The sequence below is a fragment of the Bacillus sp. FSL R9-9497 genome (assembly GCF_038005805.1).
In the GTDB taxonomy this organism is placed as follows: domain Bacteria; phylum Bacillota; class Bacilli; order Bacillales; family Bacillaceae_G; genus Bacillus_A; species Bacillus_A cereus.
Map to the genome: position 1 here is coordinate 1 of NZ_JBBOTY010000003.1, position 57,671 is coordinate 57,671.

Here is a 57,671-nt window from a genome sequence, read left to right on the forward strand (position 1 = left end):
TGAAGATACAGTTTCACGAATCTTTTGCACCAATAGGTCCAATTCCCTTTGCACCTCTTCGTTAATCCGAATCACCCCTCGGATAATGTAATTAAATTGACGTTTAAGTATATTATACATGCGTTTCTCTTCTCCCTGCTATTATATATTTTTTTTATTGTTTTCCAACGTTTTGCAATGCTTGAGAACATTCGTATACCTGCTTGAATTCTTATAAGGGGCTACCGTCTGCACTACTATTCCCTCTTTTACCTATTAAAACAATATATGGTACAAGCTTTTTCCCTTCTGCAATATTGATAATAATGCTCATTATAGATATCCCCCTAGTTTTATTCTGAAAGTGTATTCCCTAAGTTTCTTAGATATGAGATTGATAAATTTGTAATCCTATGTACGGTGTACAAGTCAAATGAGTGCATCAATAGTATCGATGCAGCATGAATAACTCCTTCCTCCTGCACAATGGAAATAACATATTGAAGTAAATTCGCCTGCTTAATAAGTGTATGTATATATACTGGATGGGCATTTGAATCTATATAAGTATCATTCCTCTGGCCTTCAAGTGCTTCATATATTTGATTTATCTCTAATTTGCACATAAATTGAAATAGCTTATAGTCATGATGCGATTCCTCTAATATTGGCTTAGCCTTTTTAAGCAGTAACATGTAATGTTTAATATTTGTAAGCATTGCGAATTGGATAGTTTTAAATGTCATCATAAAAAAAGAAGAAGACATCATAATATGCCTTCTTTACGCCCCCTTAGATATTTATTTTAGAAACCTTACCCCACTTAATTTATACTCTTTGCTAATTCTTGTTACTGATTAATCACCTGCAAATATGGACTTTGGATGAATACAGTAAAAGTTAGTTACCCTATTTCTATTTTTCCTATTTCTATGAATTTATTCAAAAAAGACATTGAACCAGGTTGTCCAATGCCTTCTCTCTTCTTACATATTTGTGTACTCGAAGTACAATTTTTCCGGCTTTCCATACTTATTAATTTCATTCTGATATACAGCAGCTAATTGCTGTGACATTTCAATGCTCTCCATATAAGATAATGAAGTAACTGCTTCTATTTTTTCTTTAATGTTATTAGGAAGAACTGAATAAGATAAGCTATTCATCTTACTCCCTAATTTAGTTTCTGTAGCAGCTTCATAATAAATCTCAGTAATTACAACTTCATTATCATCTGGATCGTACATATACCCTCGGTTAACTGTAATCATATTATATGACTCCTCTCTGGTTTACAAATCCTAATCTCTAGTGTTTTTAGCATTGCAACAAGTACCCTACTTCTATATACATTCTCTAGTTTTTAATTTTTATATTCCACTCTGTATCTAGTTTACTATGAATTAGAAATTAATCTCTTTCTTTTATGTCAAATTCAAAAATCTTTAACAATAATAAGAAATGCTGTAAACCTAGTGCTGTTATTCACATTAAGTTTTATTTGTATTACCTGTGTGCTTAACTTTTAAACATTGAGGTACCTTACACAATCGCAGACAGGATATGTTTCTGTTAAATAAAGGCCCATTGTTTCATGGTTATTATGAGTACTAATAACTCTCATATTCTTTTTCTTATGCCATACTTTGTAAAATTCCATATAATCTCTCCTCTAAATGAAACAAAAAAGCACAATAGGTGTACTTTTTTATTTCGCATATTATTAGCCCCGAAGGTCTACGTACAAGTAATTCCAAACTTAAAGACAACACAAAAAGGGCTTCTTTAAGTCGATTAAAAACGTGCATAGCAAAATAAGCTATATATACACTAATCGGCTCAAAGAAGCCCTTTCACAATTGAAACAAGACACAAAACTTGCTTCTACAACTCAACCACAACACAATAAGGTGTGGGAATAAACGGAATCAATTAAACAATAAATATAAGTTTATATTAATCTATTTTCATATAATATTCAATTGTTTTTAATGGAATGAAGATAAGAAGGGACCTTCTATGCAGTTGTTATATGTATTAATAATAGCTCCCTGGTTTCTCCTGCTGAAAATCCCCTCTTATTTTCAGTTCTTAGTATTAGTCCATGTACTGCATTTCAAAATATAGTTTTTCTGGCTTTTGATTTTGGTCTAAATAACAAAGTATTTCTTGAATCATTTTTTCTTTTACTTCTATACTTTCCATATAAGACATACTTGTGTTTTCTTGGATCTTTTCAAAAATAGAAGTAGGTAGTTTGTCTGCAGCAAACACACCTATTTTGCTGCCTAATTTTTGTTCAGATGCAGCGTTGTAGAAAATTTCGTTCACAATGACCTCATTATCATCTGGATCGTACATGTAGCCTCTTTGTATACGTAGCAATGTGTTACCCCTTTCTTATATATTCCTTTACGCGAAGAAATATATTTATATATATTGTTTTTTCTGTATAAAGGTGTCAAAGAATATTATTTCGTAAAATCCGTACTTTGTATAGAGGTAGATACAGGATTATTAGTTTTCTTAATTCTTTTTTGAATATTGCGTCTTTTTTAAACATTTCTTAAAAAAAGAGAAGCTCATATTCTTTTACGAATGGCTTCTCCGAGAAAATGTTACTCCTTTCTTTTTAAACAAAGTTACACCCACCACATCTGTGAAGGACTTTCCTCAATTAAAATAGATTGAAGATTCTTTGTGGCACGTTTAAATCCTTCTTGAATAGACATGAGTGGATCTTCGTGTTCAATACTTACAACATAATCATATCCATATGTACGAAGTGCACTCATCATTTGCGACCATTCATCTAAGCTATGGCCACAACCAACAGAACGGAACGTCCAAGCTCTTGTTTTCACTTTACTGTAAGGCTGCATGTCTGTTAAACCATACATATTCACATTTTCTTGATCAATGTAAGTGTCTTTTGCATGAAAGTGATAAATTGCATTTTCTTTCATTAATAACCTAATAGCAGCGATAGGGTCAATTCCTTGCCACCATAAATGGCTAGGGTCTAAGTTAGCACCTATTGCATCACATGTCTCTTCACGTAGTTTTAGTAATGTATATGGTGTATGTACTAAGAAACCACCGTGAAGTTCTAAACCAATTTTCACACCATGTTCTTGTGCAAATTCACCAACTTGTTTCCAATAAGGAATGAGCTTTTCTTCCCATTGCCATTTTAAAATATCGTTGTATTCATTTGGCCATGGTGCAACAGGCCAATTCGGGTATTTTGCGTTTTCATGGTCACCTGCTACACCTGAAAAACAATTCACAACAGGTACGTCTAGTAGTGAAGCGAGTTGAATGGTTTTTAACAATGTTTCATGGGATTCTTTTGCAAAAGCAGTATCCGGGGATAAAGGATTTCCGTGACAACTAAAAGCGCTAATGATTAAATCTCTTTTTTGTATATGTTCTATATATGTGCTTCTGACTTGTTCGCTTTCTAATAATAAATCTAAGTTACAGTGCGATCCTCCAGGATAACATCCTGTACCAATTTCTACAGCATGCAAACCGGCTGCTTGTACGTAATCTAGCATTTCTTCAAACTCCATATGAGAAAAAAGTGTTGTAAATACTCCTAATTTCATTTATCTTCCCGTCCTTTCTACATGTGTGTTACTACTCTCGTAAATTGCATCAATAATTTGTGATACTTGCAGCGATTCCTCAGGTTTTACAATTAATTCCTCGTCGTATAAGCAAGCTTTTATAAAGTTTTCAGCTTGCAAAATTCCAGCATCACTGTTAGATCCTATCCAAATAGGTTCACTATTTAATAGCATATTATGTTTTGTTGTATATAATTCAATTGGAAAAACATTCATTCCACCGTTTACTCCGGAAATACTTACTTGTTCTTCATCATTTTTAATATTTGCTGCCCAAGAAGTTTCAAATATTAATGATGCTCCATTTTCAAACTTTATGTATGCGGTAACATGATCATCAACTTCAAATGTTCTATAATCATATTTCCCCCACATGTTTATTTGATTTGGTAGCTTACTAACTGCATTATAGACACTACCAATGACTTCTGTTTGTTTTGGATTTCCAATTAACCATAGTGCTAAATCAAGAAGATGACAGCCGTAATCTATTAAACTTCCTCCACCTTGTAATTCTTTATTTGTGAAAACGCCCCATCCTGGCACTTTTCGGCGACGGAGTGCCTTTACACGAACAACAAGAGGCGTTCCAATCTCATCTATCATCATTTTTTTTGCAACTTGTGACTCCTTCATGTAGCGATAATGATAAGCGATAGCAAGTTTTTTACCGCTGTTTTTTGCAGATTCTATCATTTGTTCACATTCTCTCGCTGTTAAAGCCATCGGTTTTTCACATAATACATGTTTCCCTGCTTGTAATGCTGCGATAGAAATCTCAGCATGAAACTTATTTGGTGTACAAATACAAACAGCGTCAACTTCTTTAAAGACTTCCTCATACGTTTCAAATACATAAGGAATGTTATATGTTTCAGCGGTTTGTTTTGCGCGTTCTATGTTTCTATCATGTATAGCCGTAATGGTACAATATTCATGTAACTTTACAAATGCAGGGATATGGCGACCTTTTGCAATTCCTCCGGTCCCTATTATTCCAATGCGTAGTTTCTTCATGTCTTCACCTTTTCTCATAATGGAATTGTAACAATTTGTTTTGTTTCACTTGATTGTATGGCTGCTAAAATGACTTCTAACGATTTCATTCCTTCTACGCCATTAATTAACGGCTCTTTATCAGAAAGAATGGACTCTACAAACCGCTCAATCACATGTGAATTACTTTGACTAACTGCAGCATTCGATTGAATTTTATCAAGCTCATATTTTACAACTTCACCATTTTTATATTGAAGAATGAGTGAGTAAGTTGGATCATCTTCCAGGCGAAGAGTGGCCTTTTCACCATAAATAATTGTTGAATTATCTTCTTTGCTAACGTAAGACCAACTTGCTGCAAGTGATCCGATAATACCACTTTCGCTTTTCAACACACATACTGCACAATCATCTACATTCGAAAATGTTTTTGCGCTCGTCTCAACAAAGGCGCCAACTTCTGTAATTTCTTCATTCAGGATATACCGAATTAAATCGGCTTTATGTACACCTAAATCACCCATTGCACCAAGAAACGCTTCATCTTTTTTAAAGAACCAGCTCTCTTTTCCGTCTACACTCCAATTTTCAGGACCACTATGACCAAATGCTGTACGGAAGCTATATATTTTTCCGATTTCTCCATTTTCAATCAACTGTTTTGCCTTTTGGTGAGAAGCGACAAAGCGCTGGTTATGACCAATCATTAACTTTTTACCGTTTTTTTCAGCAGCATCAATCATCTTTTGCGCGTCTTTTTTTGACGTCGCCATTGGCTTTTCACATAGTACATGAATGCCTGATTGTAAAGCAGCGATAGAGATTGATGCATGTAAATCATTTGGTGTACAGACACTCACTGCATCTAACTCTTCACAATTGATAAGCTCGTTAAAGTCAATGTACATATTTACACCATATTTATTGGCAATTTCTTTTGCGCGTTGTTTATTACTGTCACAAACAGCTACAATCTGCACATATGGGTTTGCTTGGTATTCTGGTAAATGACGATACTGCGCGATGCTTCCGCAGCCAATAACACCTACTTTTAAAATATTCACTATCATATCCCCCTTTTGCTCGATTTGAAATTATTATAGAAATTTATTCAATTAAAAAATATGCCATATATCGTTATGTTTATATCATAAGTTGCCTTTTTCTATTAGAAATAAGGCAACTTACTTATCGTATTTTGATAAAGGTGTTATATTGCTAACAAGGAGGTGTAAACGTTTATGACAGAAGGGATTTATAATAAACTTACTGAAGCAATTGAAGAAAAGGTCACTTATCAAAATCCATTACTATTTTTAAAGGTATGGGACATTGTTATGGAAACTTCTTATTATGATCAAATTGAGAGTGCCCCTTGGCATTATCATGAAGAGATTGAGTTTTTAGCAATTATAGAAGGATATTTAGGTATACAAAATAAAGATAAATATATTGTTCTTGGTCCTGGAGATGTTTTTATTTTGGGGAAATCCGAGTTGCATCGGTCACATAAAGCTTCTGCAGATTCGTTACACTACATTGTGTTTCAAGTAAATTTAAAACAACACTTTGACCGAAGCATTATACAATATTTACATTGCTTTTCAGAACAAACAAAATCTCTAAATGAGTTAAACTATATTTTTGAACAAAATAAAGTGGTAAAACATGAGGCTTATGCTCTTATTATAGAAATCTTTACAGAATCAAAAAAGAAAATAAACGGATATGAAATCGCAATTAGTGCTGCCATTAAGAAATTACTTTTAATACTAGTAAGAAATGATACACATAACATTTTAAATTATAGTGAACAAGACGACTTGGCTCGTTTAAAACCCGTACTTGATTATGTAGAAGATCATATAGGAGAAAAGATAACCGTAACCAAAGCATGTGCATTAATAAATTTAAGCTATCATTATTTCATAAAATACTTTAAAAGAATTATGGGTATTTCCTTTTTGGATTATGTGAATTATAAGCGCATCAAACAAGCAGAAAGTTTATTAATAACAAGTGACCTTAGTATTTCAAATGTCGGATGTGAAGTTGGAATTGCAAACATGTCACAGTTTTATAAGTTGTTTAAAAAAGAGAATAACTGTTTACCAAAGGAGTTTAAACAGCGAATACAAAGCAGTAAACAAGCCACCCTTAAAAGAAATTAATAGCTTGTAAGGGTGGCCTAGTGTGTTGAGAATAGCTTTGTATTTAATTGTTTAATCTCCCCTTCTGCAAGGGGCTGGTAAAATGCATGTTGTAATCCTTGTATATGTAAGGTTTCTCCTATACACAACAATACTTTACCAGGGAGCAGGTCGAGTAATAGTTCATTATTAATTTGCTTTGCTTGTTTTTCAGTAGAAACATAAATAACTAAGATAGTAGGATTATTTCCAAAACCCCGCATAATAATATCTTTTCCTGATTCTACAAAAGTTTTCCATCTAGCAATTATTCGTTTTAATCGGTCTTTTTTATCAGATAACAAGGTAGAGTATACAACGAAATTTAATTTACGTTCTTCCCCGCCGTTTACTATAAAACTTAAAGGAGGGGTAAAAACCCCTTTATTAATGGATGGATGCATAATATGTCCTAAAAAGGATGAAGCATAACGCAGGTGGCAAAGTAGGTCTATATCATGCCAATAACGTAGGTGAACATATTTACCATGATTATCAATTCGTTCTGGAGCAAAGAAGAACATATTTCCTTGCCAGTATTTTAAGAGTTTATAGCCATTATCGGATAACGTATATGTTTCTTCAAAGATCTCCATATCAAAAATATCTACTTGCCATTTCTCAATTAGACGATAATAAAGTAATCCTTGAAGTGCATCATTTATTTTCTTACGTGAATATTTACTTTTGAATAAATATAATAAATGATTGAATCTAACGGACATATGCAAACCAATGAAAGTGAGTAATGCATATTGTTCTTCTGTTAAACGCTGCTTAAACTTAACTAATTCTTCATAAGAGTGGAATACATAGGTTTTATCCAAATCATGTATCCGATATATTTGAAGTCCTTGTACATCCTCACTTGATAAATGAGGAATAGAAGGGATATAAGTAGACATTTGTTTCTCTATTGTACGCATAATCATCCATTAAAATTGGTAAATTGACGAATTAGATTTTTTACTCTGGCCTTGCGGATAATTTAGGATACGTACGGTTCCTCTTCTATTTTTAGCATCAATATTAAGCAGCTCACATGTAACGATTGTTTGGTTAATTGCATCTTCTGGAGTTGGATTAGCAAGGTTACGGCTCTTTAGTCCTTTAAATTGAATACCTGGTGCAACCTCAACGAAAATCCCAGCAATAGCATCAACACCTACAATTTTACCTACAAAGCGGTCACGGCGTTTGTTTAATTCTAATAGTTTCTCCATTGGATCTGTTTCTAATATTTTTTTATTTCCCCTAAACTCATAGCGCCCATTCTTTTCTACTACTTTATCAATGATAAGCTCTACAACATCACCAATAATAATATCCTCTGAGCGAACGAATGAATGGGACCATTGCGAGTATCGTACTCCTACTGTCACACCATGAACTTCAACCAATACAGTTTGTGCAGATGGAATATGTCCAGAAACGTTTCCTGTATATACCTTATTTCCCTCTTGTGTTTCTACTTCTTCATATAATCTTTTTTGAAGTGCTAATTCCCCTGCTGTGATAGATACAACAGCAAAGTTGCCTTCCTCAGTTTTCTGGAAGTGTTCAATAATAACAGGTTTAGTTCTACCCACTAACCATTGAGGATTTTTAGGAATGTTTATACCTGCCTCTGTAATTGGACAATATGCTGTTGTATGAGAACCAATTTGCATTGTAAGTACTTGTATACGCTCAGACTTTCCGTTTTTAGTCGGGAATAGTTTTTCGGATACGACTGTAATTAAGCCTTTCCCTACAGTGCGTTCACGTTTCATACGTGCCAATTCTTCTAATTCATGTTCACGTACTCGCTCGAATTGATTAAAGTTTGTTTCTAACAGTGTGTCACCTTGTGAATTCTCTGATTCAAAAACCATTCCAAGTTCTTCTACAGTTTGAGTGTTTGTTTTGTCTTCTGCCATTATATTTTCCTCCTAGAACGCAAAAAAGGACACACCTGTACCGTTGGGATGGTACGTAAGGTGTGTCCTTCACGTAAATTATGATTTATTTATATAGTTGTTAATACAAATATAATGGTATTTTTACTCAAATGCAAGAATAATTTTTAAATCATAAGTTTGCTATAGGTTGAATCAAAATCTAGAATACAGTCTTACTAGGGCTCTACTGCCAACATTTCAGAAAGATAACACGCTAAGAGTATGCATAAATTTATACAATTTTTCGGGTAATCCAGTAACAAACGAGAAACCTAAAAACACGATATAATAGGATTGTATAAAAAAATGCATTGCTCCATAGAGCGGAAAAAGAGATTTCCTTGTGAAAGTAGGATTCCTTCTTTTTCTTCTCTACCTATAATGAGACGTTATGTCAACTTATTATGAATACGGTATACATCTTGTTTTTTATTGAATACATCTGAACAAACGAAGTTTTGATTGCCTTGATGACAACTTTTTAACCTTTAAAGGCTAGCATGTTACCTTTTGATCTTTTCCCCTTGTTTTTGGATTGATGGATCGCTGGGGTGAGCGAAGCAAGGAATTAGCCTAATTTAGTATCTTAAAAAATATAAAGTAAATATCTATTCATAAACAGTTGAACTAAGCGGTTTGGCGGATATAATTGCTAGTCCAAGACAAGCAACTCAATATCCCGTTTTTGGTCTGTTCGGCTTGGCGACATTCCAATCCCCGACGAAAAAAGTTTTGCAAGGATGGAGCACAGCAAAAAAAATACGACCTGTTCCTAACGGAACTTTTAGCCCTATATATAAGAGTAAGATAGAGAAAGTAAAAAACTAGTAATACCAAAGATTTACTATCTTATGTTTCTGGACACTTTTACCTAATCTTCCGCTAATTTGATTGTAGGTAAAGACGTTTTCTCATTTTCCTTCTTACTACAATATCTTAGGTAATCATCCAATTATGCATAGACAATCATCGAAAACATAAACAACTAAATATAATATCGAAAAAATACAGTTATAATAAGGAGTGATTATCTTTGCATTATCCATATTATGTACCTTCATTTGGACCTACTCTAAATTCAACTTATGAATATGATGTACCATATCAACAGTATAGAACAAACCCTTGGCATATAGCACCTACTTATGACATAAACCAAGTATCTACAGAATCAGTACCTTCGAGTTATACTTATAGTGAAAGTAGAGATAAGTGCGATGAATGCACATATGAATCTCATCTAGGTTTAAATTATGCATATTCTCCTGTTCCTGATTTTGTGACACATCACCATGAAAAACAAGGAGGGAATAATAACAATGGCACTTATATTTAAGAATGACACTAGTTTAACTTTGTACGTAGCTTTCGCCCACGAGGATCAAAGCTGTGGTGGTAGCAAATGGAGAAAAGTAGGTTGGTATGAATTAGCACCTAGAGGAACGAGAACCGTAAGAACCGGGTCGACCAAAGGGAATTTTTACTACTACGCTGAGGACAAAGACCGTAATCACATATGGTCAGGAAATACCCACACCGAACTCCCTCAACATGGATTCTCTCGGTGCTGGGACGAACCCGGTGGAAGATACCTTGGAATGAAGGTTTTTACGTCCACAACTGATGACTACACAAAGACTCTTTACATTTAAAACCAGGAATTATACAGAATACTATACAAATTTTTGTACTAATACAAAACATTCATAAACCAGAAAAAAAGGCAGATTTCTTGTGGGAATAAGAGTTGACCTTTTTCCTTGATACTAATAACGATCATTATGTAAACACAAAAGTCCTCCATTTAAAAAATCTGGAGGACTTTTGATAGTTTTCTAAGTTATCTTCCAAATACACTCAATCCTAAATAAATCAAACTATAACTAATTAAAGCACTTGCAAGCATCAAACCTATTTTTAATAATTTGTCTTTCATATTAGGCTTTACTTCACTTACAGGTTTTCCCTCTATAAAATCAACTATTTGACGATAAGTTTTTAAATTATGCTCCTTTTTTATGTTTTCAACTTGCTGTAATGAAAACATAAGCAAAATCGTAAGTACCAAAGGTATTATAAGACCATAATAACCAAAAAAGTAAAATACAGGTGCAATAGAAATAGGAAGTAGAATCATTAATGCTAACATGATGTAACTCCACTTAAAGAAAGTTGATTTTTGAAGTTCTTCTTTCATGATCTTTACATCTCCTTTAACTAAATCATCTAGGGAGACATTAAAGAGAATACTCATCATTAGTAAATTATGAATATCTGGATAATTCCTTTCATTTTCCCAGTTAGAAATAGATTGTCTGGAAACATAAATTTTTTCTGCTAACTTCTCTTGGGACATGTTATCCCGTTTACGAAAGTATTGTATCTGTTTACCGATGTTCATTTATACATCTCCCTTAAGTTTGAGGTTAAGTTAAAGGCTAATGAAAGACTACCAAATGTCTTTATAATAACGTGATTTTAAGGTGTAAAAATGTTTTATCATGCAATTTCCGCTTTATTTTTACTTCCTACAACGATAATTATATAAATAAGCTGCCTATATGGGCAGCTTATTGTATTTTTGGCTTAGTGTGATTTTTTTTCGCAATACTGGCGATATTCCTACTAGATTTAATTTGAGGTTTACAATCTATTAATCAAAGAAATTATTCAACTCTTTACTCATAACGTTCGATGTTTTTTGCTTTGGTTTCTCAATTTTATTAAGCAGAGACTGCGAAGTGTTTTTCTTATTTTTTTGCTGAGATTTTAAGTGCTCTTGGCGTTCTTTGTAACTCATAGGTTTATATTCTTGTTTCTTCTCATCATTTTTCGAATGATCTTCTCTATTTTTTTCTAAGTTTTCTTGAACTGTAATACTAATAGATTCGTAAACTTTTGCTACATCTTCATCAAGCTTATTTTCTTCCGTATGATTAAGCGTTTCTGCGATTGGGATCGTGTTGATTTCTACATACGTTTCGTCTGACTCTGTTTTTGTAACTGGAATTGAAGTAGATTCTATATTTATTTCTGCAGTTTCTATTATTGGAACGGGAAGTCCATCTGATGGGAATTCTTCTAGCAGTGGTTCAGTCTCATCGGGAATCCTGGAATGAATGATGGAATCCGTATTCCAATCTTGCTCTAGCATAGTAATAGACAATTCTTTGTTTAGTTCTGATACCTCCATGTTTATTTCATTGCAATCATCCATTAGAGGTGATTCTATATCTATGACTTCCTCTATTACTTCGTTTATGACTGGTTCAGTTATTGCAGTGCTTACACTTTCTATATGTGTTTCCTCTTGTACGGTTTCTTTGTCTTCGCTTGGAATCGCTACTTCCTGTGTAATAGTATTATCAGAAGTATGAGTAGTATTAGCACTCGGTTCTTCTGGTATACTACTACTATTTGAAATTAATACTTTACGAGGACCATCCCCTGTGTAAGAACTTACAACTAGATTTTGTTCTAACTTCTCAATACATTGCATAGCTTTCATATAGCCAATCTTAAATTTTCTTTGCAGAATAGATGGTGAGACTTGTTGCGATTCAATAATAAATTCCTTAATATCTTCATACAACTTATTTTCAGCCTCATCATCAATATCTACCTGGTGGCTCATAGCTGCAGAATCATTAGTTAGAATTTCATTTTGGGACTTGTGTTCCTTATAATCTTCCAATGATACAATGTGTTGTTGCTCTTCGGTTGTTTCTATAGAGCTATTTTGTTTCATCTCATCCTCTTGTATAGTTGGCAAAGGTTGTATTTTTTTCATGTTCTCTGCGTCTACATGTTTCATAGGATTTGCTTTTGCAATAGATTCATTAATAAGACGAAGACGTTCATTTTCCCAATATTGGCCTGTTCGCTCCTCTACCTGTATGAGTGCATGTGCGAATTCTTCTTTAGGTACAAAGTTACTTGTAATTTGTTGGACAGGTTGCACATGGTTGTCTTGTACAATACGCGCAGCACAGATGAATGCACCTTGTCCCATAATATCTCCTGGTGACATAACAACTTCTTTTGCTTTCTGATAAGTTGATCCTAGTCGACTAACAGGGTTGTCCTGCATAGGTGAAATACCTTGTTCAGATTCTGCCTCTTTAAATTCTTCTTTTTCACCAAACATATCTGAAAAGATTTTTGCGTCATATGGTGTTACATCTCCAAATATCATTTTATTACGGAATGAGCCTAGTAAGGTAAACATGTATTGCTCTGTGAAGTCGAGAGCTAATTGAGATAGTGTTTGGCTAGCAATTGTTAGAATTACTTTATATTTACGTGATTGTGCAGGGAATTCTTTAAACGGCCGAACAACATAATCCGGGAACTCATCCACAATAATGTGATGGTAAGGCGAGACGTTCGGTTCCCTACGGAATACCGCATTCTGCATACTCAGCAATACAAATTTTCCTAATACGTTTGAAAGGTCTGCTAATTCCCCTTTCGCAGTATTAACAAGTAGAATACCACCCTGCTCTAAATGGACATCGAAATCAAAATCGGATTTCCCAAACAAAACACGACGTATTAAAACGTTTGAAGCTAAATCTTTTAAGATGTTGCGTAAACCTTTTACATATTCTTCTTCTCTGTCATAATGCATCGGTTGTCCGCGGTATTTTCCTGATTTATAAACTGCTGGTTCCCCTTGAAAATCCATCTTTTCACGAATAGTATTATCAAACCACTCGTCAATTCCTTTTATAATCTTATATTCGTTTTTTTGGTCACGTGAAGCAGCTCCGGTTTGAACAAAATCATATAACTTTTCGACCTGTACCTTTAATAGTTTATGCATACGGTGAACACGTTCTACATCGTCATACATCTCAATCAAATCGTCGAAGGTGACATCTTTTTGTGGATTATGCAGTTTTAATAAGTAGATATGTTGCTTAAGGTGGTTACGCTGCGCTTGTTCAAAGAATGCATTGTTAGATTCAGACAAACCTTGAATAACCATTGCGAAAACTTCTGCTACTTTATCAACCGGCCCACGCAGAATGTTTATATTTTTGGTATCAGGATTGGTTGGATCAATGTAGTAAACCGAGCTTGCAGGAATCTTATGTGCTTGAACTAATTTATATACCTTTTGACATAAATCATTACTGGGTTCAATAACAGTGACACCATTTAAAAATGTTCCTTTTACTTCTTCTGTATCATAATCGTTCTTTTTATACGCAGTTTCGAACTTATTTATGAAACGCACCATCCAGTGTAAATCTTGATTTATCATAGGAATAATTAAACTTGATGTTTTACCAGAACCAATTGGACCAATAATGATACCATTTAACGTTCTATCTTTCCCCTTAATCCGAACCATTTCTTTATGCTCAATATGCGGTCCAATTTCCACATCAGGGTATATTTGTTCTTCTTGGCTATTAAACCATTTTTGTAACTTGTGATTTTTATATTCGTATTTTTGTACCCACTTTAATATTTCTTCTCTGTAACGAACAATATGACCACTATACCAAAGTGTAAACAAGATCATAAAAACTGTAGGTAAAAAGACAAAAATCATAGTGAGTGTGTGAAAATTCCCTGTTAAAACATGACCTATGGCCTCATACTCCCCAAAATTAACATGCTTTGATTTATCTGTAAGATACGGAATAACCTTTGCATGGATCGGAGCAGTTGCAAACCATAAAAATTGAATATCAACTGCAATATGAGAAGCAATCAAAATTATTAATTTCCCATTCTTCACATGCAAAGCAGGAATACGGCTGTAAAACCTAAAACTGAATTCTCCTAAAAGCAAAGAGAAGAACATTAAAATAAGCGGTACATATGTAATTTCTATAGGATAAGACGGTGGTTCAAATGCATAGTAGAGTAACTTGATGTAGTTTACTAAACCGAATCCAAATGAAAGAATAAAGCCGCTAATCAAGCCGATTGTAGTAAATAACGGTAATCGTTGTTTAAATGTCTGCATATAGGCTCACCTACCTCTTACAGATATAATTGAGCTTTATGCTTAAACTTGAATCGATTATTGAATTCTGGTTGGAATAATTCCTTGGATTTTTCAAAAAAGAATTTTGCTGCGTCTTCAGTTTGTTTTAAATATAAATCAATACTATCTCTATCACAGAGTTGGTTATATTCTTCTTGGGAAAGTACTGCAATATTTACTTCTATTTTTTTATTTGTTGCTGTTTCAATGATTACATCATACCAGTAGTAATTCGGTTTTCCTGGGATTTGGATATCTTGTAGAGAAACGCTAAACGTTGCGCCCTCTTCTGTCATATGTTTGAGGACTAGTTCAGGGTTTTTAAACGCTTCTCTAGCAGAGAGCACTCCCCCAGTTGTAGTAGTTGCATATTGTAAATCCATTTTGATTTTCCACCTTTCTCCATATAAAAAAAGGCAAGCGACACCCACTGTAAAAACAGCGTGTGTCGCTTGCCTTAATTTCATATGTTCTGATTTGATTGTAGTTTTTTGTGTTTAGTTCAAACGTAATTCTATCACCTTAAATAATAAAAATCAATAAAATTGTATAAAAGTATATAAAAAACAATGGATTAATATAATTCTACAAGTTTGCGTCTTTTCGGGTGTATGTTATTTGCAGTACGTACCATGATTTGTTCATCCGCATTAATAGTAACACTTTCATTTTGGAGCGATAGAAGTAGCACATTGTCATAAGTGTCCATTAAAAGTATATCTCTAGCCTTTTTACGCTTTGGATAGATCACAACAAGTGGTACCCCCTCATCACCTTCTCTTCTTGAAAACACAACATCGTCTAATCTAGCAATCATTCGGTAATCATTTTCATTCCCAAAAATAAAGAAGAAATCTTGCATAGCCTCTTTATCTCTCCGATACGTTCGTCTAAGACCACCATCTATTGTTTCCTTAAATGTTTGAACTTTTTCAACAAATGCGTAACGCCAATCGGCATCTCCTACTGTACGTTGAGATAAAGGTAAAAGAATATCCTGTTCAAAGTTTTGATTATCATCTATTCCTAGAATGATATCTGAAATAACATCTCCAGCTTCTTTCAAAGAGCAGATGTACATATTTAGATTTGGTTGATTCATTAAAAGTTCATGATGCTCTCGCATAGAAAATAAGAGATTTTTCATGCGTACGTATGGTGGTTCTGCATCTTCCACAAGGAACATCGACTTGTCATACATTACAAAAACAACAGTTATATTCTTAGTGTTTTTTTGTGCATATTCAATATACTTCTCCACCTTTTCAACTAAGGTAGCATTGGTTTCTTTGCACATATCCATTTCAATGTAAATATTTTTGTCTTTATATGAAATGTGTTCATCAGGAATTAAGAGTAAACCTGCATCTTCAATTTCTGTTTTCTTTTGCTTTTGATGATATGAGCGAATATCTAGTTCACTTAATATCTTATTCGTATTGGTCTTTTTCGAGGTTTCTAAAAGCGTGCGTACTAATATTTCTCGTGAGCAGAGTGTATGCAGTGAGATTGAAGAAGAATATCTACGTTTTGAAGAACCTTTAGGAATCCTTCCTATTTCTTGAAGGTAATCAACCATTCTATCTTTTAAGGAGAATGTTGCACGTCTGGTTATACTATCATCTCTTTTATCAATTTTCTTAGTTAGGATAGCACCATATTTTGAAAAACGATTAAGCTTTGTAAACACACTATCCTCAGAAAAATCCCTACCTTCAAATGCACTATAAAGCTGAGTAATTTGTCGTGTAGTAAGATGCCTTTTGTAATATAAAAATGTGAATACAAATATATCAGCCTCTTTTAAACGAAAAGATTTCTGTGTGCCTTTACTTGTATATTTATACGTTTTACTTTTCATTATATGCAACTCCATAACTCGAATTTATTTTCAATAAATAACAACCATTTCTATATATCTTATTACAGTAAAATTTAGTTGTAAATTATTAAAAGTTTAAACTGAATTTGCGCTAATCTAGATACTAAAACTCGTACGCTGAAGTTTGGATTACTTCTCTTCCTAAAAACCCGCTAGAAACATTGATTTATATAGTCTTTTGGTCCTTTTAAAATTGTTCGGACGGAAGACATGTTTTAACCGAACAATTTTTTAAAGGATAAAGTATACGAATACAATTGTTAGGCCGGCCTAACAATTTGTTTAAACAATCACATTATATAAAACTGTGTTAAACATGCAGAAAATATAATAGATATTTTATTTGTTCATTGTAGTTTTTTATTGCTATTGAAATAGAAAAAGACCGACAAAAATTATATTTGTCGGTCTTTTGTTTAGAATGATAATTTCTTTTTTACTGGTTGTGAATCGGTAGCAACTTCTACTTCAGGTTCAGCACCAAAATTCAATTTTTTCTTTTTAGGCTTTTCTTCTTGTACTGAATCATCAAATGCAAAAAGTTTATTTAATACAGCATTTGATTTCTTAGAATTAGCTTGCTCACGTTCTTCTTTAATTCTAGTAATCTCATCAATAATATCACTCACACGTTTTGGCAATGGTAGTCCTGCAACAACTGAATAGAATTTTACTATATCCTCTTCTTTTTTCGTTGTATGTTTATTAACATATGGAGCTATAGGACGTTCGTCTACATATGGAGTTCTATCTTTTAAGAAGTTTTCCATTTGGTTAAGGAAAGAGAAGTTATATAATCGACCTGCTCGTAGCGGTGATGTAACAATAGATAGTGCACTCTTTTTAGCGCTTTCTAGTTCTTCTCTTTCTGTATCGTATAAAACACCTTTTTCTAGTGCGTTCCCTAATTGAGTCAAGTAACCTAGCGGGTTTTCAGTGTCTAATTGATTTGATTTTAGTTCTAGTTTTGCTAATGATAAAACGCCTGGTGTATTAATTACTTGGGCAAATTCACTCGCATCAAAATGTGTATCAGAAAACGGTGTAAATGATGAAGTTACTAAGTTAATCTCATGTAATGCATCAGCAATATATTTGTTACTATAGCTAGTATATTCGTTTGCTAAAGCACTTGGATTTTCCTCTTCAAATTTTCTATATAGTTTAGCGTTATCTATTAATACAATTGAGCCAAATGCTTCTTGGTTCATTGCAATACTACGAATGCGTGAAGTTGCGTTTTCTAATACTTTTAAAGCCTCTGCATCACGTGGTAAAGTTAGTAATAATCCAAAATTGTAATCATGTTCATATAGCATTTCAATTGCCTTTAATAGAGCTCCAGTTCCTGTTCCCCCACCAAGACCACAAGTAATCCAAATGAAATCACGATCTTCAAATTCTTGCTTAACCGCTTCGAAAATCTTTGTTTCATGCTTTACAAATGCTTCCTCACCAATCTGTGGATTACGAGCTGCACCCTGCTCATATCCTTCTAACTGTATTTTACGTACATTTCCACCATTTTTAATCTCAATTTTGTTAAAATCTTGACTATTTGTATTAACAAGAATCGCACGATATGGATATTTGTTATTTTTAATTTGAGTTTCTTTATTTGCACACTCCGCTGCGATTGCGCATCCACCCATACCTAGTCCTAAGAATCCAAATTTCAAACTAATATTTCCTTGGCTTTCGATTTCTGAAAAATTGCCTGCCATATGTATATCCTCCTCAAATATTTATTTTAGTTGTTTTTCTCAACTCGTTTTTCCAATTCCTTAATTAAAACATTTCCTAGATTTGTAACGTCATAAATTCGAACACGTCCTATTGCTTTGAAAGATATTAACCCTGCTCCTTCAAGTCTTGCAGTCATAATATCCAAAGCATATCGCGATGGAAGTATTTTTTTACCCTCATAATCTTTCTCATTTTCAATTTGATATTCTTTATGATATTGGTTGATATAATCCCATAACTTTTCTTTGTTCATTGCGCCCTCTGCGTATAGTACACGTAAAGCCCATATCCCATCATTTAAATTCTCACAGAGTACATCAATAATCTCACTACTACTCATTGATATATTAGACAATAATTTCACACCACCTTTAATAAATAATAAATTTTATCTATAGGTACAAAAAGACAAGATAATTATACGGAATTTAATGCCGTTATAAAAGCCGTAGATACTTCGGTATATATTTCCGAAGTATCGTATACATTAACTATAATACATCTACGAATGATAATCAAGAACCTTATTAGATCAATGCCTTAAATACTTCCGTAATAATTACCGTAATTAATATTTTTAATGTTACGTACTTATTGCGGTAATAAATACAGAAATGAATACGTAACAATTATCAAAGATTCATCTAAATGAGTGAAAAATTATATAAAATTTGTAGCTTGATTCACAGAATTTGGAGGTGTTTTTGCACATAATCAATTGTTGATCACACTCACCCGACTAATCACCGCTCGATAATATAGATATTATTGGTTTGTAGCTAAATAAATGAGCAGTGAACGATTGAGTGATCAGGCTTAAAAACTCATGATATTTTACGGAATCTGCAAAGGGGTTCTTTTAGTTTCCATAGAATTTTTATATAATGTATTATAGGACAAGCATCATATAGTTAGGTGGTGAGCAAATGATTGATGAACAGTTAAGCGATGGTTATTATCGAGTATCTGAAGTAGCAACCATGCTTGATATTCCTGAAAGTACTCTTCGTAGATGGTTGAATGATTTTGATGAGTACTTGAACATTAAAAAAGAACGCCAACTTAAATATGTTCATGAGGATAGTATTGATACAGTAAAGAAGATAAAACATTATTATTCTGAGTCAAAGAAAAAGCACGAAATTGTTGGGCTTTTAGATATGGATCCGACGGTTATTCGTAATGTTTATGCTGAAGATGTTGACGGTGATGGTGAACCAAAAGAAACTTCATTAGTGAAAACACAACAGGTCAATCCAGACTTTATAGAAGCTTTGACGGAAAAAATTACTGAAGAAGTTACAGCTAAAGTGACTGAAGAATTAACAAAACAAAACATGGAGTTCTTCGCTGCGGTGGCTAAACAAAGTCAGGATAATTTTGATAGAATTAATAAGCGTTTAGAGGAACGTGACGAAAAGTTAATGAGCACTATACGATTAATACAAGAACAAAAAAGTGCAAATGCTCAGCGACAAGAGACTACTGAGCAAAAAGGCGGCTTTTTCTCTAAGCTTTTTGGAAAAAAATAAAAAGGCTATCATTTGATAGTCTTTTTATTTTTTATCCTTAATATCATTTCTAAAGCCTAGTTCATTGATAAACAATAGGATTCATTCACAACTATGTTTTTAAACTACAATAATCATGGCACTTTGGTTTATTTCGCTTTGTTATTTTACAAAATAAAGCATTTTCTAATCTTATTTCTTCCAATCCTTAAAATCGGCATACTTCTTATATTCTTTTTCAACTACGCCCATATACCATTTATTATCACTTTCAGGTCTAGATGGTTTATTGTTATATTCATTAATGTCTCCGTCTGCATTTAGCCATTGAGGATTATTAGAAGCATATTTGTAGATGAATTGTCTGGCTTCTTTTAATGAATCAAATTCTCCTAAATACAACTTAGATTTTGCAACTCTGTATCCATATACGAAATAAGTTGTTTCATGTTCTCCTAATGTTTCGAAAAAAGGTTTTGGTATTGAATCAATTTTCTTCATTTATATCCTCCTATATAATAATAGTTTCATTTTACTTGATTAGTAGAATGAAACCTAAAAAATAGTTTACCAGCCAAGCCGATTTATAAGAAATGCATAGTTTTCCATCTAAAACTCGCATTTATAAACAACCATTCAATCAATCGCTAGTCATTCGCCCCTGGCAAAATAAGATGATTGACCGGTGATTAATTGACTGATTATAACTTCGTTTAATACAATAAAACCAACCGACCAATCATCACTCAATCTATTGTAAATAACAGTGGTTTATTTGTATAGGTGACTGGCGATTAGTTGAGTGATTGTAGATGAAGGTGATGGGGATTCCACCATTTGTATACTTTTGTAATGGGATATTTGTTAATTGAGCGGCAATCAGGTGGATGATCAGCGGATATTTAAGTTGTTCTTGCTGGTATTGAATTGAGTTTTGATTGAGCGTCGCTCAATGAGGTGGTTGAGTGGTAGTTTTCATTCATAGTCATTTAGCAAAGGTCATACTTTTAAAAATATCACCTTGCAACCATGAAAAAAACTATATATGATGTAGTTACTTTAATAATTTTGTATTTTTCTAGATGTGGATTTATTGATAATTGTAAATTTGTATAAATAATAAATTAAATATAATAAAGCAAAAAAGGTTCATCAGCCCAATGAAATAGCGCCAACTATTTCATTGTGGTATACCGCAAACCAAAACGCCAAAAATATGTTCCAGAAACTGCGGTAAACAAAGCCAATAAACCTTTTTATTTTGCATGAAATTATAAGGTAATTTTACTGTATCTTATGTATTTGTGCAACTTAAAAAGGGGATTTCTTGCGTATTTTTAGGCATTGTTTACCGTTGTTATACAAGTATTACTTTTTTTAAGAGAGTAGTATTTTTGTATCCGTGGTATGACAGTGCCTTTTTCTGCTCTTTCGAAAGGAGTTAGCAACATTATGCATACGCAAATGGCTTTTTCCCAACAGAACTTTAAAGTTCATGGGGTTAAGTTTTTTGATGGACTATTGAACATCGTAAAACTAGAAAATGAAAGAAAAGAGTTACCATCTTCAGCTTTAGCTACTTACATCTTGCTTCACTTTGAATGCAATGATATAGGGATGCTACCACGTGAATTTCAAATAATGGATCTTGCTAAGAAAAGTGGGATTCCCTACACAACAATTTATACGGGTTTTCAAGTTTGTTTGGAGCGAAATCTTGTAAAAGAAACACTTGTTGGAAATCGTACTGTATATGAAATTGTAGAGTATGCATTGTATAACCATACTGCTTCGGAAACTTCAAATATGTCAGGTATAACACTTTCGTATTTCCGAATTCCATTTCATCTTATCCAAACAATGATACTGAGTAGTCTAGTAAAGGCTCGTGATAATAGGGGAATTTTGTTCCTTCTAGATTTAATCAACACTTTTTCAAGAAAAGTGGGTATGGAACATCATAAACATAATATTGATGAGTTCCAGATCACAAGAAGAATGGCTTTCTTAAAAGAAAGATTAAAGCGTAATGCAAAAAAAGTACGTAAATACATAGAAATTATAAAACCTATTGTGCAATTTACTGCAATTGATTCTAAAGAGAAAAATTCTAATGAATCACGAATTACAAGTATAAGAAAACAGGTAAAACAAATCATCATTGAGAAGTTTAGTGTGGTGTTTTCTTCAAACTGCGTAATAGAAAATGATAAAAAAGAATTACATAGACCAATAGCAAAGTGCAGAAAAGAAGCAGTGTCTCGTTTAAAGCATATGGGACAAGCGTTACGAAAAAAAGATAAAGAAAATATAATGACTGCATTTATACAAGAAATTGTTGATCACGCAATCTATTTACCAACAAAACAAAAACAAAATGAATTACTAATTTACGCAATGACTTATGCATTAGATCAAGTTGAAAGTTGCACAAAAGAGCAAGAAATATTCTCTATTCCAGCATTTATGCGTGTACAGTTTAGAGATTCATGGACGGATTTTAAAGAAAAAAGCTTATCTGTAGAAGAAAGACACGATACAAGGATAAATTATTATAAGAAAAATGGTGTTTATCCTGACTTTGTGTAATTTTTAAAAAATAAATACAGCAACCCTTGTTAAAAAATCACTTAAAAGCAAGGGTTATTTGGCATGTTCTTTACTTTGAAGACATGCTTTTTTATTTAGGAAAATGTTTCTACGAGCATTTTTACGCAAGTATATAAGCTGTTAACGCTGCGTTTGAATACGATTCGGTTTGTTTATAAATCGATTCAATACTTGTGATTATCTTAATAATATTATTATAGACTTGTGAATTCTGAGTAATATGGTATTTAACTTCTTAATTTGTGATATATATGATGTGAGAATTGTTTGTATTGGGGATATTACGATAAGGATTTTATCTTAAAAGCAAGGAACGTATGTAATACAAGGTTTTAGAGGTATTTGCTGAATCTCTTTATAATTAATTATTGAGTTTAGTTATATATATTACTTGTTGTTTGTATATAAAATACTTGTGATTATTTATATATAATTACCTGAAATTTTTAAAATTAAATACATAGAAAAATCGTGAAAAAGAATTAAATATGTGTTCACAAGGAATCATTTAAGGTATTGACTTTTAAATTTCATAGCTGTATTCTTAAATCTGAACAACAATTAACTAAGAGAAATATACAAATTAATAGATTTAATCTTTAGCTAAACGGACACACCGAAGGCACATAACCTGCCATCGGTGTGTCTTTTTTTGTATAAATATCAAAAAAAGGGAGAATTTGAACTATGAATGAAATTGTAAACATGAGTAAAGAGAGATTTACAAAGTATTGTGAAGACAATACAGCATTTGAGGAGAATATTAGTCGCATTATTAATCACTATTTTTTATTACTTGGGAATAAAGCAAATATATTACAAGAAAGAGAATTTAATAACGAAATTGAAGAAAAAACGTTTAAAAAAAATGTAAAGCGTTTTGAAACTCTATTCCCTGCAGCTGTTAAGAATGCATTTTTAAAAGGGTATCAAGTATGTCTAGAGTTTATACAGCATCCTGAAACACAAATACCTGAGAATTTATATACTGATCCGAATTTTATAAAAGACATTCCTTTTGCCCTAGCAAATGCATCTGAATATGAATTGTACGAAATCATTCGAACAGATGAAACACAGGAATTTAGTGTGTTTGCTATACGAACATATGAGGGAATTCGTCCTTTATTAGAACAAGTATTTTGTGAAGTTGCATACAGTGGTGCTGAATATGCTTTTGAACATGAACGATTAGAAAGAGGATTTGAATTAGTGAAAGGTGATACCACTTTATTAACCAAAGTTCCTGTAGATCGTTTCTTCTCAATTACGCCTTCTGTAAACGGAGTTGTTGTGCATGCGGAAGAGCATTGCGAGATTTGGACTTTAAATTGGAATAGCAAAGTAACCATTGATAATCCTTTTATTGAGGTTGCTGAAGTTACATTTATTCATCAAACAAAGGATATGATTCAAAAGAATATTGAAGATGGTGTTTTATACTACAGCTTTCTTTATCTTGATACACCATTACATGAGATACAAGATCGATTAGAAATACGAGTAAAACTAAATTCTGATTTTGGGGCTCCACGTCCAATGGAACAAGTTGAATTGCAGTATATTCTGAATGAGATTATTGGGATGGTTCATCTTCAGGCACAAATTCCAATTGAAAATATGATTTTAATCCAACGTTAGAGTTTGTAGGAGGTTCACTATGGTAAAAAAAATCGTTTTAGCTATTAGCGATACTGTATATACGGCATATTTACGTGAGGATTTTATTGGTGCGGGATTTGAAGTAGCTGATAGTGATGTGATGCACATCAAGTACCTAGATGAAATTCTAGATACGGAACAGCCCAATATTCTATGTATTAATGACAAACGATTAAATATTGATGCGGGACATGAAGAGAAACGTGAATTGATTATCTTACAGAAATTAAGGGATATTCGCTTTAATCGGGATATTCGTATTGTGGTATTTACAGAGCGTGAAAATGATGATGAGTTTTTGGCGAAACTGATTTATCTAGGTATCTATGACATTTTTAACTCTCGTAAAATTGATATTGATAATAAAGTCATCCCGCAGCTACTACAGGAATCGGATATTAAAAATGTAGCGGAAATTGTAGGAGCAAGTCAGGCACCGCAACAAACAAAGTTTCCCGAGGTTCCTGTTGATGATGAAGAAGAAGCATCAAGTGAATTAGAGGAAGGCGGCGACAGTGAACCTGCCTCTAATTCCAACAAACTATTTAAAAACAAACAAAAGCGTAAGTCTGTTTCAGAGAAGATGCCAAAAGCACCAATTATAAAAAAACAGTATAAATTGGCATTTGAGCCGGTATATGAAAAACAAATCGGTATTGCTATTCCAAGAAGAACAATTGTTGTGGCCAGCATGAACAGGAGAAGTGGTGCTACTTTTGTTTCACATCTTTTAGCTGCTTACTTAAATGAACTACAGATTGATGTGAATTATATAGAGAATCTATATGATGATGGTTATACGTATCCGTTATTAAAGGGATATACTGAGGCACCAGAAAACTATCGTAGTGAATTTATGTTGCAGAGATTTAAAGAGATGCTACAGAAGGAATCTGATATATTATCAATTCCAAAATGGAAGCAAGGCAAAATAAATTATATTGTAAAGAATCCTATCGTGGATCAAGAACTAAAAAACGAGACAGAGCAGGATTTTGACCATTTTATTAAGGTTTTATTGGCGAATCAAGAAGCACCTATATCTATTATTGATGCGGGGAGCGATTGGGATAAAGATTTATACCATGAGATATGTGAAATGGCAGATTACATATTCTTTGTAGCCGAACCCGATCTACATCAATTGCTAAAGATAGCACATCCTCTTACACAAAAGGAGAGAAAGCTTGTTTCTTACTTAGCTTTAGAGAAAACGAGAATCATTGGGAATAAGTTTTCTCCTGCACTTTTAAAGCATGAGATAGTAGAAGAATGTTTTGGAGATAAGGTATTAACTGCTTTAGCATCATATGAGATAGAGGATGTATTTGAATCTCAATTAGATAGTAGTACGTTACTATCTAGTCGGAACTATTATAAAGAGCTTGAAGGAATAATGAAGGAAATAGCAGAGTTATTGCTGCCAAACCAATTGTTGAACCAAAAGAAAAGTTCTATTTTAAGTGGATTTCGATTTCGTAAGTCTGAAAATTAAGGAGGGATGAAGAAAGATGCAAAAATTTATTATAGGTGCTGCCTCATTATTATTATTTGTTGGTTGTTTATTCTTAATGACAGATATGATTATTGGAGATACAACACACACAGATAATAAGTCTGCATTAGAACGTGCTGGAAGTACAGCAATGGATAAATCCGTAAAAGTAGGTGTTTTACGAGCGCAAGAAGAAATTGCTATTGAACCAGAAATCGCAAAGAAAGAATTTGAAAAGTCTTATAACCAAAATGCAACATTTAAGGATCCGGCATCAAAACGAGAGTTTTCTGTACATGCTGTACAAGAACAACCTGCAATGATTGCGGTTGAAGGAGAAGCCGAAGCTGCTAGTTATACTAAACAATTTGATGAAAAGAAAGGCAGCATTAAGAGTAACGCAAAACACATATTTATTTATGAAGCAGATTCTGACAACAAGAAAGCTGGAGGAAACGTGAAATAAATAAGAAAAAGTAGGTGTGTAAGAAATGCAAAATACAGTAACAACAGCGCTTTTTCTAACGCTTTCTTTATTATTGATAACTCTTATACCAGAAGGTGTACTGTATGGAATGCAGTTAGTAAAGGCGCATGATTTTGCTTCTAGTACAGTAGAGTTAGCAGAACAAACAGGTGGTTTTCAGTACACATATGAAGGAAAAAATGTAAATCTAATTCCTGATATAGAGAAGAAAATGAAAGAGCAGAATATGGATGGATGGAAATATGAATATACTAAAGGGCGCGTAGATCATAATCAGCCATTAAATTTTAAGATAAAAGCTGAACATCACTTCTTTATTTTTAAAATGATAGGGATTGATAGTGTGAAAGCACCAATATGGGCTAATAAAGATGGAATGGGACAAATTTATTTCCGTTGAAAATATCAATATGTATAAAAAGAGGTAAAAACTATACTGAAAAGTGTAGTTTTTTTACTAGAAATATATATTTATAAATAAATATATAAAAATACTTTACAAGCCTATTTCTATATGGTAATATTTACCATATAGAACAGTGGTTATAAAAAACGTTAATTTATAAATTTATATGTTAAATTATCTGGATTTTATATTTAAATTCGGTACAATAAAGTAATCTATGAAAAAATTAATATATTTGGAGGAATAACAATGGCAAACAAATTTTTAAAAACAGCAACAGCACTAACAATAATGGGTACATCTTTATTAGGAACAGGAGCATTTACAGCGAAAGCTGCTGATAACACAGATTCACTAAAATTCAATGATGTTCCAGCAAATCACTGGTCTACAAAAGCGATTTATGATTTAACAAATCGTAAAGTAGTGCAAGGGTACGGAAATAATATCTTTGGTTTTGGTGACAATGTAACTCGTGGGCAAGTTGCACGTATGATTTATATGTACGTAAAACCAACAGATGCAGATGCTAGCTTCAAAAATCCGTTTACTGATATTAAAGGACATTTGTTTGAAAAAGAAATCTTGGCACTTGCTAAAGCAGGACTTGTAAATGGATTTGGTGATGGAAAATATGGTCCAGATGATATTTTAACTCGTGAACAAATGGCACAAGTGCTTACAAATGCTTTTAAATTTAAGGCAACGAAAACAACAAAATTTGTAGATGTTGATAAAAACTCATGGGCATTAAAAGCAATTAGTGCATTAGAAGAAAATGGCGTTACTATTGGTACAGGAGGTAATATGTACTCACCATATACACATGTAACCCGTGAACAATATAGCCAGTTCTTATATAACTCTATTAATGCAGTTGAAAAAGAAACAAAACCAGAAGTGAAGCCAGAGACAAAACCAGAAACAAAACCAGAGACAAAGCCAGAAACTAAGCCAGAGACAAAACCAGAAACTAAGCCAGAGACAAAACCAGAGACAAAACCAGAGACAAAACCAGAGACAAAACCAGAGACAAAACCAGAGACAAAACCAGAGACAAAACCAGAGACAAAGCCAGAAACAAAACCAGAGACAAAGCCAGAAACAAAACCAGAGACAAAGCCAGAAACTAAGCCAGAGACAAAACCAGAAACTAAGCCAGAGACAAAACCAGAAGTACCTAAAGGGTTCGATCCAGATCTTGTACAACCAGGTTTTAAATATTATCCAGAAGCATTAGAAAGTGTATATGCACAACCACATTTTACTCCAGAAGCTCAAAGTATCTTGAAAGAAATTAATAAAAAATATAATACAAATCTTAAATATAAGGATTTACTTGGTAGTGTACATATAATGGACGATGGTATGTATTATCCTAAGGGGTCATATGTAGGTGGACAGTTTGCTGTTGGTGGGACAAAGGACGATTTTGAAATTGTTTTTGTAGATAATCAGCCAGCAACTGTAGAGCTAACAAAACGATGGGTTACATATTTAACTGGTTTAAATTTAGATAAAGAAATTCAAGAAACAATTGATGCAGATAATATAAATAATTATCAAAAAGGTAATTATAAAATTCGTGTTGGACAAACTATGGCAATTGATACAATGTATATTCAAATTAAAGCTAATTAATGTTACAATATAACTATCATCTTAAAAACTAAATATAACATTTTAACAAAGATACGGAAAGGACACACCTAACGTACCAGCCCATGGTACAGGTGTGTCCTTTTTTTTATATTCTAGGAGGAAAATATAATGAAATTAAAAAGAAATTTATTACTAACGTTATGTACTTCAACAATGTTAATGGTTCCAACTATAGCAAGTGCGAAAAATGCTGATATTCCTTTTTACAATGGAAATGACGATACATTTATTTCTTCTCAATTACAAATGCCAGGTAAATATTTTCGCCCTGGAAGTGGGTTTGACCCAGTAAAAACATTATATAAAGCAGATATACATTATCCAGCGGTTTATAATGGTTCTTTTAATTGGGATAATCCTAGACAAAATCTAGTACAAGGTGAAGATAGTTCCGAGCCATTTGTAAGAATTGCAAATGAAGGGTATTTTAATAATTCAGTTCCGGTCGGTGATCGTATGGTAACAGAAATAGAACGTGTAAATGCATCTGTTATTAAAGATAAATATTGGGGAAATACAGATTTTGTTTTAAAAAATATAATTCCAAATAAAATTTCTGGGGCTGTAGATTTAAAGAGTTTTGGAGAATTTTATTGGATTCGAGATATGGCATATCTTTCTGGTGGATATGCGGGTGCTGGGGCTGTAGAAGGGGTTAATAAATATAGTTTATGGTATGTGCGTACAAGTAAACCGGAAATAAAAGATTTTAAAGCCAAGAGTGGAAAAAAAGATGTCCCTGTTAAATTTATATTTAACGGTTTTGAGTATGTAAGTAAAAATAAAGGATACAATGACCGAGATCCTAATGGAACAACAGTAAACCCTTATCAAAAAGCTGCTGGAGAACGGAACCGAGTTAAATGGATATTAGATATTACAAAAGATGGTGAAACCGTGTATCATCAAGAAAATTATCTGCGTTCAACTCCACAAAAAGATAATCAAAAACTCAATGAAGGTGATGCAGGGCAATTTAAGTCAGAAGAACTAAAGTGGCAGCCACAAATGTGTGGTCGATATACTGCGAAAATTAAAGTCCTTGATGCTGTTCAGAGGGAATCAAATGAGAAAGCTGTTGATTTCACCATAGATGGTAACTGTGGTACTGAAGTAACACCTAACCCAGATCCAGGAGATGAAGATGATTTTAAATATAAAATTGATTTTTCTGCTGATCGAATTGAAGGAGAAACAGCAAGAGAAGGAAAGAATATTAAAACAAGAGTAGATGTATCACGTGATAATTTTAAACCAGAGCGTGATCAATATAGAGCAAAGGTAAACAACAATATTAATAAATCGCAACAAGAAGTAAATAGTTCTGAATCGGAAAGAGATAGCGCTCAATCTAGTCTAAGTTATTGTCGCCGTAATCCAATTCATGAGGTAGATGCCGAGGGAAAGGATCACTATTATGATAGAGACTGCTCTTGGGAAGAAAATAAATTAGATAGTGCGGCAAGTAAGCTAGATAATGCAAGACAGAAGTTAGAAAAAGAGAAGAATAAAATTAAAAAGTTAGATGTATTAGAAGAAAAATATACGAATCCTGAAACAGTAGTTGCGTTAAAACATAACGGACAACAAGTAGCTTTACAAAAGGTAAGATTAACTGAGGGAGAAAAGAAAACACTAAACTTGGATTGGCAACATAAAGGGAAGGGAACCATTCAGGCGGAAATTAACCCTGCTGGTAATCGTCTAGATATAGAAGAAACCACATACAAAAATAATCCTATTAAAACAGCAATTTATGAACCTTCAAGAGAAAAGGCTATGTGTGGAGTGACGAGAGTAAAAGGTGTAGTAGAAACAGTAAGCGAGCGTGTGTCGAAAGAAGATACAGCGGGAGAAATGTTCTATGAAACATTAAGTGGAAGTATTGATAATCTATCACCTTCTAAACTTCATAGTGGCTATGGCTTTTCGTATCAAGTAAATGGAACATATAAAAATCAGTGGAATGAAAATTATCCTGGTGTTTTTACAGCAGCAACGGCACAATATCCATTTGCAGATGAAGGGCTAAAAACATCACAAGATTTAGAGGCAATTTCTAATACTGGATTAGCATCAAGATTCCAACCTAAAAATATGTATATGTCTGAAATAACAGGACATGTTTTCGATAGCAAACGACCAACTAAGTCTCTATATTGGGATGGTCAAGAAAAAATTATTGATGGCCAACGCAAATGGTATGCGCCATTAAAAACGAAAGATGGGAAATATGCGTTCAATGTTGAAACAAAACCAGCAGGCATAAATGAAATGAGCTTGTGCCTGACAAGTGAGGTAGAAATTAAAGGGGTCGCATACGATGACTTTAAAAAGAGAAGGGTGCTTGCAGATCTTCCATTTCCTGTACAAACACCAGGCTGGAACTGGGTTGGAAAGGAACATATTATTACTGATTTATCAAACTGGTACTATATGAAGAATAGAAAATAGTTAAGTAGTATTGTATAATAGGTTGAATTGATACAATACTATATCCATCTTAAACTAGTAGCTGAATGGATAAACCAAAGGCACATCCCTTAATGGGATGTGCCTTTTTTTCATAGAAAGGGGAAATTAGAGTGGATAAAAAGAAAAAACAACGTGTTAGACGTGTAATTATTATGGGGGTTGTCGCAATTATTGTATCGCTATACATTGGAAACGAATTTCAGGATCGGAATGGGAAGAGTTATGCTCCTGCAAAGTATTTTGAGACAGGAACAAAATTAATTTCATTTTAATAATAATTTTGTCTCTTTTATCAACTATCGTGAACAAGTCTGCATGACATGTACTAAAGTTGATGTTATAATATGTGTAGAAGTATTACAAAGATAGTTTTTGCATAAACTAAAGAAGACGAAGTGCTGGTAACACTTCGCCTTATGTAACTGCTACCGCAAGGTGGATGGTTGCTAAAAAAGAGTTTATTTTTTCTTAGAATCACCCTTCAAACGCTTGCCGGCATTGTGGGTGGTTCTTTTCGTTTTTCGTCGCTTTTTTTGTGTTTGTTTCCAAGACGTTGATAGGGATTTCCCTACTCGTTTTGCTACAAATACAGCGACTTCTCTAGCAATTACTTTCAAAATTTCAATTGCTATCGTGAAAAGTATATCCATTCGATCACCTCCTTTCTCCATAAAATGAAAGAGAAAGGAAAGCAACCGACCACCCTGAAATATTCAGTTACGTTAGATTAATTATACCATATTTTTGAGGTGTTTAATAGCTTGAAAACCTTGATATAACAACGTTTTAAGGCGATTTTTATTTTTGTAATTAGAATTTTAGAATGGTGAAAATAATTTTTTTTTAGAAATGATTGACATAAAACTCTATATATCATAATATTGAAATTGTAATATTAAAGAAATCAAATCCAACATTTTCATATAGACTTTAGATTAGCTAAAAGGACACACCTAAGGCGCATTATGCCATAGGTGTGTCCTTTTTTTGCGTTTAAAGGCTACATAAGGAGGAATACAAACATTGAAGCCATCTAAGTTTCAAAAGAAGCAGATTGCTGCGGTAGGTTTAGCTGCTGCAACAGTAGCGGGTATCTATGGGTACAATCATTTCGCAGTCGAAAATGCAGTAAAACCAACAAAGATTGTTGTAGCCGCAAAGGATATACCTGCGCATACAGAGATTAAAGAAGACATGCTAGTGGAACGAACATTACCTGGTGATGCGATTCCCCCCAATGCATTACGTGCAAATAAAAAAGAAGTGGTAGGTAAGTGGACAAATGATGGGCAGCCCATTACAGAAAATAGCTATCTCTTTAAAAACAAAGTAGTAAAGAAAGAAGAGTTACCGGACTCTGCCATTTTAAATTTGAAAGATGGCGAAGTTGCATTCCCGTTACTCGTTGATTTGGAAACAAGTTCAGGTAATAGTATCATCCCTAACACTTATGTGGACTTATATTTTAAGCAGGTTGTGAAGGACGGGGACAATGAGAAGGTAGTATTCGGTGGTCTTTTCCAAGGTGTACGTGTTACGGCTGCAAAGGATAGCAATACAGAAGATGCATTTGTATTAGAAAAGAAAGAATCAAAAGAGGAACAAGAAGGAAAACAAAAGCCAAAGGTCACGCGATTATATACACTGGCTGTTTCACCTGAACAGCTTCAATACTTAAATCGTGCAAAAACGCTGGGAGACGTAATTCCTGTTGCATTCGGACAAAAAGTAGAACAAACAGGGAAAGAACTAGAACCTGCTGAAGGATTCTCACAAATATCTGATCAAAAGAACATTTTAGACTATGTAGAGAAGCATTCGACCAATCCAATTTCTAAAAACGTAAAAAAGTATGTAGCGCAGTATCTGAACGAATCTAAGTAAGAAAGGAGTTTTTAAGATGGATCGGCAAGTAAGAATCGTTGCCTTTTATGCCACAAATGAAAACGTAGGAAAAAGTACGTTAAGTATTACGATGGCAAATGAGTTAGCTCATCTAGGGAAAAAGGTGCTTTATGTAGAAGCGGACCAAGTAAGACCAAGTTTTGCGGTTGGAACTGGTCTTAGCCATGAGAGTAAAAACATACTAGAGCTTGTAAGAAAAGAAAATGAATACAATCTCTTGCAGTATATTTGTACCAAGCAAGATTTGCTAGAGAAAAAAGTGAATCCAAGATTGATACAAAAATTGCACGATAAGATGGATTTTCTGGTATTTCCATCAAGTTATAGTTTGGCTCAATTCCCAGAGATTCAAAACAAAGAATTGTTCGTAACGACATTTATCGAATCACTAGTAGATACAGAATACGATTATATCATTCTATCGGTACCAACTGAATTATCCGAGGTGCTAAGTTATCCGATCCTATATCAATCAGACCTTGTTGTTCATGTACTAAATGGCAACCCTCGTGGTGCGTTAGCGATTAAACGCGAATTACAACTAATAGAAGAAGCAAAGCTAACATTACCTCGAATGATTCATGTGTTAAATATGGCAGATGAGAATTATGTAGAAGATATTGAAAAGCTTTCTTCTCAAAACATTGCAGTGACAATTCCGTATGACAGAGATCGGACGAGTTACGAATGGGGGATGCAATTTGGTTCCCCACAAATCAATACAAAGGTCCATCACATTATGGAAGCAGCTGGTCTTGATATTTCATTCCAGCATACAGCCTCTATGAAAAAGGGTCTCTTTGGTTTAAGAAATTAAAAGGAGGCAGTAGTATGTGGGGCTATTTACAAGAAAAACAAGTCGCCTTAAAGCGCAATCGAGTGGATTTATATCACTTTGGTTATAGGATACGTTCCAAATCGGCTCGAAAGTTAGGAACAACTACAGCTCAACAGATTAAAGATATAACGGATGAAATTCGTGCATTTTTAGTAAAAGACCATCGTGATATCCTAAGTGAATCCTTTATGAATAAAGAAAAAAGAGCAGCTGTAGAACAAATCATTAAAAGCTTTTTATTGAGTAATCAGGTTGTCATTTCAGAAGTACCTTCTGAACAATTACTAAATATGGTGTGTGACGAAATTGTGGGGTTTGGGATTATAGAACCTTTAAAAGAAGATAAGGATGTAACGGATATTTATATCAATGGCACAAAAGAAATCATTTACGAAAAAATTGGAGAGGGAGAATGTACATTTCCTTACCGATTTGAGACGGAAGAAGAAGTGAAAGCTCTAGCTTATAAGATGGTAAACAGTACATCAGAGTCATTAAATACAGCAAAGCCGTATGTGGACTGCGTATTTCCGTATATACGTATCAATATTGCTTTAGATGAACTTGGGGGACTCGGAACAACAATAACGATTCGTAAGAATGCGGATCACCTTCGTGCCTCTGAAGAGCGTATGTTATCTACCAATCAAGCATCGAAAGAAATGCTGAACTTTTTGGCTGCAGCTGTGAAAGCCAAAATGAATATTCTAGTTGCTGGAGCTACAGGTACCGGAAAATCAGAGTTTATGAAATATCTTGCTTCTCACATTCCGAAAGGAAAGAAAAAAGAACGTACTCTTGTAGTAGAAGATAACCCTGAATTATATTTGCATCGCATTTTTCCGGAACATCATTTTGTTCCGATGCAGTGTAGGGCATCCGAAGTTGAAGAAAATGCAATCGATTTTGATAGGTTGTTAACAAATGCTTTACGTCAAGGACCAAAACGTTTAATCGTAGGGGAATCGAGGGGGAAAGAAGCATTGAAAATGATTAACTTCTTCCAAACAGGACATCCTGGTTTCACCTCTGTCCATGCAAGAAGTGCAAAAGAAGCAGTTAGACGTTTAATGCTCATGTGTCTGCAAAGTGGTGCGAATATCGATGCTCAGTATTTATATGAATTAATCTCACAGACATTTGATGTGATTGTCTTTTTAGAAAAGAAAGATGATGGAAATCGCTATATTACAGAGATGATTGAGTTATTGGATTATCAAGATGATATACAGTTCAATCAGCTTTCTCAATTTATCCCTTCGGGTGAGGAATATGATGAAATGAATGAAAGAGTAGGAAAGATTCATGGAGATCATATCATTACAGCCAAGATGTCAGTTGAAATGGAGAAGAAATTCCGTTCTTCTACTGTAAATCCAGCTCTTTATGCACCATTCCTTTCAAAACAGGAGGTGCAATATGCATAGTCTATTAGCTTATGGATGTATATTTTTAATCTTTATTAGTGTAGGATTGCTTGTTTTACTTTTTGCAAAATCTAAAGGTTCTGCTCTCTCTCAATTTGTACAAGAAAACGAAAAAGAAGAAAGGCGCTTGGAATTAAGGAATATTAAAGGGATACGAATGTATCTACCACAATCCGTTATCCAAGAAGCCCAAAAGTACGAATGGAAATTGACGAAAAGTATGTACTGGGTATATACGATTCTTTCTGGGATGAGTATTGCAGCAGTATTCTATTTTTCTTTTGGTAAAGATCCTTTTACACTGATTACCGTTTTATCTGGATTTTTAGTTCCAAGGTTTCTTCTTTATCGAAGAAAAAAACGTTACTACTTGGTTGTCATTGACCGTCTTTCTATCTATATGAAAGCAGTAGCAAATGCACTTCAAATTAGTAACAATGCAAAACGGGTGTTAGTTCAGGTCAAACCAATGATGCATGAAAGTATTCAAGAAGAAATAGAAAAAGTTTCTCTTTTATTAGAAGGTGGAACCACAATGCATCGTGCATTTAGAGGATTCAATGAAACGTTTAACTTTAGAGAATTGGTTTTCTTCCATGAAATGTTGGAAGTGTGCAGCCGAGAAGGTGGAACAAATTCAGTTCAAGTCTTACTAGATATTGCAGAAGATTTCGAAAAACAAAAGCTATACCTGGCAAGATTGCGTTCTAGTTTGTCGCAAGCACAACGTGCCTTTGTACAGAACTGCTTAATTGTCATTGCTATGCCGATTGTTATTATGTTGATGTCAAAAGAAGCATATGGATTTTTAGCAGGTTCTATGATGGGAAAAATCGCGTTAGCGGTAAATATGTTCATTGTCTTTTTCTTAGCAACCCGTGTAGAAAAGATTGCAAATTATAACCCAACAGAAAGAGGGGAATAAGGTGGCTACGATTTTAGCTGTAGTGGTATTCGTTGTCATGTACTGGGTATTCTCTACCTTTCTACAAAGTAAAAAAGATAGCGGTAGCTTACTTACGAACTATGTAGAAAATGCAAAACGAATTGAAAAGAAGAATTTAAATCAGATGATGCTCGCGCCCTTCCAGTCGTTATCACATAAGTACCTGACAGAAGAAAAGAAAGAGCAGATTCAGAAAAAATTAGAAGAAGCTGGCCTGGATACGAAACCAGAAGAATATTTAAAGATGAAGGTAGCATATCCCATCATTTTCACCTCTGTTTTCTTGATATGTACGGTGTTCCATGATTACTACATATTTAAAGTGGGAGTTTTGATTTCACCACTGCTTTACTTCTATCCTGATTATCTATTAAAGAGAAGAATCAAGCAGGCGATAGAAGCTAGGAAGTTCGAATTACCAGAGTATCTAATTCCTATGCTGCAGCTGTTAAAAACACATACAACATTAGAAGCAGTAAAAAAGGCAGAGATATATGCTGGAAGACATCTTCGTCCGTATGTATCTACACTTACTGCGGAATTAGAAATGTATGCTGGCTCGGATCAACCATTTCGAAACTTTGCTGCTGCTTTAAATAGTCCAGAAGTAAATACCTTTACGATTGCATTGCAACAAGTGCAAAAAACGGACAAGGTACAGAGTCTTCGTATTATGGATGCACAGATTAAAATGATGCGTGAGTTAAAACATGAGAACTATAACCGTCTCATTCAAAATAAGCCGATGGAAATGAATAAATTTAACGTCGCAGTTATTGGATGTATTGTGATTTATCCAATGGTGATTGTTATTCAATCCTTAATGCAAGGATTTGCAAGTTTATAGTAGATGTTATCAAAAATGGAATAGGTAAAGGAGCATTACACATGTTAACAAAAATGAAGAATTGGTTAAAAAACGAAGACTCACAATTATCATCAGAAAACGGTATGTTAATCGCGTTAGCGGTGATTATCGTATTAGTAATTGGCCCGTTTGTATGGAAAGCAATTCAAGGCGGGTATGATACAATTCTAGCTCGATTTACAAAAGCATCAAACAATGCAGATGTGAATTCTTGGAACAAGTAATAGAAGTTTTAGATGAATGATGTTTATTACGTATAGCTCAAATAAATGGAGAAGGGAGATTCAATCATGTTAGCAAAAATGAAAAATTGGTTAAAAAATGAGGATTCGCAACTATCATCAGAAAACGGTATGTTAATCGCTCTGGCGGTAATTATCGTATTAGTAATTGGCCCATTTGTATGGAAGGCGATCCAAGGTGGTTATAATACGATCCTGGCAAGATTCACAAAAGCATCAAGCAATGCAGACGTAAATTCTTGGAATAAGTAATTAAAGATTTAAATAGATAAGTTCTAATTTTAGTAGATACTTAAAATTGATATATAAAGGAGACGAAATGAAATGTTAGCAAAAATGAAAAGTTGGTTAAAAAATGAAGACTCACAATTATCATCAGAAAACGGTATGTTAATCGCGTTAGCGGTGATTATCGTATTAGTTATTGGCCCATTTGTATGGAAGGCAATCCAAGGTGGTTATGATACGATCCTGGCACGATTCACAAAAGCATCAAGCAATGCAGATGTAGATTCTTGGAACAAAAAATAAGTTTTGGATTGAAAATAAGAGGGGGAGTGTTTCATATAGCTCCCTCCTTTTAAAACATAAGGAGGTATTATGATGAGATTCAGTAAAGTAATGATTCCCTCATTAGCAACATTAGCCCTCGGTATATCACTAATGGGTACACCTACAAGTGCAGCAACAACAGCTGATACAAAACTAAATCAAAGTATAACAGGTGGCGAACATAATATTGCCGTTACACCAATTAGTAACTTTAACGCCGTAACGTTAAGTGGAGAAACGCAAGTGACACATGCAAATCCTGGTGTGCTAACAGTGACAGATGCAACTGGTTCAGGGAATGGTTGGAGAATCAATGTAAAAGCAGATCAATTTAAAATAAGTGGAGATGCTAAACCAAATCGAACACTTCCAAAGGGTTCCTTAGTTTTGAATAGTGGTGGTGCTGCTATTACAAAAGTAGGAGGGACAAGTTCACCAAATCCGGAGTTTAAAACGACTAACTATATTATAGATACCGATAATCAAGTTACGATTTTAAGTGCGAAAAAAGATGAGGGTATGGGTAAATATAATGTTAGTTTCAATGATAAGTCCCTAGCTTTAACTTTAAATCCGCATAGCACGTATGTTGAGAATAAGGCTGGTGCTACCTCATATGAGTCAAAACTGACATACTCTATTGTAACAGGACCTTAAAAGAAACTTATTATATAGAAGGGAATCACGTATGTATGATTCTCTTCTGTACATAGAAAGAAGGGGCAGAATGAAAAGCTATGTATATAAAATTTTAATTAGTATTTTGATCGCGATTATATTCATTTTAAGTGTAAGCCTAAAACCTTTTAAAGTTGTTTATGCAGAAGAAAAACAAGATAGTTTACCGTTTGATGTAAGCATTCATGTCCCGGATAATCAACTAGGTGATATAAAAAACTATTTTAATTTACAGGTAAAAAAGAAACAGAATCAAACAGTAAAAATAGATGTACACAATAAATCTAATAATCCAATCAGAGTTAATATAAAAGTTGCCAACGCTCTCACCTCTACAAACGGAGGTATTATGTATGTACCAAATCGTGAAGTATCACAAAGTATATTAATAGATAAAGATTTCTATATGGATCAGTATGTACAAGTTCCTGACGCTGTTACCTTAGAGGGGAATCAAACGAAAACGATAGAGGTACATTTAACGACACCAAATCAAGATGGCGTATTTTTGGGTGGCTTATTATTTGAGTTAGCGCAAGATACAAAAGCGCAGAATCTTGAAAAAGACGGATTGAACTTCTCTGTACATAATCGCATTGAATATGCGGTAGCGATACAATTGAATAATGAAGAGACTGAAAATTCAATCAATAAAACACCTCTTAAATTAAATGGCACAACTGTTGAATCTTATCCAACACAACCACAAGTCCATGCACTTATTCAAAATACAAATGCAAATATTGTAAGGGATGTAGCAGTTTACTATGAAATTTTATCCCAGGATAACGTTCTATTTCATGGTAATATTCCAGCATTCAATGTAGCGCCAAAATCCAAGGTAGGTTTAGCGATCCCATGGAAAGCGAAAGAATACAAAGATGGAAAGTATACACTGAAAATCACAATAAAGCAGAATGGTATACCAAAAACATATACGGAACAAATACGTATAACTGCTTCGAATGTGACAGAGTATGCGGAACAAACAGGTGCAGTAAAAGTGTTACCTGGATATTCTAATCAAATATATATAATAGCGGCTGGTGTTTTCATATTAATTGTTTCAACGTTTGTATTTGTATGGTGGAGAAAGAAACATGCAAATCAGAAGGAGCAAAATAAGGCATCTTCGGTAGCATAAGAATGGAATGGGGGAGGAAACAGTGAAATGGGGGAAGGTTCTTACTTCAATCATACTTTTAGGTGTATCGTGCTTATTTATTGATTCAAAAGATAATTCTATATTAGCTGATCAAATAGTAAAACAGCAAAATGGTATTCCAACACTCACTGCAAATGGAAAAGAAAATGAAGTGAAGCTAGAATGGGCGATTGATATCTTAGAGCAGGACGTATTATGGAAAATTGATTTTAATAACCCAAAAGACGTCAATTTGATGAGTGGTTGGGGAGAGTTTTACGGAAATGGGAATCAAAGTTTACAATCTGAAGTCTTTTATCCAGGTGGTACAGATACTAGCGGATACAAGGTATTTGATACAAAATTGGGTGGGAATCGAGTCTTATATCCTTATACAGTAAGAGAGAGTTCCATTGCTGTTTTTAAGCGATTAAACGTACCTAATAATGCTTATATTTCAGCAACATTTAAAGCGAAGTCACAAGGATTAGGGAGAATTAGTTTCTATGGTGATGGAAGCTGGGAAACAGGGAGGGAATTTGACTATTATAACGCTACTGTTTTAAAGGATGTTCCAAGCGGTTCAAAAGAATTAGAAATTAGTAATATCTCTTTGTTTCCGGAGAGGGAACCCGGTACCAACATACCAAGGGATAGAAGACATATAACTTCGGATATAAACAAAGATGTGTACCAAGATTCTCCCATGATAGATAAGGTGATACCTTACCAGGATGGTTCTGGAAAGGGCAAAATAATATTAAATAGTCCTATTGTGACTCCAATAAAACAAGGGGATCGTCTGAAAACAAGAAAATGGGCAGCACCTATCCAATTACCGAATAATCGTACAGTCACAAAGAATGATACGAACAAAGATGTAAATGGATGGTCTACATTTAGTATGAATACTCAAGTTGCTAATAATCCGTTTTATATTACTGAGCAACGAGGCGTAACTTTTTATATGCTTGCGTATTCAGAAGGAATTACCTATGTGGATGAGTTAAAAGTGGGGTATGCATCTGAAGCAGAAGTATACAGAGGGAATCAGCAAATATATAAGGGCAGACTCTCTGACTATGTAGATAAAGAAGCAAAAGATCAAGCAGTACCAACAACACCAGAAAGCTTTCAAATTGAAAATAGAGAACTGAAAGAAACTAAAGTAACGTTTGCCCCTGCAAAAGATAATGGGAGTACCTATCATTATAAAATCCGTGGAGTGGGTAGGAATGGCGTTTCGGAATTTTCTAAGGAAGTTCCTGCAGCTGTAACAAGTGGCGTAAAGGGATATGAATATGTAGTGAATGATAAATCCGACACATCACTTGATAAAGTAAGTGGTGTTCAGTTTACAAATCAGACTAGCATTCAGTTTCCGACTGATTATGCGAAACCACAATATGTACATATCCGAACGATAGATAAAGCTGGAAATAAAAGTGCAACAAAGCATATTTCTACCACACAAAAAGGACGGGTAGACATGCTTACTGTGCCAAAAAGTGTAGAGTTCAGCCCGATTCAATTAAATGGAGAAAAACAAAATTCATTTGGCACATTAGGGAAACTCATGATACATGATAGTCGAAATCAAGCGGATGGATGGAGATTGAATATGACCATTTCGCAATTTACTGAGTCGAACATAGCAAAACAATTGCCAAAGGGTTCTCTATCCTTAAAAAATCAAGTGAGTGTAACAAAAGTAAAAGGTCCAGAGACAGGGAAACCTATTGTACAGATCCCAAATACACCTATTGATAATGGGGCAGCACACACTATTATCTGGGCTTCAAAAGATGTAGCAATTGGAGAATATCAAGTCGATTTTGGACAAAATGGATTACAACTGCAGTTAGATCCAGGGACAACTTATGTAGGGAAGGATAGGCAAGCCACTTATACATCTACGGTCACTTGGTCTGTAGTGAGTGGACCGTGATAATCCATCAAAACCGGAAAATAAGGAGAAAAATTATGAGTATATATGTAATAGGAATACTAATAGGATATATGACCTTGAATGTATTTACTGATTTGAAATATAGAAAAACGAAAAATATATGGCATCTATTATTCTTAATTGTCGGTATAGGAATCACGTATTTTGCCGGAATAAGAGCAGGAAAAGAGATTGTAATTGTACTAGTCATGGCCTTAGCGTGTGGTTTGTTGTTAGAGACGTTTAAATTCTCTTCACCCGGCGATACGAAAATGCTTGTGGTGGTAGCTTTATATGTTAGTAATGTAGTAGAGGAATCGGCTATGCTTACCGCTATTACATTAACAGCTTTCCATTTACTATTCTTTTGGATTGCTAGTGTGTATCGATTAATTAAAATTTTAGGGTTTGTAGGAGCATTTAAAGACCAATTGGAGCATGCTGCTTCTATATTTGGGGCAAAACTACCAAAGAAAGAAATACAGCTGATACAGAGCTTCCCAGGGGCTTGTTCTATATTGTTAGGAGCAACTATGTATGTTGCTTTCACGATTTATCAAAACGGAGGTATGTTAGCTTGAATAGTAGAATCATTCATCAAAGAGAAACGTATATTTATTTCACGATATTCGCACTAGTAGGGGTACTTATTGCAAATATGTTTATTAATATGGTGTTTATACTAGCGTATCCGCTACTTATCGGATTAATTGTACAGGTTGTCCTGCTTCAGAAGATAAAAAAACCATTTTATCGGAGCGGAAAAGAATTAACGGAACAGTTAAAACTAAAAAATATATTCCTAGTAGAATCAAATATTTTAGGAGATGAAGAAGGAACTGTCTATGAGGTGCATCAAATGCCTTTTACATTCTCGAATGGACTAATTAATAAAGAGAAGAGTTATAAGGTAGTAAAACAAGATTATGAAAGAAAAGTAAAAGAAGATTTAACGAAAATTGCAAAATGGCAAGTTACAACAAAAGCTAGACTTGTTACGACAACACATTTTCGTTTATATACAATTTGGCAGAAAAATAGCACAGGCTATCAATTGAAAAAAATAGACGATTGTATTGATCCATATGCCAAGATGAACCTTTTTCAATGGATGATTGCTTCATTCTGTACGACTGGTCGTATTAAGTACGATAAAAAACCAAAAGAGTGGGCTAGCTATGAATGGATTACTTTAAGGTAAATAAAAAAGACAGAATCCATTCGTTATCAAGACCTAAATTGTAAAAACTCTTAATTCATAAAGGTATATACATTTTAGATATGACTAATATGTATATACCTTTATTATTTTTTTCTTAAAGTAAAACATCCGTTAGTTGAAAAAGCAACTGTCGATTTAGAATGAAAAATTGTTTAAAACAAAAGACTACATACTATACGGGAAAGAGTATAAAGCAAGGGAAGTATGTATAAAGGGTTGATTAGTATTGGAAGAGAACGTAGCCCGTAGCGGGAGGCGTATCCACTCGAGGACCTCAGAAAATGGCTTTATTAAAAAATGTTGTTGATTTTCTTGTTAAACGAACGGGACAGGTTTGTTTAACAAGAAATTGTAAATTCCCTTTTTTATAAGAAACCACTGGGAGTTATTTTTTTGTTCTTTAGTTACAATTTCAAAAATATATTAGAATGCGATTTTTGAAACAATTTTAGCAGATACATTATTGGATATAGATCTTTAATTAAAAACTATAAAAACATAGGAGGAGAACCATATGGCGCAGTTTACGTTTGAGATGATTGACGGTCCAGGAACCGTTGCAGGAAAAGCTTGTTTGGCACTCGATAAGAACAGCAATCCTTATATTGCTTATGCTGGAATTGGCCGACAACTGATGCTGGCCAATAGGGTTGCTGGTTCATGGGTTCGGGAGGAAGTGTTCAGCGCAGGTCTCGTCAGTGGCATAGACGCCCGAATCTGCCTCGAAATCGACTCCAAGGGTAATCCACACATCGCCTATTTAAATGATGACAGCCTTCTCACTTATGGTGTCAAGCGAGACCAACATTGGGAGTTCACGCCTATCCCGACGAGCCTTTTTGGCGACTCACGTGGTGTTTCAGGCTTTGATTTCAGTCTTCACTCGGGACGATTTAACCACGAACTTCGCGATACTCCGTACTTTGCATTTCACGATTTAACCACGAGCTCACTGGGCTTTACGAGAAAAGTTGCGGAGCGATTTAAGCGTATGTTGGTAGTACCTGAAGATAACTTATGGAACATAGGTCTGTGTCCCTCAATGGTGTTTGACGGTGATTCTGAGACATGCCTCATTGCATATATCGCGGTACGCGAGGAGGGCGGGCTGGTGCCTGCTACAAGCGTTCGGGTGACGAGAATTAACGACCCTACTGAAGGTATTGTTGGTTTTACGTCGTTCTCTGATAGCGGTTATTTCGTAGTGAATAGACCTACGTCCATTGTAGGAGGCACAGAATGGTGTGTAGCCTACGCAGACCTAACTAACGGCAAGCTAAAGGCATCAGTTCTCGACCTTAGTATAGCAGAGCCACACAAAGAAATTGTAACGGACACTGTTTTTCCGGTTGTTCCATCGGTCGCATTAGAACCTGGGTCTAGGCATGGTTATCGAATAGCCTTTGGTGACGGAAACAATCTTAAATTAGCCTCTCGCAACCGATTCGGCGTATGGGTCGTAGAAGTCGTCGATCCAAACGGGGGCGACATGCCGTCCTTGGCTTATGATAATCTAGGTAATGCCCACATCGCATATACGGTTGGGGAAACGCTGAAATACGCCATGGGGACGGGAGTTCGATTTATCTGAGTTATCCTAATGGTGTATAAAGTGTCCGGTAGATTATCTTTCAAGGCGCGTTTACTTTTGATAATGCTATTTTGGTTAGGATGGGCTTTATTCTGCAGTTTAGCTCTTTTTGTAGCAAAAGATGAAAATAAGTATTTAAAAAATCTCTTGTTTAGTATGTTTATGATTATGTTAGTAATTAAGATGGGTGGATATTAATAGAGATTGTATTGTGCTAATTTCCTGCCGTGTAAAATTAGTAGTTATTTTTTTATCTCCCAAAAAAAGATCTCCATGTAAAATGGAGATCTTTTTAAAATGACGATGAGATATGACTCAATATCTCGTGTAGCATACTTTAATTATACATTACTTCAAAAAATTGAAAAAGAATAAACGCAATATAACTATAAAATATTCTACCTCCTTTATATATTTGTATTATAACGCTAAATACTATAAATATATAACGACACTTGATAATACTTAATAAACTCATTTATATATAACTATATTTATTGTTTAATTGATTCCGTTTATTCCCACACCTTACTGTGTTGTGGTTGAGTTGTAGAAGCAAGTTGCGTCTTGTTTCAATTGTGAAAGGGCTTCTTTGAGCCGATTAGTGTATATATAGGTTATTTTGCTATACACATTTTTAATTGACTTGAAGAAGCCCTTTTTTGTGTTGTCTTCAAACAGTTAAATTTAAACTAGGTACCTATCCCTCTGTTTTTTAAGGATATATAGATGATATTTTTTAAACAAATTTTTCCGTACTTTTATTCATTTCAAGTTCCATTACGCTCTTTGCCCCTGTAGGTAGACAGGCTTAAGTTCCACACCTTTTCTTCCATACCTTGATCCTTAGGTTTAAGTCAAAGAAGTAACTAGCTCCTCTGCATTTTTAAGCAATGGACCGAATTTGTCTGAGTCCACCTGAGTCAGCTGACGATAAACTATAACCGCTTCTTGAGCATATATTTTCGCTGCATCTACTCGGCCTATTTTCTGTAATCGGCGAGCCAGGGTGATTAGAGAGATAGCAAATAATTCCCAATAATCCAGTTGCTTATCAGGTTGGGGTTGAAACTCTCTTAGTAAGAGAAGGGCCACTTGTATCGGATTGATTGATTCAGAGTACAGTTCATAGTCGTACAGGTCAGCGGATAGATCCAATAGATGCTGGGCGACTGTCATGACGTCAGCGTCGCTCATGCCTCCCAACCTCAGATATAGCATTAAGGCCTCATTAGCGGGCCCAACAGCTTCACCTTTGCGTCCAGCCTCTAGTAATCGAACAGCGAGTATGTGCACTGTAGAAGCGAATAACTGCAGATAGTCCTTTTGTTTATCCGATTCTGGTTGGAAGGCACGTAGGAGATCTACGGCCGTTTGTATCGGATTAATCGCTTCGGAGCATAATCCACCCACATGGCACAATTTAGAGGACAGTTCCACTAAATATTCAACGATTGTCGTCAAAGGAGCAGCAGAAATGGTTGCCAATTGACGAAATAGGGTCACTGCCTCATCTGCGGGTCCAACAGCCTCCTTTTGACGTCCAGCCTCGATTAACTGAACTGCTTGTGTATACAACGCTTGTGCCCGTTCGAGCCAAGGTTTTGGACAATCGTTAATGTTGTCCGCTCGGATTGGTTGTATGGGGTTTCGGTAATCGAGAATAAGTGGACTGCGACAGCCTGGGGTATAGATCTCTATAAACCCGTCATGCTTGCCGGTAGCATTTAAAAATACGCCTTCAACCAGATTTAAAGAGGTGAAATCTTTCGATGAATATTCATTCAAATCGTAAATACGCGGTGTATATTTATGATCTTCAGGCCTTATCCAAAAACGGAATACTCGTTCTTGCTCATGAGGAGTATGAAAGTCATAGACTCCACCCCATTCGAATTTGTCAGGAAACTTGTTTCGCTCCAAAATACGTTTCTTGAATTCATCAAAGGACATGTCAGTGGCTTCAGTTGCATACAGTAAACCTACATTTTGCGGCACCATGCCATATCGGACCTCTAGTTGCTCCGGTTCAGCAACCGGTGTCCGATAAGCCGCGACATAAAATCCGAGTGGACCGTAGTCCGGTAGGTCCTTATTGAAATTAAGCAGAATCCAGCCATTTACGTCCCGAATACTGGTAGGTTGGGATCTAGCCAGTCGCAGCCATTTGACAGGGATAACGAGGTTAGCTCCACAGGCGAAACCAAGATGTACTCCCGTGTTGACAGCAGAGCGCTCGTTCTTAAATACACATTGCTTTTCTTTTTTACTAGGAAATTGTTCGAAACGAATAAGGTCTTCAAATTTCACATTGAGATCAGGTCTTCCCTTTACGTCCAGAGCCCGGGTTGGTAGTAAGGTTGTTGCCTGTGCGTAGGCAACCTGCTTGTATTTTGTTAACTGGTCATTTCCGTACCCACTATTGAGGAATATTCCCCCAGCAGTCAACAGAAACGATGGAGAATTGTAATAAATCTCCACTCCCCCATCAGCTCTTTCATCTGCTTCATATACCTCGGGCCGTCTTCCGTGGTAGAATCGGTGCTGGATTGGGCCAGGCCGGTCTATGGAAAGGATATAGGCCGCAGGTGGAGGACGATAACCAGTGAGTCCTGCAATTAACGCAAAAATACCCCAGCCTGCCGGAAATAGATTGGTCGGATTTCGGTCACGGTCAGAGGGCCCTAAATACATGAGAAAGAAACCAACGAGCGCGTCTGCTCCTTGCCAGGGAAAGGCTAAATCATTGTGGTTGTTGCAAACACGGTTCATATTTTCATGTAACCGACGGAAGGGGGGAATCCGTCGCAATCTGGTGCTCGAGACCGCGAACTTCATCATTATATAGTCGAGGATGATATGCGTCGCGGTTCTTACGTCAGGGTCTTTAGCAAACTCGTGGAGATTAAAGATTGCATGTAGAGATAAGCGCTGATAGGGTCGCGAGTTAAACTCAAGGAAGTCATGTTTAGCGATATTGTGCAAATATCTAAGCAGCCAGGTTTTCAGGCGGTTTTGCACGTTGTTATACTTCTGATTACCAGTCTGTTCAAACATGATCTGATTCACCAGATATCTGGTGCTATTGATCATTAGCATATGGTTCTCGGTTTCTGGAACTTCTTCTGTCAGTATATTATATGACTCAATGTTTGGGTCATTTCCTCCTACCAGATGTTTGGGAACAAGTCCACGCAATATGAAGTCAATTTCGTCAGAGGTAAGTAGGTGTCTGTATCGATAAGCCACAACCATAAGACCTTTTAAAGCCATATCATAATCACCTTTTTTGATAAGTTTTATACCTAGAAATAACTCCTCTTCAAAGCTGGTCCCAACCTGTCCATGACCTTGAGTCATACTTCTCAGCATAGCGTGAGCCATGATCCGATTGGGTAGCTCGCCAGGGATGCGGGAATCAGAATTGTCTGACGCAGCTTGTAGGTATGCAATCAGCAACATTGTATTATCTTCAGTGGCAGGTCCAGCCGGCCAGTTTAACTGCCTATTTATGTGCACATAATGATTGACGATTGGTCGTATTCGTGCTGCATGACTTGCATAAGCATACGCATGGGCAGGAATACCGTTAGGCGAAGGCAGGTTAAGTTCAACATTGTAGTTCATCGCAGAATATTGGACATTAACCTGCAAGGTCTGACCATGCCAAAAATCTACGATGTCATAAATATCAAATTGAGAACCCACTGGTTCAACCTTAATATCAGGATCGGGATTTGGAGCTAGTTGAGGGTTTAGACTGGATGTGTAACTAGGGTTAATCACGAATCCATAGACTGCGCTTTCCATCATGTTAGATGGTTCGTAGCGAAAAAAGCCGCTGGAATTAAATGGACGGGCCCAGTCATTCGGATTTACTTCCACAAGTTTCTCTAAGATCTTTTTATTGTTACGGTACACATCAACTCGGTATACATTGAATGAGTATCCTTCTACTCCTCCCCAGTTTACCTCTATGAATTTCCCACGCTGGTATGCAGCAACAACCATTCCATATACATGATTGGGCGAAGCTGTAATGGCACCGTGCTCGAACCTCTGTATGAAGGCTTCGTTGGGTTGAGGGAAATCAATCGGTTTGCCGAGCGGTCCATCCCATGCCCCAAGCTCATGCCAGCGTTCTGTAAATTCGACTTTGGTCTGGGGCCCTTCGGGATTCGGATTCAGGGTTTCAGTAGATTTATCAAAGTTCAGGCGCACAGGTATCGTCCAACCGTGCTTGCATTTATCGGCACCTATGAATGGGTCCGTACAGAACTTTATAATGAACGCATACTCACCGAATCCCTGAAGCTTTGTCCAAAGCTGATTATGGGTCGATTTAACCTGCATTCTAGCCTGCCCCTGTCCAGCGCCGTTATAGGAAATGTCGTATCGGAAGTAATCGTATTCTAATGAAGGCCACGTCCACTCAAAACAAGCCTCGTTTCGCAACCTATAGACACTAGTAACTATATTATGATCTCTAGACCATGCGATTTCCCCGCGTTCGAACTGCTGTCGGCGCCCGTTACGGCCAGTGACATTCTCCTCTGGTCCTATAGGATTGCCAAAAGGACCATCGCTTGCACCCCATCCTTTCCAATGTTTTTCAATTACTCCGCTTACCATAAAACCATTCGCCATCAAGTACCCCTCCTTTTGAAAATTTAAAGTGTATGTTATCACAGCCTGAGAGATGATGTAGTTTAAATGGATTTCCCTAACGATTATACGCAAAAATAAAAGAATTAGATGCAAAATCTTTCAGTCATTGAATCCATAATTCATCCACTGATTTTGTAATAATATTCCTATTTTATTGCAGTATGAGTGGTATAATGACTTAATTGATTGTTCTTTCAAATAAAAAGACAGCTAAAATTTCGGTTGAATTGAACGTTCAACTACCTAATTTAATATTTGTTAATTTAAATTTTCTTGAAAATAAATAAAGATTTTATTAATATGGAACTATATTTATTGTTTAATTGATTCCGTTTATTCCCACACCTTATTGTGTTGTGGTTGAGTTGTAGAAGCAAGTTGCGTCTTGTTTCATTTATGGAAAGGGCTTCTTTGAGCCGATTAGTGTATATATAGCTTTTTTGCTATGCACATTTTTAATCGACTTGAAGGAGCCCTTTTTGTGTTGTTTTCAAGTTAGGAATCACTTGTAAAAAGGTCTTTAGATTTAGGTATACAAATAAAAAACACTGTGAGAAAAACACAAGATTTGTGCTTTTTTGCTTTGGAAGGGGATCATTATAATGAAATACGAACATGCAATTACACTTGATAAACCATTACTATCATTAGAGGAGATAATAAAAATCTTTCAGATGAATGAAGTTACTCAACCAATTTGAGAGCGTGACTCTAGCATTTTCCGTGATAAAGAAGATTATATTGCAGTTGAACTACTCACCACTTAACGTCCTTACGGACTTTTTGAAGTGGGAGATTCCTGCGAACACCGATGTATCCACCGGTTATCTTAGCAGGCTCTGCCCGTAGTCCCTACGGTGAAAACATAAGTATCTTGTACGTTGACTCACCACGCTTCCTACTTTAGCTTGGTTTTCGCAACTTCGGCAAACGTGGGGCGAAAGAACGTTGAAGATTTTACGGTTGCAACGTTTTTCTGCAACCAACTTCATATCTTCAGTTTTCAAAGAGCAATCTGTACAAGTATATGGTAGCAAACATGTTGGCTAATGCCAACCGACATTCATCTCCCACCTAAAATTGATGTTTTACACCTTCACATTTTTGAGGAAGGAGTCTTCTGTCGGAAAACGATAACCAGTATACAAGGAGTTGGGAATAATGAATTATAACATTCAAAAAGGTCAATTTCGTTTAACGAGTGCTTATCCAAGAGGTAGCTGGTGGGAATTTTACCGTGTTACGTGTCCGATTTGTCATGATACAGGTAATTGCATGCTTCATATTTCGCAAGAGAAGGTAGCATGTACACGTGTAGAAAGTAAATGGATTTACGGAAAAAACACGGGCAATCCAAGCTACATTCACTACATAAATGGAAAAGATAAGTATCAATTGCCTGAGGCGGATGAAGTTCAGATTCATGATAAGAAAAGCAATGAGGAATTAGATGTGTTTAATCGTAAGTTAATGGATTTCATACCATTACAGGATCATCATTATACACATTTATTACGAGATAGAAAAATGACTGAAGAACAAATACAAGTACGTCAATATCGATCTTTCTTAAAACAACAAATTGTGCTAGAGGAGGATAATACGTATACGACTGTTTGGGAGCAGCTATTTAAACAGATGGGGAATAAAAACTGTTGGCAGGGGGTTCCGGGTTTTTATGAGATGAGGAAAGGTCAACTTTCTCTTCGTTTGATGTCAGGATCTCCTGGTATATTGATTCCTTTTCGAAACCAGTACAATCAAATTGTTGGGTGGCAGGTTCGTGTGGATGAAGTGAAAAACTCCGTTCATGTGAAATCGGCACCTACTGGAGTTCAAGCGGAATTAATCGAGCAGCCTAACGTTGTAAAGATAACTAAAGATGGTGATTGTATCTTTGAAGGCGAACTAGAAGTGAGCAAAAGGGTAGAGATTCCATTTCAAGAGGGACAAATTGTTGTAAAGATTCATAAAGGACAAAAGTATCTATGGCTCTCATCAGCAAACAAAAATCAAGGTACTGGGGCAGGCGGTAGTGAAAATCCACTTCCAGTGCATGTTGCGGTACCAAATTCTCATTTAAAACATTGGAAGTCTGGTACATTGCATCAAACGAAATCAGTAATGATCACAGAAGGACCCATGAAAGCTGATTTGATTGCTGATTTAATTCCAAAGCGATTTAATAAAGCAGAACTTATTGAAGTAGGAACGACGGTTCTTGCGATTCCTGGTGTAAACGCTTGGCGAATTACTATGCCTGTATTAAAGGATATGGGTGTAGAGAATGTTTATTTAGCGTTTGATGCCGATTTAGTAGAGAATCAAAAAGTAAGAAAAGCTCTTATAGACTTTGCAACAGAGTTAAAGCGAGTAGGCTATAACGTAATCATAGCTGCATGGAACCCAACGCAAGGTAAAGGGCTGGATGATACAATGCAAGCGGGATTTAAACCTGTATTTCAGAGATTGTGAAAGTCATATAGTAGGTTGATATTTTCATAAATAGATAGATTAAAAAAGATAGAGTTTGTAATTCTATCTTTTTCTTATATCCAATTACACAGAGGTTTTAAATTAACTAAAAGAAAGGTAGAAGAGAATATGAATACATCTATGAAAAAAAATCTAGTAAATTTACGAGTTGATTATGCTTTCAAGCGTTTATTTGGAGTAGAAGGAAATGAAGACATATTAATTGGATTTCTTAACGCGGTACTACAATCATCTATTGATGAAGAAATTACATCTTTACACTTAGATGATCCGCACCTTCCAAGAGAGCAGAAGGATGATAAATTGTCTATTTTAGATTTGCGAGCCACGTTAAATAGTGGTATAAAAATTAATATAGAGATTCAAGTTCGAGACAAAAAAGATATGATAGAGCGCTCTTTGTTCTATTGGTCAGGCATGTATTATTCTCAAATGACTCAAGGGATGAAGTACACGGAATTAAGACCAACCATTTGTATTAATATAGTAGATTTCATTCTATTTCCAGAAGAGCAAGAGTTTCATAGTGTTAATACAGTGATGAACAAAAAATCTAAGCGTATCATTACAGAAAATATGCAGTTGCATTTTCTTGAAATTCCAAAAGTGATTCAAGAATGGCAAAGAGAACGAATGAATCCATGGGAAGACTCTTTAGCGCGTTGGTTATTATTATTTCCCGCGCATGAAGATGAGAGATTAACAACAATCCTGGAGGCGATAGCAATGGAAAAAGATCCAGTTTTGAAAAAGGCAATAGAGGATTGGGAGCGTTTAAGTAGCGATAAGGATTTTTTACGCTTATATGAGGCTAGAGAAAAAGCAATAAAAGATAGAATATCAGAAATAGAAACGGCGGAAGAAAAAGCTGCGAAAAAAGCTGCAGAAATAGCCACCAAAAAAGCTACAGAAGAGACTAGAATTGCAACTAAGATAGAGATGATTCACAATTTAATTAATGTCGGTGTACCTATTGAGAAAGTAGCGGAAGCCACTGAATTAAGTGTGGAAAAGGTTAATGAAATTTTAAAACATAAAGAGTAAATATAAATGATAAAAAATAGGTAATTGTGATTACAAACAATTACCTATTTTTTATTTTTGATTGATGCCCATTTTGTGATTACAACTATATTTTTTCTTGCTTTAGGATTCCCTCTAATTCATAACGAAATTCATTAGTCTTCTCAACATCCTTTAAGATTGCCTCAAGATCCTCTTTTTTAACAAATTCTCTAATGGAATGGTTAAATACCATTAATCTACCGTATCTTTGTTCAATCTCTTTAAACCACGTTTCTTTTTTCAATAACTTAAAGTTTTTACCAATCATTTTTTCCTTTTTTGAAGGAATGGACATAATGAGGCCTCCCAATACATCACTGATTAAGTCACCCATGAAGAAGTCTCCTTTTTCCTTTATTGTACCATTCAGGAAAAACGATGTGTGATCAAAAATCCAATACGCTATAATGAAATTAAGAGAATATATGCGAAGGAAGAGGAAATAAATATGAAGGTAACTAGGGATATGCTACATAAAATGATAGACAAGGTAAATGAAAGTGAATTACATAAAATATACGATGTGTTGCAATCTATTTTAGATAGTAATGAAATTATAATTAACCCTAGAGAGGCAGCATTAAGAAAAGCGAAAAAAATAGAAGTTGTTTCAGATGCATTAGATTCATTTTTTGAAGAAAAGGAATAATCATATACTTAATATGTAATTTTTATATATTTAAGGGACATAATATTATTTATAAAGGTTAAGAGGTATTGTTATTATGCAAAATGAAAAAGAAGGTTATTATGTACATGTGTATACACTTAGAGACAAAAGTACAAAATCTATAAAAATAGAACCATCGTGCTCATTGAAAGAAGAAATGAACTTTTTAGGCCTTACGGACAGTGATATTTTTCAAATTCAAATGGTATGGTACGATCTAAATAAAGTGGATAAAAAGTAATAAAGGTGTAAATAAGGGGTTGTATTTTCAAAATCGTATTGCTATAATATAAACGTAATAAGATTTTACAATAAAATATAAAATTAATCAGTTCGCATATAAGAGAAGACCTCAATATGCGCCATGTCCTTAGGGGACGTGTGCGTATATTGGGGTCTTTTTGCGTTTTGCGAGCAAAAACATCCGGAGGTGCAGGAATTATGTTGAATTGGTTGTCTGCAAAACTTATGACAACATCAGTAGGAGATTTCTTACTGGCAAAAAATAGTTTTTCGAAAGGACTTGGTGGTAATGGTGGTGGCGGTAATGCTGAAACCGTTCAAAAAAGCATGAACACTTTGGTGAAAACCTTAATTGGTTTTGGGGGAATTTGGGTAGCAGCTTGCGTTGTATTTGCAGCTATTAAACTATCTGGAGCACAAGGGAAGAACCCTGAAAACCGTACACAAGCTATGATTGGTTTAGCTTGCGCGGCAATTGGAGGCTTTGTCATGATCAAAGCTTACGATATCGCTGCTTGGGTTACGACAATCTAACATAAGAGTTTGTACAAGCTCTCCTCTATTTGGGGAGAGCTTCTCTTATACAAGGGAGGAAACAAAATGAGAAAAGTAACCGTTCCTGTTGATATGACTTCGGAACAAAAAACACTATTAGGTGTGCTGAGCAAACGCCAATTGATTTATCTATTAGGTGGCGGAGCATCCCTTTATTTATATGTACCATTTTTATGGCGACTATTTGCACCTATTGATGCGGTAGTAGCATTTTTTATTTGCTTAATTTTAGCACTACCGACGGTAATAGGTGTTATAACGTTTGCGTTTATATATAAAGAAAAACAACACATGTATCTAGATAAGTATCTACTTATCAAAATGCGTAGCCGTTCCGAAAAAGGTAAGTGGAGAAAAGGGTACGAGCCAACTACATGGGCAAAGGAGAACTTATAAATGTTAGAAATGATATATTTTGCAGCCATAGCCATTGTGGGATTTTTCTTTTATCGGAAAATGAATGGAAAACCGCTGTTTGGTTCTAAGAAAAAAGGGAAAAAGCAAGGTGGAGTAGAGAAACACACTACTGAAAAAGCTGGAAAGAAAAATAAAAAAAATATGCCTGCTGAATCGGAAATTGATGAGGATAATGTTGACTTCTTTCGTGCTTTTGTAGAAGACATTAAGGAAATCGATAATCATATGATTCGATATCATGATGATACATTTGTTCTGATTGCGGAAGCACATCCAGTTAACTATTATTTACTCTCCAATATGGAACAAGAAGCAATTGATATCAAAATTGAATCATGGTTAACCACATTAGAATTTAATACGAAAGTATATATTCAAAGTAAGTTTGTGGATTTAACAGATCCTGTACGCAAAATGACAGAAACGATGAAAGGTGCGAAGGACCTTACACCAGAGACGGTTCTATATGGACAAGAAGTTATCGATAACTTAGAGTACTGGCAGCGTTCGCAACCTCGATATGAACAAAAGCGTTATTTAATTTATCCATACAAGGTTGATATTAGTACGATTACGGCTGATACAGAGGAAGAGTTGGAAGAAAAGATTGTGGATAAGGCGTTTAACGAATTATATCGCCGTTATAATGCTTCTCGAAATCTACTATCGAAAGCAAAAATTAATGTAGAAATGTTAACGAAAGATAAATTAATAGAACTTTTATATGTAGCATTTAACCGTCGGAAAGCTGTAAAAGCTCGTTTCCAGGACTTAATTGAAAATGAGAATTTCTCCCTCTATTCAACAGGGGAAACAAATGAAAGAAAACTAGAGTTAATGAAGAAAGTGCTAGCAGAAGAAAAGGCAGAAAAATCAAATAACGGGGTGGCGTAAACATGAAGTTGTTCGGAAGAAAGAAAAAGGAAAAGAAAAAAATAGAAGCAGAAGAGAGGGACGAATTGGAGCTAGAGGAGGAAGAGTTGGAAGAAGAGGAAGTACCGACGCAATTAGACAATCAAACAACAGTGTTTGATGTTATTGCCCCAGAAGGAATGAAAATTGATGCAGAAGATTATGGGGTTATTAAACAATCTTTAGGAAGTAATACGTTCTTCCGTCCGTTTTATATTCCACGTGATGGATATCCACGTATGATGCAAACGAATTGGCTGAACATGTTAACTTCAGCCGGGGAAGTGGATGTCATGATTGATATTCATAAAGAGCCAAAAGCTAAGGCAATGCGATCATTAGATATGCAGCTTACAATGTTACGTTCGAATCTTTCTTTCCAACGTACACGAGGAAACATTGACCAAGAAAAAGACTTAGATGCAAAAATTCAAGATACAAACAATTTAATGGATGAAATCCAGTTCAATGAAAACGACTCCTATATGGTGAGTACAATGGGTGTTGCTTACGCAGAATCAAAGAAAGAATTGGACGTTTTATGTGAGTATATTGAAGATGAAATGCAAGCATCTCATTTTAAGATAGCAAGTACTTGGAACCGTGTGAAAAGTGGTTTGAAAGCTACTATGCCACTAGGGGCACCAAATACGCTGCAAGACACTTATCGAAATATCGATAGACGTGCTCTATGTACATTTGCACCCTTTGTATCAGGATCCGGAAGATTTAACGGTGGGATACCAATAGGAAAGAACAAAATTACTGGCCAAGTAGAATTTTTAAATTCATTCGGGAATGCAGATTATCGTCCACCAAACTATAACATTGGTGTGACAGGAATTTCAGGTTCCGGGAAAAGTTTACTTTTAAAAATGAAGCTCGCTCGTGAAACATCACTTGCAGATACACATGCAATGATTATCGATCCAGAGGGAGAGTTTGTAAAAATTACAAAACGTTTAGGTGGTATTAACCTAAACATTTCTCCTGAAAGTAATATCATTATTAACCCTTGTGCAATTGCAGTAACAGAACTGCAAATTACAGATAAAGATGAAGAACTAGAAGCACTTGAACAATATGATAAGAAAGAACTTGTAGAGCGTGATGGCGTAAAGTATGTGAGATTTGTACCAATTTTAGAGAAAATAAATGAAATACTAGGATTCTTTGACATTATTATTCGTGGGCAAGACTTTGATCAACCAGGATTAAATGTATTCCAACGTACGATGCTAGAAGATGCAATTCGTGAAGTGTTTGATAAACATGGTATTACTTCACATCCTTCTTCTTTATATACAGATGAGGTGAAGAAGGTGGATGGACAATTAATTCAGTCTCAAGTAAGAAAGCCAGAGCCAGAGTTAAAAGAAATCTACGATGTCATAGTAGAACATCATGGAGACGATGTGAAGGCAGAAGAGTTAATCGCCGCGATTCGTCCGTTCTTACGTGATGGGTCAAAACCATTATTTGATGGGCAAAGTCATTTTGGTCGTGGTGTAGAAACACAATTAAATGAATCACGTGTTGTTAACTTTAATATTAGTCATTTAGAAGAAGGATTCTTAAAACCAATCGCTTTCCACGTTATCTTGAACTATATTTGGGAGCATTGGATTAAGAGTCCAGAACACGCTATCAAGCGAAAAGTACTGTATGTGGATGAGATGTGGCAGTTTATCGATTATGAACAAACGGTTAACTTCTTAGAAAAAGTAGCACGTCGTTCACGTAAAAGAAATGCCGGTATGTGTTGGGCAAGTCAGGACTTTGTTCGTATTTTAGAAAATGTAAAAGCTCGTGGTATCTTGCAATCTACTTTCTCTTATTTCTTCTTAGAACAAAATAAGATTGATAAGAAAAAGATCCAGGAGAACTTTAACTTAACTGCTGGGGAGCTTGATATTATTCTCAACAACCCTGGAAAAGGAGAAGGGATTTTCCGCGTAGGAGATAGTTCGGTTTGGATTCAAACAGATCCATCAGATAAAGAAATGATGTTTATTGAATCGAATGAAGCGGTACTTCAAGAGCTTTTAAACAATATGAAGAAAGTACAAGGGTACGCAGGATAGTAGCGTACCTTTGTAAAGGAAGGTGAAATTATGCTTGAGAAAATAATAGATTGGGTCGGAGGCCTTGTTATCCATATGGTAAAGGCCCTACTAGCGCCTATTTATGGATTTATGGATACTATTCCAGTTCTAGTCTTTGGTGGAGATAAATCTAATCTAGATTTTTTATATGAAAAGAATGCAGTTACGAATGTATTAGATACCGGTATGCCTGTCATGTTTAAACTTGTTGCTTTTTGTGTTCTCGTCAGTGTAGTAATTACAGCAGCAAAATATTCAGCAACGACTCTGAATCCAAATAATCGCACGGCATTAATTGAATATGCAAAAGACTTAATGATTATCTCGATTTGCCTCTGGCATTTAGATTTCTTTTATAATTTTATTTTTGATCTAAATTCTTGGATTATATTAGAGTTTAAAGAGGCGTTAGGGAATTTTAACCCAGATCAGCAAATACCTCTATTAAAGAATGGACTGGCAGACAATAAGACGATTACAGAACTTTCAATGAAAGACCA

53 protein-coding genes and 1 pseudogene (1 of these 54 running past the window's edge) are annotated in these 57,671 nt (G+C 35.0%); 35 read left to right on the forward strand and 19 right to left on the reverse strand.

All coding sequences use genetic code 11. The features are described from left to right. The 7 genes and pseudogenes from MKY21_RS30255 to MKY21_RS30285 all read right to left on the reverse strand — a co-directional run. Window positions 1–120 (reverse strand): annotated as a pseudogene (locus tag MKY21_RS30255) (nucleotidyltransferase domain-containing protein); the annotation flags it as partial. Between the two features lie 212 nt (window positions 121–332). Then, window positions 333–728: a hypothetical protein gene (locus MKY21_RS30260; RefSeq protein WP_341078743.1), complete on the reverse strand. Its 396-nt coding sequence runs from the start codon at window positions 726–728 to the stop codon at window positions 333–335. A gap of 237 nt (window positions 729–965) precedes the next feature. Continuing rightward, window positions 966–1,250, reverse strand: a complete 285-nt coding sequence (locus tag MKY21_RS30265) for a hypothetical protein (RefSeq protein ID WP_098392628.1) — start codon at window positions 1,248–1,250, stop codon at window positions 966–968. Window positions 1,251–2,076: 826 nt separating this feature from the next. Continuing rightward, entirely contained in the window at window positions 2,077–2,340 is a 264-nt protein-coding gene (locus MKY21_RS30270) for a hypothetical protein (RefSeq protein ID WP_098506337.1), read from the reverse strand. A 281-nt stretch (window positions 2,341–2,621) separates the two neighbouring features. Further along, a complete protein-coding gene (locus MKY21_RS30275) occupies window positions 2,622–3,590 on the reverse strand; it encodes a sugar phosphate isomerase/epimerase family protein (RefSeq protein ID WP_341078499.1) in 969 nt (322 codons plus the stop codon). Continuing rightward, on the reverse strand, window positions 3,591–4,628 hold the full coding sequence (locus MKY21_RS30280) for a Gfo/Idh/MocA family protein (protein ID WP_422666925.1): 1,038 nt from the start codon (window positions 4,626–4,628) through the stop codon (window positions 3,591–3,593). Between the two features lie 14 nt (window positions 4,629–4,642). After that, the gene (locus tag MKY21_RS30285; protein ID WP_098286947.1) at window positions 4,643–5,674 is read right to left on the reverse strand and encodes a Gfo/Idh/MocA family protein; all 1,032 of its coding nucleotides are present in this window, start codon (window positions 5,672–5,674) and stop codon (window positions 4,643–4,645) included. A 177-nt stretch (window positions 5,675–5,851) separates the two neighbouring features. On the opposite strand from MKY21_RS30285, the gene MKY21_RS30290 reads away from it, so the two are divergent. Beyond that, window positions 5,852–6,781, forward strand: coding sequence for an AraC family transcriptional regulator (locus MKY21_RS30290; protein WP_000134678.1), 930 nt, complete (start codon window positions 5,852–5,854; stop codon window positions 6,779–6,781). A 17-nt stretch (window positions 6,782–6,798) separates the two neighbouring features. Here the strand turns inward: MKY21_RS30290 and MKY21_RS30295 are convergent, their stop codons facing one another. Continuing rightward, a complete protein-coding gene (locus MKY21_RS30295; RefSeq protein WP_098209433.1) occupies window positions 6,799–7,725 on the reverse strand; it encodes a hypothetical protein in 927 nt (308 codons plus the stop codon). 9 nt (window positions 7,726–7,734) lie between these two features. After that, window positions 7,735–8,718 (reverse strand): RNA-binding protein, encoded by a 984-nt coding sequence (locus MKY21_RS30300; protein ID WP_098209432.1) that lies wholly within the window; start codon window positions 8,716–8,718, stop codon window positions 7,735–7,737. Between the two features lie 1,054 nt (window positions 8,719–9,772). On the opposite strand from MKY21_RS30300, the gene MKY21_RS30305 reads away from it, so the two are divergent. Next, a complete protein-coding gene (locus MKY21_RS30305) occupies window positions 9,773–10,075 on the forward strand; it encodes a hypothetical protein (protein ID WP_176520295.1) in 303 nt (100 codons plus the stop codon). Next, a complete protein-coding gene (locus MKY21_RS31300) occupies window positions 10,059–10,391 on the forward strand; it encodes a DUF1036 domain-containing protein (protein ID WP_001173900.1) in 333 nt (110 codons plus the stop codon). The genes MKY21_RS30305 and MKY21_RS31300 overlap by 17 nt, the downstream gene beginning before the upstream one ends. A 188-nt stretch (window positions 10,392–10,579) precedes the next feature. Here MKY21_RS31300 and MKY21_RS30310 read toward each other — a convergent pair whose 3' ends face one another. From MKY21_RS30310 to MKY21_RS30335, 6 genes are all read right to left on the reverse strand, one after another. Continuing rightward, complete coding sequence (locus MKY21_RS30310; RefSeq protein WP_097856591.1) at window positions 10,580–11,140, reverse strand: helix-turn-helix domain-containing protein; 561 nt, start codon at window positions 11,138–11,140, stop codon at window positions 10,580–10,582. A 252-nt stretch (window positions 11,141–11,392) separates the two neighbouring features. Continuing rightward, the gene (locus MKY21_RS30315; protein ID WP_341078507.1) at window positions 11,393–14,722 is read right to left on the reverse strand and encodes a DNA translocase FtsK; all 3,330 of its coding nucleotides are present in this window, start codon (window positions 14,720–14,722) and stop codon (window positions 11,393–11,395) included. A gap of 17 nt (window positions 14,723–14,739) precedes the next feature. Then, a complete protein-coding gene (locus MKY21_RS30320) occupies window positions 14,740–15,126 on the reverse strand; it encodes a hypothetical protein (protein WP_050822368.1) in 387 nt (128 codons plus the stop codon). Window positions 15,127–15,317: 191 nt separating this feature from the next. Continuing rightward, on the reverse strand, window positions 15,318–16,604 hold the full coding sequence (locus MKY21_RS30325) for a replication-relaxation family protein (protein WP_341078512.1): 1,287 nt from the start codon (window positions 16,602–16,604) through the stop codon (window positions 15,318–15,320). A gap of 437 nt (window positions 16,605–17,041) precedes the next feature. Next, the gene (gene repX / locus MKY21_RS30330) at window positions 17,042–18,349 is read right to left on the reverse strand and encodes a plasmid replication protein RepX (RefSeq protein ID WP_341078515.1); all 1,308 of its coding nucleotides are present in this window, start codon (window positions 18,347–18,349) and stop codon (window positions 17,042–17,044) included. Between the two features lie 26 nt (window positions 18,350–18,375). After that, complete coding sequence (locus MKY21_RS30335) at window positions 18,376–18,711, reverse strand: hypothetical protein (protein ID WP_000098928.1); 336 nt, start codon at window positions 18,709–18,711, stop codon at window positions 18,376–18,378. Between the two features lie 586 nt (window positions 18,712–19,297). Between MKY21_RS30335 and MKY21_RS30340 the strand changes: the two genes are divergently transcribed. Beyond that, entirely contained in the window at window positions 19,298–19,903 is a 606-nt protein-coding gene (locus tag MKY21_RS30340) for a DUF3967 domain-containing protein (protein WP_000564670.1), read from the forward strand. 171 nt (window positions 19,904–20,074) lie between these two features. On the opposite strand, the gene MKY21_RS30345 is transcribed toward MKY21_RS30340, so the two are convergent. Next, window positions 20,075–20,383 (reverse strand): hypothetical protein, encoded by a 309-nt coding sequence (locus MKY21_RS30345; RefSeq protein WP_050822527.1) that lies wholly within the window; start codon window positions 20,381–20,383, stop codon window positions 20,075–20,077. A 951-nt stretch (window positions 20,384–21,334) separates the two neighbouring features. On the opposite strand from MKY21_RS30345, the gene MKY21_RS30350 reads away from it, so the two are divergent. The 8 genes from MKY21_RS30350 to MKY21_RS30385 all read left to right on the forward strand — a co-directional run bounded on the left by MKY21_RS30350 (window position 21,335) and on the right by MKY21_RS30385 (window position 30,951). After that, window positions 21,335–22,471, forward strand: a complete 1,137-nt coding sequence (locus MKY21_RS30350) for a hypothetical protein (RefSeq protein WP_098587371.1) — start codon at window positions 21,335–21,337, stop codon at window positions 22,469–22,471. A gap of 708 nt (window positions 22,472–23,179) precedes the next feature. Then, complete coding sequence (locus MKY21_RS30355) at window positions 23,180–24,133, forward strand: hypothetical protein (RefSeq protein WP_341078523.1); 954 nt, start codon at window positions 23,180–23,182, stop codon at window positions 24,131–24,133. Between the two features lie 19 nt (window positions 24,134–24,152). Then, window positions 24,153–25,649: a hypothetical protein gene (locus MKY21_RS30360; RefSeq protein ID WP_341078526.1), complete on the forward strand. Its 1,497-nt coding sequence runs from the start codon at window positions 24,153–24,155 to the stop codon at window positions 25,647–25,649. Window positions 25,650–25,665: 16 nt separating this feature from the next. Then, complete coding sequence (locus tag MKY21_RS30365; RefSeq protein WP_098209464.1) at window positions 25,666–26,115, forward strand: hypothetical protein; 450 nt, start codon at window positions 25,666–25,668, stop codon at window positions 26,113–26,115. A gap of 25 nt (window positions 26,116–26,140) precedes the next feature. Then, entirely contained in the window at window positions 26,141–26,536 is a 396-nt protein-coding gene (locus MKY21_RS30370) for a DUF4320 family protein (RefSeq protein ID WP_001181745.1), read from the forward strand. A gap of 255 nt (window positions 26,537–26,791) precedes the next feature. Next, window positions 26,792–28,183 (forward strand): S-layer homology domain-containing protein, encoded by a 1,392-nt coding sequence (locus MKY21_RS30375; protein ID WP_341078530.1) that lies wholly within the window; start codon window positions 26,792–26,794, stop codon window positions 28,181–28,183. Window positions 28,184–28,312: 129 nt separating this feature from the next. Beyond that, complete coding sequence (locus MKY21_RS30380) at window positions 28,313–30,658, forward strand: hypothetical protein (protein WP_341078533.1); 2,346 nt, start codon at window positions 28,313–28,315, stop codon at window positions 30,656–30,658. Window positions 30,659–30,789: 131 nt separating this feature from the next. Then, complete coding sequence (locus MKY21_RS30385; RefSeq protein WP_153600992.1) at window positions 30,790–30,951, forward strand: hypothetical protein; 162 nt, start codon at window positions 30,790–30,792, stop codon at window positions 30,949–30,951. Window positions 30,952–31,137: 186 nt separating this feature from the next. On the opposite strand, the gene MKY21_RS30390 is transcribed toward MKY21_RS30385, so the two are convergent. After that, entirely contained in the window at window positions 31,138–31,329 is a 192-nt protein-coding gene (locus MKY21_RS30390; RefSeq protein WP_097892326.1) for a hypothetical protein, read from the reverse strand. Between the two features lie 373 nt (window positions 31,330–31,702). Between MKY21_RS30390 and cpaB the strand changes: the two genes are divergently transcribed. The 14 genes from cpaB (at window position 31,703) to MKY21_RS30460 (ending at window position 44,040) form a co-directional block, all read left to right on the forward strand. Then, the gene (gene cpaB, locus MKY21_RS30395) at window positions 31,703–32,563 is read left to right on the forward strand and encodes a Flp pilus assembly protein CpaB (protein WP_341078540.1); all 861 of its coding nucleotides are present in this window, start codon (window positions 31,703–31,705) and stop codon (window positions 32,561–32,563) included. A gap of 16 nt (window positions 32,564–32,579) precedes the next feature. Further along, window positions 32,580–33,401, forward strand: a complete 822-nt coding sequence (locus MKY21_RS30400) for an AAA family ATPase (protein WP_153600990.1) — start codon at window positions 32,580–32,582, stop codon at window positions 33,399–33,401. Between the two features lie 14 nt (window positions 33,402–33,415). Continuing rightward, window positions 33,416–34,849 (forward strand): CpaF family protein, encoded by a 1,434-nt coding sequence (locus MKY21_RS30405; RefSeq protein WP_341078546.1) that lies wholly within the window; start codon window positions 33,416–33,418, stop codon window positions 34,847–34,849. After that, window positions 34,842–35,774 carry a type II secretion system F family protein gene (locus MKY21_RS30410; protein WP_341078548.1) on the forward strand — a complete coding sequence of 311 codons (933 nt, stop codon included), beginning with the start codon at window positions 34,842–34,844 and terminating at the stop codon, window positions 35,772–35,774. The genes MKY21_RS30405 and MKY21_RS30410 overlap by 8 nt, the downstream gene beginning before the upstream one ends. 1 nt (window position 35,775) lies before the next feature. Beyond that, window positions 35,776–36,642: a hypothetical protein gene (locus MKY21_RS30415; protein WP_193533682.1), complete on the forward strand. Its 867-nt coding sequence runs from the start codon at window positions 35,776–35,778 to the stop codon at window positions 36,640–36,642. Between the two features lie 41 nt (window positions 36,643–36,683). Then, window positions 36,684–36,887 (forward strand): hypothetical protein, encoded by a 204-nt coding sequence (locus tag MKY21_RS30420; protein WP_000956352.1) that lies wholly within the window; start codon window positions 36,684–36,686, stop codon window positions 36,885–36,887. A 66-nt stretch (window positions 36,888–36,953) separates the two neighbouring features. Continuing rightward, window positions 36,954–37,157, forward strand: a complete 204-nt coding sequence (locus tag MKY21_RS30425; RefSeq protein ID WP_341078556.1) for a hypothetical protein — start codon at window positions 36,954–36,956, stop codon at window positions 37,155–37,157. A gap of 72 nt (window positions 37,158–37,229) precedes the next feature. Then, window positions 37,230–37,436 carry a hypothetical protein gene (locus MKY21_RS30430; protein WP_000879960.1) on the forward strand — a complete coding sequence of 69 codons (207 nt, stop codon included), beginning with the start codon at window positions 37,230–37,232 and terminating at the stop codon, window positions 37,434–37,436. A gap of 72 nt (window positions 37,437–37,508) precedes the next feature. Further along, window positions 37,509–38,114 carry a WxL domain-containing protein gene (locus MKY21_RS30435; RefSeq protein ID WP_341078559.1) on the forward strand — a complete coding sequence of 202 codons (606 nt, stop codon included), beginning with the start codon at window positions 37,509–37,511 and terminating at the stop codon, window positions 38,112–38,114. A 70-nt stretch (window positions 38,115–38,184) separates the two neighbouring features. Then, a complete protein-coding gene (locus MKY21_RS30440; RefSeq protein WP_341078562.1) occupies window positions 38,185–39,279 on the forward strand; it encodes a DUF916 domain-containing protein in 1,095 nt (364 codons plus the stop codon). Between the two features lie 7 nt (window positions 39,280–39,286). Further along, window positions 39,287–41,227 carry a WxL domain-containing protein gene (locus tag MKY21_RS30445; RefSeq protein WP_445662228.1) on the forward strand — a complete coding sequence of 647 codons (1,941 nt, stop codon included), beginning with the start codon at window positions 39,287–39,289 and terminating at the stop codon, window positions 41,225–41,227. A gap of 35 nt (window positions 41,228–41,262) precedes the next feature. After that, entirely contained in the window at window positions 41,263–41,808 is a 546-nt protein-coding gene (locus tag MKY21_RS30450) for a hypothetical protein (protein ID WP_098316310.1), read from the forward strand. After that, window positions 41,805–42,428 (forward strand): hypothetical protein, encoded by a 624-nt coding sequence (locus tag MKY21_RS30455; RefSeq protein WP_098316312.1) that lies wholly within the window; start codon window positions 41,805–41,807, stop codon window positions 42,426–42,428. The genes MKY21_RS30450 and MKY21_RS30455 overlap by 4 nt, the downstream gene beginning before the upstream one ends. Window positions 42,429–42,963: 535 nt before the next feature. Further along, window positions 42,964–44,040, forward strand: coding sequence for a hypothetical protein (locus MKY21_RS30460; RefSeq protein WP_098316314.1), 1,077 nt, complete (start codon window positions 42,964–42,966; stop codon window positions 44,038–44,040). 852 nt (window positions 44,041–44,892) lie between these two features. On the opposite strand, the gene MKY21_RS30465 is transcribed toward MKY21_RS30460, so the two are convergent. After that, on the reverse strand, window positions 44,893–48,687 hold the full coding sequence (locus tag MKY21_RS30465; RefSeq protein WP_341078568.1) for an LGFP repeat-containing protein: 3,795 nt from the start codon (window positions 48,685–48,687) through the stop codon (window positions 44,893–44,895). Between the two features lie 1,182 nt (window positions 48,688–49,869). Between MKY21_RS30465 and MKY21_RS30470 the strand changes: the two genes are divergently transcribed. Beyond that, a complete protein-coding gene (locus tag MKY21_RS30470; RefSeq protein WP_341078570.1) occupies window positions 49,870–51,183 on the forward strand; it encodes a DUF3854 domain-containing protein in 1,314 nt (437 codons plus the stop codon). Window positions 51,184–51,312: 129 nt separating this feature from the next. Further along, window positions 51,313–52,248, forward strand: a complete 936-nt coding sequence (locus MKY21_RS30475; RefSeq protein ID WP_341078571.1) for an Rpn family recombination-promoting nuclease/putative transposase — start codon at window positions 51,313–51,315, stop codon at window positions 52,246–52,248. An 85-nt stretch (window positions 52,249–52,333) separates the two neighbouring features. On the opposite strand, the gene MKY21_RS30480 is transcribed toward MKY21_RS30475, so the two are convergent. Next, window positions 52,334–52,603: a hypothetical protein gene (locus MKY21_RS30480; RefSeq protein ID WP_341078573.1), complete on the reverse strand. Its 270-nt coding sequence runs from the start codon at window positions 52,601–52,603 to the stop codon at window positions 52,334–52,336. A gap of 114 nt (window positions 52,604–52,717) precedes the next feature. Between MKY21_RS30480 and MKY21_RS30485 the strand changes: the two genes are divergently transcribed. The 7 genes from MKY21_RS30485 to MKY21_RS30515 form a co-directional block, all read left to right on the forward strand. Then, complete coding sequence (locus tag MKY21_RS30485) at window positions 52,718–52,918, forward strand: hypothetical protein (protein ID WP_076775955.1); 201 nt, start codon at window positions 52,718–52,720, stop codon at window positions 52,916–52,918. A 76-nt stretch (window positions 52,919–52,994) separates the two neighbouring features. Beyond that, window positions 52,995–53,180 carry a hypothetical protein gene (locus tag MKY21_RS30490; protein ID WP_097862058.1) on the forward strand — a complete coding sequence of 62 codons (186 nt, stop codon included), beginning with the start codon at window positions 52,995–52,997 and terminating at the stop codon, window positions 53,178–53,180. Between the two features lie 116 nt (window positions 53,181–53,296). After that, window positions 53,297–53,716: a hypothetical protein gene (locus MKY21_RS30495; protein ID WP_098377980.1), complete on the forward strand. Its 420-nt coding sequence runs from the start codon at window positions 53,297–53,299 to the stop codon at window positions 53,714–53,716. A 66-nt stretch (window positions 53,717–53,782) separates the two neighbouring features. After that, complete coding sequence (locus MKY21_RS30500; protein WP_001233532.1) at window positions 53,783–54,133, forward strand: PrgI family protein; 351 nt, start codon at window positions 53,783–53,785, stop codon at window positions 54,131–54,133. Next, window positions 54,134–55,048, forward strand: coding sequence for a hypothetical protein (locus MKY21_RS30505; RefSeq protein ID WP_000892003.1), 915 nt, complete (start codon window positions 54,134–54,136; stop codon window positions 55,046–55,048). It begins immediately after the preceding gene. A 2-nt stretch (window positions 55,049–55,050) separates the two neighbouring features. Then, window positions 55,051–57,150: a VirB4 family type IV secretion system protein gene (locus tag MKY21_RS30510; RefSeq protein WP_000765120.1), complete on the forward strand. Its 2,100-nt coding sequence runs from the start codon at window positions 55,051–55,053 to the stop codon at window positions 57,148–57,150. Between the two features lie 30 nt (window positions 57,151–57,180). Next, window positions 57,181–57,671 carry the start of a hypothetical protein gene (locus MKY21_RS30515; RefSeq protein ID WP_341078579.1) on the forward strand. 3,511 nt of this gene lie beyond the right edge of the window, so 491 of the gene's 4,002 nt are visible here — the first part of the coding sequence; the start codon lies at window positions 57,181–57,183; its stop codon lies beyond the right edge, outside the window.

Coding starts and splice junctions, on each gene's coding strand:
- MKY21_RS30365 (WP_098209464.1), top strand. CDS start 25,666: ATGCAAAAATTTATTATAGGTGCTGCCTCATTATTATTATTTGTTGGT.
- MKY21_RS30320 (WP_050822368.1), bottom strand. CDS start 15,126: ATGGATTTACAATATGCAACTACTACAACTGGGGGAGTGCTCTCTGCT.
- MKY21_RS30340 (WP_000564670.1), top strand. CDS start 19,298: ATGATTGATGAACAGTTAAGCGATGGTTATTATCGAGTATCTGAAGTA.
- MKY21_RS30460 (WP_098316314.1), top strand. CDS start 42,964: ATGGCGCAGTTTACGTTTGAGATGATTGACGGTCCAGGAACCGTTGCA.
- MKY21_RS30360 (WP_341078526.1), top strand. CDS start 24,153: ATGGTAAAAAAAATCGTTTTAGCTATTAGCGATACTGTATATACGGCA.
- MKY21_RS30475 (WP_341078571.1), top strand. CDS start 51,313: ATGAATACATCTATGAAAAAAAATCTAGTAAATTTACGAGTTGATTAT.
- MKY21_RS30440 (WP_341078562.1), top strand. CDS start 38,185: ATGAAAAGCTATGTATATAAAATTTTAATTAGTATTTTGATCGCGATT.
- MKY21_RS30450 (WP_098316310.1), top strand. CDS start 41,263: ATGAGTATATATGTAATAGGAATACTAATAGGATATATGACCTTGAAT.
- MKY21_RS30325 (WP_341078512.1), bottom strand. CDS start 16,604: ATGAAAAGTAAAACGTATAAATATACAAGTAAAGGCACACAGAAATCT.
- MKY21_RS30510 (WP_000765120.1), top strand. CDS start 55,051: ATGAAGTTGTTCGGAAGAAAGAAAAAGGAAAAGAAAAAAATAGAAGCA.
- MKY21_RS30315 (WP_341078507.1), bottom strand. CDS start 14,722: ATGCAGACATTTAAACAACGATTACCGTTATTTACTACAATCGGCTTG.
- MKY21_RS30275 (WP_341078499.1), bottom strand. CDS start 3,590: ATGAAATTAGGAGTATTTACAACACTTTTTTCTCATATGGAGTTTGAA.
- MKY21_RS30280 (WP_422666925.1), bottom strand. CDS start 4,628: ATGAAGAAACTACGCATTGGAATAATAGGGACCGGAGGAATTGCAAAA.
- MKY21_RS30445 (WP_445662228.1), top strand. CDS start 39,287: ATGGGGGAGGAAACAGTGAAATGGGGGAAGGTTCTTACTTCAATCATA.
- MKY21_RS30390 (WP_097892326.1), bottom strand. CDS start 31,329: ATGGATATACTTTTCACGATAGCAATTGAAATTTTGAAAGTAATTGCT.
- MKY21_RS30295 (WP_098209433.1), bottom strand. CDS start 7,725: ATGCGTACAATAGAGAAACAAATGTCTACTTATATCCCTTCTATTCCT.
- MKY21_RS30420 (WP_000956352.1), top strand. CDS start 36,684: ATGTTAACAAAAATGAAGAATTGGTTAAAAAACGAAGACTCACAATTA.
- MKY21_RS30405 (WP_341078546.1), top strand. CDS start 33,416: ATGTGGGGCTATTTACAAGAAAAACAAGTCGCCTTAAAGCGCAATCGA.
- MKY21_RS30485 (WP_076775955.1), top strand. CDS start 52,718: ATGAAGGTAACTAGGGATATGCTACATAAAATGATAGACAAGGTAAAT.
- MKY21_RS30465 (WP_341078568.1), bottom strand. CDS start 48,687: ATGGCGAATGGTTTTATGGTAAGCGGAGTAATTGAAAAACATTGGAAA.
- MKY21_RS30435 (WP_341078559.1), top strand. CDS start 37,509: ATGAGATTCAGTAAAGTAATGATTCCCTCATTAGCAACATTAGCCCTC.
- MKY21_RS30310 (WP_097856591.1), bottom strand. CDS start 11,140: ATGAACATCGGTAAACAGATACAATACTTTCGTAAACGGGATAACATG.
- MKY21_RS30495 (WP_098377980.1), top strand. CDS start 53,297: ATGCGCCATGTCCTTAGGGGACGTGTGCGTATATTGGGGTCTTTTTGC.
- MKY21_RS30490 (WP_097862058.1), top strand. CDS start 52,995: ATGCAAAATGAAAAAGAAGGTTATTATGTACATGTGTATACACTTAGA.
- MKY21_RS30265 (WP_098392628.1), bottom strand. CDS start 1,250: ATGATTACAGTTAACCGAGGGTATATGTACGATCCAGATGATAATGAA.
- MKY21_RS30350 (WP_098587371.1), top strand. CDS start 21,335: ATGCATACGCAAATGGCTTTTTCCCAACAGAACTTTAAAGTTCATGGG.
- MKY21_RS30260 (WP_341078743.1), bottom strand. CDS start 728: ATGATGACATTTAAAACTATCCAATTCGCAATGCTTACAAATATTAAA.
- MKY21_RS31300 (WP_001173900.1), top strand. CDS start 10,059: ATGGCACTTATATTTAAGAATGACACTAGTTTAACTTTGTACGTAGCT.
- MKY21_RS30270 (WP_098506337.1), bottom strand. CDS start 2,340: ATGTACGATCCAGATGATAATGAGGTCATTGTGAACGAAATTTTCTAC.
- MKY21_RS30375 (WP_341078530.1), top strand. CDS start 26,792: ATGGCAAACAAATTTTTAAAAACAGCAACAGCACTAACAATAATGGGT.
- MKY21_RS30345 (WP_050822527.1), bottom strand. CDS start 20,383: ATGAAGAAAATTGATTCAATACCAAAACCTTTTTTCGAAACATTAGGA.
- MKY21_RS30380 (WP_341078533.1), top strand. CDS start 28,313: ATGAAATTAAAAAGAAATTTATTACTAACGTTATGTACTTCAACAATG.
- MKY21_RS30500 (WP_001233532.1), top strand. CDS start 53,783: ATGAGAAAAGTAACCGTTCCTGTTGATATGACTTCGGAACAAAAAACA.
- MKY21_RS30335 (WP_000098928.1), bottom strand. CDS start 18,711: ATGAGTAGTAGTGAGATTATTGATGTACTCTGTGAGAATTTAAATGAT.
- MKY21_RS30290 (WP_000134678.1), top strand. CDS start 5,852: ATGACAGAAGGGATTTATAATAAACTTACTGAAGCAATTGAAGAAAAG.
- MKY21_RS30505 (WP_000892003.1), top strand. CDS start 54,134: ATGTTAGAAATGATATATTTTGCAGCCATAGCCATTGTGGGATTTTTC.
- repX (WP_341078515.1), bottom strand. CDS start 18,349: ATGGCAGGCAATTTTTCAGAAATCGAAAGCCAAGGAAATATTAGTTTG.
- MKY21_RS30355 (WP_341078523.1), top strand. CDS start 23,180: ATGAATGAAATTGTAAACATGAGTAAAGAGAGATTTACAAAGTATTGT.
- MKY21_RS30300 (WP_098209432.1), bottom strand. CDS start 8,718: ATGGCAGAAGACAAAACAAACACTCAAACTGTAGAAGAACTTGGAATG.
- MKY21_RS30480 (WP_341078573.1), bottom strand. CDS start 52,603: ATGGGTGACTTAATCAGTGATGTATTGGGAGGCCTCATTATGTCCATT.
- MKY21_RS30370 (WP_001181745.1), top strand. CDS start 26,141: ATGCAAAATACAGTAACAACAGCGCTTTTTCTAACGCTTTCTTTATTA.
- MKY21_RS30400 (WP_153600990.1), top strand. CDS start 32,580: ATGGATCGGCAAGTAAGAATCGTTGCCTTTTATGCCACAAATGAAAAC.
- MKY21_RS30470 (WP_341078570.1), top strand. CDS start 49,870: ATGAATTATAACATTCAAAAAGGTCAATTTCGTTTAACGAGTGCTTAT.
- MKY21_RS30410 (WP_341078548.1), top strand. CDS start 34,842: ATGCATAGTCTATTAGCTTATGGATGTATATTTTTAATCTTTATTAGT.
- MKY21_RS30430 (WP_000879960.1), top strand. CDS start 37,230: ATGTTAGCAAAAATGAAAAGTTGGTTAAAAAATGAAGACTCACAATTA.
- MKY21_RS30425 (WP_341078556.1), top strand. CDS start 36,954: ATGTTAGCAAAAATGAAAAATTGGTTAAAAAATGAGGATTCGCAACTA.